Here is a 53,261-nt window from a genome sequence, read left to right as displayed (position 1 = left end):
ATTGTAGATGGCACGTCCATTATTACTCTGGCGGTAATTTCCCAGTGCAAATGCCAAATGATCCACATTCTGGAGGTCCGCGCTTTGCTGGTGCGCATAGTCATACATATCCGACAGAAGCGCCCGGTCGCTCGTGGTCAGGAAGTTTAGAGGGTTTCATACCGATATGGTTGAGGTCCATCCCATTAACGCCTGAGATCACGGGCGGCTCAACGCCGTTGTTTTCGGTTCCGAACAAGCGCGACAGCATCAGAGCTCGACCGACGCCTGCGGCTGTCGATTTATTGCTTTGCGCTGCAGGCAGCAAAGAATCAGATTGTTTAGCCACTTCCGGATTTGAAGAAAGCAGCATTTCGATCAGGCTCTTGGGGTCTTCACCTTTTCCCTCGGCCTGGTGCGTACGGTAGTTGAAGTCTCAGCGGATCTTTGACCTAGATCGCTGGCGTAATCTTGTGGATATTGTGCTTGCTCTATTGCAGGCAATTCCTTGAAGTGATCAAGGACGGAGCTGAAAAAATTCGTTAGTTTCCCTGTGCTGTTGTATTCGGCCATGGCTTTTGCCGCCACTTTCTCTTCGCCATGCTTCTTCCTTATCGTAAGACTCTCGCCAAGCAGCGTGGCGCTCATCCACCGTATTACGTACCGCTGTCGTCGTAAATAATGTTCGACAACTGTTCTCGCGATAGACCGGAAAATGGGTTTTTTATAGCGTTTCCGCCTCTAGCGGCGTGGTTCACGAATGCCGTTGCCTGCTTGGCCCTGGCCAATAACTCTGGATCGCCGGTCTTCGGAACCTTACATTCGTGCCGCGCTTTGTTGGCATAGTACGCATCGCCGACTGTCTGATTCAGGATGCTTTTTTTGCCTTGTCGGCCAACTCTGAACGTGTGAGTGTTCTATCCCGTTCCTCGGCTCTGCTGGTGCTCGCTGCCAGCTGACGGGCCAGCGTAGAAATGGTTTGCATACCGCTAGATGTCCACCCTGATTTGGCGAGGTGTCAGAAGTTTGCTCGACCGCAGACGTCACCTTGAAGCCATCGTGCCGCCGGTTTGCGCGAATAGCATTTCGATCAGGTTCATGGGGTTTTCGCTTTTCCCCTCCGCCTGGTGCGTGCGATAGTTGAAATCCCGGCTTATTTTTGTTACTCCAGATCGCTGGCATAATCTTTTGGATATTGCGCTTGCTCGATCGTGGGCAGCTCCTTGAAGTGGTCAAGGACGGAGCTGAAGAAATTGGTCATTTTCCCCGTCCGGTTATATTCATCCATGGCTTGGGCTGCGACTTTTACACGCCAAGCCTGTTCCCTATCATCCGATTCATAGTAAGCCGCTCTACGTTCATTGATGGTGTAGTTTCCGCTGTCGTCATAGATGATGTTGGACAGTTGTTCTCTCGACAGGCTACCAAAAGGGTTTTTCACCGATCTGCTGCCCCTGTCCGAGCTAGTGACGAATTCCGTTGCTTGCTTAGCTCTTGCTAACAACTCTGGATCGTCATTGTCTTAGGAACCTCGTTGTTGTACTTGGCTTTGTTAGCTTGGTAGGCGTCACCAAATATTTGATCTAACAAAGAGGTCGCCTTGTCGGCCAATTCTGAACGGCTGAGCATTTTGTCCCGAGCCTCTGCGCGGCTGGCACTGTCCGCCAATTGGCTGGCTAGCGTGGAAATCGTCAGCGTGCCGCCGCCTTGGGTGCCTGATGCGCCCTGATTTTTCGAGGCGTCAGAAACAAGCTCGGTCGCCCAAGCCGCCTTGAACGCCACCGCATTGCCTGTTTGGGCAGTGGAATACGAACCAGAGAGCTGACCATAACTGCCTCCGTGAGCCTGGAACCTGTGCGAAAAAACGAACCGGCCGAATATGAAAAACCCGGCAAAAATCACCGGGGTTTTTTGGACGATGCTCAAATTGCCTATTTCATTACGAAATCACCGTCCATGCATAGGTGGTCAGGTTGGTAGAGGTATGGTGGCGGTGCAGATCGCTCCGCCGCTAGCCGTTGCGGTCTTGTTCCATTGCGGGATTTTGTAGCCGCCGGGTTGCAGCGCATTGACGAAGGTTGTGCTGAACACGCAGGTCTTGGAACCGATTTTATAACCGGACGTTTTGCATAGTTTACGTCCGGGCTGATCAGGCTGGTGACGGCGTAAGAGTTAGAGCCTAACTTCGAAACGGTTCGTGGGCCGGTTTTGGAGAGGCGTTGGCGTATGTGCTTGATTCGTTGCTGGTGACAATCGCATAAGTTGCATCTGTGGTGGTGTTGTTATTTTTGAAGGTCACCGTTACAGGTGGCCCCGCAATTGCAGCCGTGGCGGCGAAGATGGAGGTGGCGGCGAGCAGTTTTGGCAACAATTTCATGGATTACTCCTTACGGTTGGTGAGTCAGTGGCGTTTTTTGGCTCTTGGGGTAGTTCATTGGCTTGTTGCGGGCTTTGCTCGAATAGCATCTCGATCAAGCTCATGGGGTCTTTGCCTTTACCCTCTGCCTGGTGCGTGCGGTAGTTAAAGTCCAGATCAATCTTGGACTGTAGGTCACTGGCGTAATCTTTTGGATATTGCGCTTGCTCGATGGCAGGCAGTTCCTTGGAGTGGTCAAGTACGGCACTGAAAAAAATTGGTCAGTTTCCCCGACTCGTTATATTCCGCTATGGCTTGAGCTATTACCTTCTCGCGCCATGCTTCTTCCCTGCTTGGATGATTCCATCCAAGCAGCGCGACGCTCATTGACTGTATAAATGCTACTATCATCATTGATGATATCTGATAACTGTGCACGCGATAGACCGGAAAAAGGATTTTTCTCATTCCCGGTATTACTGCTTCTATTAACAAACTCTGTGGCTTGCTTGGCCCTAGCCAACAATTCTGGATCGCTGGTCTTTGGAACTTCGCTGTCGTGTACTTTCTTGTTGGCTTGGTAAAGAGTCTCCTGATATTTGACCCAGAAGGTTTTTCGCCTTGTCAGCCAATTCCGAGCGATTAAGTGTTTTATCCCGAGCCTCGGCTCTGCTGGCGCTCGCTGCTAGCTGTCGGGCCGAGGTTGGAAATCGTCTGCTTACTACTGGTCTGCGTAGCATCAGCGTTGAGATTTTCAGTGCCAGCGGATGTTTGTTCATTTACCCGAGAGATTTCCTCAGTCTTCGAACCAAAGCTTGCCTGAACAGAAGAATAACTGACAGCCCCGATCATGAACGACCCCAAGATTTCGAATATGCCAATAATATCGGCAAAAGCGGCCTGAAGTTTAGGCTTGACTACAAGCACACGCCGCCGGCACCCAAATCGAGTCAGCGAAGAATTTGCTGTATCGGGTGCCGCCCAAGGCCGTGGCCAAGAACCTCGCCGTGCCCATTTCGACGCTGTACCGCTGGGTGCCTGCCTCCGCGCACGCTTAACGTGCTTTATTATCCGTTTTCTGAAACGACCCCGAGTACGACGAGTTCTTGCGTCGCAAGGTCGAGGCCGGCCGGGCTTCAATGCGCGCTGGAATGGGGCGATCGAACGATGAAGTTGAGGCCGAATTCACCGCACGCCGTGCCAGTGTGGTAAGCCAGTCGTGAGAGTTGTCTGGACGCCCGAAGCGCAGCAAGACCGTGCCGATGTGTGGGACCAAATCGCAGCCGACAATCCGTGCGCGGCGGCCCGGATGGATGAGATTTTCAGCGATGCGGCCGCCCGGTTGCCCCAGCACTCCATGTTGGGCATGCCGGGAATCGTTCCCGGCAGCCGCGAGTTGATCCCGCATGAAAGCTATCGCCTAGTGTACCAGATCGACGGCGAAACGCTGTGGATACTGACACTGGTTTCACACACTGCCCGCCTGTGGCCGCCTGTGCGCGATTAAGAAACGATCATGGCAACGATGAAACGACTGCTTTCGAGCCAGGCCTCGGTCGGCGGCAGCCGGCCAGGAGCGGCCATAGCAGCCCCGGAAAAACGAGCGGCCCGAACGACATGTAACTCATAAGAGACCGGCTGCTCGGCCGTGTAGTAGGTCAGCTCGATCTGGGCGGAAGTTGCCGTTCAGCTTGTGCCGACTGAACGGCAGCAGTGCGAGGGCAACTTGCCGCTCAGCGCTCAGATCGTGTCCCAAGGCGCTTGCTTAAACGTATCAAGATTGGTACGCTCACAGGCCATGAAGACCCCAATCTTGGATGTGCGCTTTTTTCGCTACCGAAAGCGGCAACGAGCCTGTGCGAGAGTGGCTGAAAGCACTGCCCGCCTCCGAGCGCCGCACGATTGGCGAAGACATCAAGACCGTGCAGTTCGGTTGGCCGCTGGGAATGCCCTTGGTGCGCAAGCTGGCAAAGGATCTGTGGGAAATCCGGATTCATCTTGTGACAGGATTGCACGGCTGCTGTTTACCGTGGTCGGCCACACGATGATCTTGCTTCATGTCTTCATCAAGAAATCACAGGGCACACCAGCCGATGAACTGGATGTAGGCAAGCGTCGTTTGCAACAACTCAGGAGTTAGGTATGAACATCCACATTGGTAGTAGTTTTGATGACTTTCTGGCTGAAGAGGCTGTGCTCGACGAAACCACCGCTGTGGCCATCAAGCGTGTTGTGGCATGGCAGATCGCGCAGGAAATGAAGGCGCAGCATCTGACCAAGACCGCTTTGGCCGCGAAAATGGATACGAGCCGAGCCGCACTCAATCGTTTGCTGGATGGGGCTGACACCAGCCTCACACTCACTACGCTCACCAGTGCAGCGAAGGCGCTCGGCAAGAACCTCCGTATCGAGTTGGTCTGACACGCCGTTTTTTGAACGGTGTCCTGTGCCTGTGCCTGCGACATGCGCAAGATACGAATCTGCCAGGTGGCCCGAGCGACAAGCCTCGGCCTGCAGGACATGTTGAGGAGAGGGAAAAGCCCGCCACTTGGCGCGACGAGCGCTGAGCGGTAATTCACCCTCGCACTGCTGCCGTTCTGTCGGCACAAGCTGAACGGCGACTTGGGCCGAACTGTGCTGCCCGACGTCGGATTTTCGCGAGTGGCAGCTTTCTGATCGGTCAGCTGCCGTTACACGTGCAAATGTCATTAGGTGCTTGAGGGTCGGAAACGGCCATCGACTGTTTGGTATCCCCGCCTCACGCCACTCAATTCCAACACTCACGTCGATTGCGGTGCAGTCGGATTCTGAAAATGACACCTGTCGAAGGGCGTTGCCAGAGCCGGGCTTCGACAGGCTCAGCCCGAGTCTTGTGGTGTATTCAATTGCCGGCTTACCGATTGCTCCACCCGAGTTCCGCCAGGATGGCGGCGGCGCACGCGGTGCCCGAACGCACCGCGGATTCGAGCGTGGCGGGGTAGGGCGAATCGAGATAGTCGCCCGCCAGCCACAAGCCGCGCAGCGGCGTGCGCATGCCAGGACGCGAGATGCCGGGCCGGCAGGCGATGGTGGCGCGTTTTTCGACGATCACCTGTGACCACAGCGGCGCGGGCAGTGTGCGTCCCAAGTTCTGCTCCAACTGGCGGTGCACGGCCAGGATGAGCGCGTCGCGTGGCAGATCCTCATGTGCGCCGCGCGCGCTGATGACGCACGACATCAGCCCTTCCGGCCCACCCAGCTGGCCGCGGTCGAAGGCCCACTGCGCGGGGGCCGTGGCGCTGCCGCCGACCAGTCCGATCATGGTCTCGGGCAGTCTCTGGCCCTTGCCCAGGGCCAGGTACACCGACACGATGGGCTCGTGGGGCAGGGCGTCGATGTGGGCTGCGAGTTGATCGCATTGACCGGTCGAGGCGAGCAAGGTGCCGGCGTGATAGGGCGCGGTGGCGATCACGACGTTGGGCCAGGGCTGGCTGCCGGGGTCGCCCTCGAGGCTAAATCCCCCAGGGACCGGCTCGATCGCGTCGATGGCATTGCCGGTGCGCACCCGACCGCGCCGGGTGGCGAGATAGCGGGCGGCGGGCACGGGGAAGAGCTCGGACAGATCGGTGCGCGGGATCAGCAGTTCGCTGGCCGTCGCCGAGGCGGCCAGGCTGTCGCGCAATACGTTGGCAAACACCTGCGCGGCGGCTTCGGCGACCGGTGTGTTGAGCGCGGCCACGCACAGGGGCACCCACACCAGCTGGATCATGGCCGGCGTCTGGCGGGTGTGCGGCAGCAGCGCCGTCACCGTCATCTCTGGCGGGGTGCGGAAGTCCTGCTGCTTCAGCCAGCGCATCAGGCGCAGCATGGCGAGGCGGTCGCCCCAGGACAGGCCGCGCGCGCGCAACAGGCCGACGGCGAGGTGAAAGGGTGCCGGCAGCGCTGCGGCCTTGAAGTGCAGGCGGCCCGGCACGTGCAGGGTCAGGGGCAGGTGGGCGAGCTGCTTGGGCGAGCAGCCAGTGAGGCGCAGCAGGCGGGTCAGTTCGGTATAGGCGCCCAGCAAGATGTGCTGGCCGTTGTCGACCCGCCAATGGTGGTCCTTGTGCACCACCCGGGCGCGGCCGCCCATGGTGTGCGAGCGCTCGAACACGGTCACATGCACGCCGGCGCGGGCGAGCTCGACCGCGCACGCCATGCCGGCATAGCCAGCACCGATCACCGCAACGACGGGCACGGCCATGGTCTCAGCCCTTGAACCAGGTGCTGCCGGCCAGCCACACCTTGCGCACCGGAGTCAGCGAGATGCGGCGGTCGAGCACCTGGAAGCCGTCGGGGGCGATCTCGCGCAACAGGGTGCGGTAGATCGCGGCCATCACCAGCCCGGGGCGCTGCGCCTTGCGATCGCCCGCGGGAAGCTGGGCGAAGGCCTGCTCGTAGAAGTGTTCGGCGCGCTCGGCCTGGAACGCCATCAGTTCGCGGAAGGCGTCGGAATAGCGCGCCTCGAGGATGTCCTTGGCGGGCACGCCGAAGCGCTGCAGATCTTCGATCGGCAGGTAGATGCGGCCGCGGCGGGCGTCTTCGCCGACGTCGCGAATGATGTTGGTGAGCTGCAGGGCCACGCCCAGGTCGTGGGCGTATTTCAGCGTCTGCCGGTTCTCGTAGCCGAAGATCTCCACCGAGAGTAGGCCGACCACGCTGGCGACGCGATAGCAGTAAAGCTGCAGGCCCTTGAAGTCGAGGTAGCGCGTCTGCGACAAGTCCATCGCCATGCCGTCGATGATCTCCAGCAATTGCTCCTGCGGCAGCTTGAAGCGTGTCAGCACGTCCTGCAGCGCAAACCCCACCGGATGCGTGGGCGTGCCGGTAAAGATGCGCTCGACCTCCTGTCGCCACCACTCGAGCTTGATCTGCGCCAGCGATACGTCGTGACATTCATCCACCACATCATCAACTTCGCGACAGAAGGCGTACAGCGCGGTAATCGCCTGGCGCTGCTCGGGGGGCAGAAACATGAAGCTGTAGTAGAAGCTCGAGCCGCTCTTGGCGGCCCTGTCCTGGCAGTAGTCGTGCGGATTCATGCAATCTTCCGATAGTTCAGGGCGCGCCATCCCAGGCGCAGCCAATCGTGTTTGCCCAGCACCGGGCGGTGGCGAAAAACGTCGTAGTTGGCGGTTTCGATGGCTTCGATGATGCGCAGCCCGCCGAGCACGATCAGGCGCAACTCCCAGCCGATGCGCCCCGGCAGCGCGCGCGCAAGCGGAGCGCCGTCGACCATCATCGCGCGTGCACGTCCGAGTTCAAAGCCCATCAGCGCCCGCCAGCGTTCATCACAGCGCCCGGCGGCGATGTCGTCCGCGCTGACGCCAAAGCGCGCCATATCGTCTTGCGGCAGGTAGATGCGCTGTTTTTGCCAATCTATCGCCACGTCCTGGCAAAAATTGATCAGCTGCAGGCTGGTGCAGATGGCGTCCGAGCGCCGCAGGTTTTCCGGTGTCTCGGCCGCGTACAGGCACAGCAGCAGGCGCCCGACGGGGTCGGCCGAACGCCGGCAGTAGTCGCGTAGCTCGGCAAAGTCGCGATAACGCGTCTTGCCCACATCCTGGACGAAGGCGTCGAGCAAGTCGCGCAAGCGCTGCACGGGCAGTTTGTGCGCCCGAATCGCACGCCCCAGGCGCGCGAACATCGGCGCCAGGCTGGCGTCGGTCACCGCCGCGCCGCGCGCGCAGGCCTCGAGCGCCAAACGGTAGTCGTGCAGGCGCGCCAGCCTCGCCACCGGCGCCGCATCGCCTTCGTCGGCGACGTCGTCCGCACTGCGCGCAAAGGCATAGATCGCCTCTACCGGCTCGCGCAGACGCGAGGGCAGCAGCAGGGACGCGACAGGGAAGTTCTCGTAATGGTCGACCGGCATGCCTGACACAAGAGGGGAGAGCCGCGGGGGACACCCGCGCATGCGGGCGGGCGGAGTATAGGGGCTCGTCCGTGCAAACGGGAAGTGCTGCGCGCCTTGCGCCCCGACTAGCGCAACAGCAGGGTCGGAATCGTAGCCGAGCGCAAAAGTTCGGCGGTCTTGCTGCCAAACAACAGGCTGCGCAGGGCAGAGTGGCCGAACGCGCCCATGATCAGCAGATCGATCGCCTCGTCCGCGACGCTGCGCGCGATGGCGCTGTGCGCATCCGCCGCGGTGAGCACGGCGCTGACCTCGAAACCTGCATCCTTGAGGCGCGTGCTGGCCCAGTCGAGCTGCCTGGACGCGTGGGTGTTGTCCTTGCCCGACATCAGCAGATGAATGGGCAGGCCGCGAAACAAGGGGCTGGTGGCGACCATGTGCACGCCGCGCCGGGTGACGGTGCCACCATCGAAGGCAATCATCACGCGCTGCGGCGTCTTGAAACCCTCGGTAACGGTCAGGATGGGCTTGCGCAGCGCCCGCACCACGCGCTCCACGTTGCGCCCGAGGGCGCGCTGGCTGGCCTCGGCGGACTCGCCGCGGCGGGCGAGCACCAGCAGGCGAACGCCTTCTTCCTGTTCGGCCAGGGTCTGTTCCAGTTCGCCGTGGCGCAGGCGCATGTCCACCTGGCTGACGCCGGCGGCGCTGGCGCGCTGGCGTAGCCGGTTAAGGAAGATGCGGCCCTGTTCGCGCGCCGCGCGGCTGTGGGCTTCATCTGCGGCGGACAGGCGGTCGAGCAGGTTCTCCTGGGCGTCGATGCCGATCGCGCCGCTATGGTCCTGGCCCGAGCTGCGCTCGGGATGGCGCTCGATGACGTGGAGGAACTCCAGCGGGGCGTCGAGACGCCGCGCCGCCCACGCCGCATAGTCAGCCACATGGTCAGCGAAGCGGGATTGGTCCACACAGGCCAGTACCTTGTTTGTGTTCTTCATGGCGCTACTCCTCTCAGTGGCCCGCCAGCATGTCCGCGGCGCCGTCCTTGTCATGGACGGCGAACTTGTCCACCAGCGTTGCGCTGGCCTCGTCGATGCCGATCACTTCCACCGCGGTCGCTTCGCGGCGAAACTTGATCACCACCCGGTCCAGCGCACTGATGGCGGTGATGTCCCAGAAGTGGGCGCGACTGACGTCGATGCGCACGGTGTCGATGACTTCCTTGTAGTCAAAGGCACTGATGAAGCGCTCCGCCGAGGCGAAGAACACCTGGCCAGTGATGGTGTAGGCGCGCGTGCGACCCTCGTCCTCGGTGCGCGAACTCACATGCAGCACCTGTCCCACCTTGTGGGCGAAGAAAAAGCCCGACAGCAACACCCCCACCAGCACGCCCCTGGCCAGATCGTGGGTAATCACCACCACCACCACCGTGGCCAGCATCACCACGCTGGAGCTGGCCGGATGGGTGCGCAGGTTGCGGATTGAGGCCCAGCTGAAGGTGCCGATGGACACCATGATCATCACCGCCACCAGCGCGGCCATCGGAATACGCGCCACCCAGTCGCCGAAGAACAGCATCAGCAACAGCAGGAACACACCGGCGGCCAGCGTCGACAGGCGCCCGCGGCCGCCCGATTTCACATTGATCACCGATTGCCCGATCATCGCGCAACCAGCCATACCGCCGAGAAAGCCGGAGGCAATGTTGGCGATGCCCTGTCCCACACACTCGCGGTTCTTGTTGCTGCTGGAGTCGGTCAGCTCATCGACGATGGAGGCGGTCATCATGGATTCGAGCAAGCCCACCGCCGCCAGGGTGGCCGACACCGGGAAGATGATCGCCAGTGTCTCCAGGTTCAGCGGCACATCGGGCAGCAGGAAAATGGGCAGGCTGTCAGGCAGCTGGCCCATGTCGCCCACGCTGCGGATGTCGAGATCAAGGAAGATGGCGACGCCGGTGAGCACCACAATGGCGACCAGCGGCGAGGGCACTGCCCTGGTGAGGTAGGGAAAAAGATAGATGATGCCCAGCCCGGCCGCGGTCACCGCATAAACATGCCAGCTCACATTGGTGAGTTCCGGCAGCTGGGCCATGAAGATCAGGATGGCCAGCGCATTGACGAAGCCGGTGATGACCGAACGCGAGACGAAGCGCATCAGCCCACCCAGCCTGAGCCAGCCGGCGATGATCTGCAGCACGCCGGTGAGCAAGGTGGCGGCGAGCAAGTATTGCAGGCCGTGTTCCTTGACCAGCATCACCATCACCAGCGCCATCGCGCCGGTTGCCGCCGAGATCATGCCCGGACGGCCACCGGTAAACGCGATGACGATGGCGATGCAAAATGAAGCATAGAGGCCGACCTTGGGATCGACGCCGGCGATGATCGAAAACGCGATCGCTTCCGGTATCAGGGCCAGTGCGACCACCATGCCGGCGAGCAGATCATTGCGGACATTGGACAGCCAGTCCTGGCGTAAGGCTTTGAGCATTCTTGTATTCCGTGGTGGGGCCGGTCAGGGAGACGGATTCGGGGCGGACGCAAGCCGGTCTTGCTGGTCAACGGAATAAGCAACGAACCCCGCATCATCCAGGGTCGGCAAAACACATTGAATCGGATGTGAAGCCTCGTTCAAGCGCGGGCCGGCTTGAACGCTGGCGCGCAGCGCAGAGTGGACCGCAAACGGCGGACAGCGGGCTTGAAGAGTGGACGCCCTGATCACGGTCTGAACCGTATTCAGCAGGCGTTTCTTTTAACCCGGCGGCAAAGGCGGTGTCAATCCGCGCTCGACGGTGTCAGGCTCACGCCAGCGCGAAGCCACATGCAACCAATCGGGGCCAAGGGTGACAAAATGGACTGTCATTTCCTGCTGCCCCCGCCCATGCTCACTGCCCACGCCCTGCGCAAAACCCTGCCTGGCACCCCGCCACGCATCTTGTTCGACGCCCTCGAGTTGCAGGTGGCCGCAGGCGAGTGCGTGGCGATTGTCGGCGAGTCGGGCTCGGGCAAGTTGACACTGCTGAACTGTCTGGCCGGACTCGAGCCGGTCGATGGGGGGCGTATCGAAGTGGGTGGGCAGCGCATCGAAGGCCTGGATGAGGATGCGATGGCGCGCTTGCGGCGCTCAGCCTATGGCTTCGTGTTCCAGGCTTTCCACATCCTGCCGCACCTGTCGCTGGCGCAAAACGTGGCGCTGCCGCTGTGGCTGTTGAAGACCGACGACAAGGTGGCCGATGCGCGGGCGCGCGCAATGTTGACGCGTGTGGGCCTGGGCACGCGCGCCGACGACCCGCCGCATGAGCTCTCCGGCGGGGAGATGCAGCGCGTGGCGATCGCGCGCGCGCTGGTGCACCCGTCCACGTCTGGTGTTGGCCGATGAGCCCACCGGCAACCTCGACCCGGTGCGTGCAAGCGATGTGCTCGACCTGCTGCTCGAGCAGATTCGCGACAGTCAGGCCGCCGGCGTGCTGGTCACGCATTCGCGTGTGGCCGCAAGGCGTGCGGACCGCGTGCTCGAACTTGGTGTGCAGGGGCTGGTGGACATCACGGAGCGCGCGTGAGCGCCACGCTGCACCGGCTGTTTCTTGCCAGTTTGCTCAGGCGCCGCCTGGCAACCGCCTTGTCGCTGCTGGCGATTGCGCTGGGGGTGGCGCTGGGCCTGGCGGTGCAACTGATCCATACGGCTGCCATCGACGAGTTCGGGCGCGGCATGCGCCTGATCGCTGGCGAAGCCGATCTGCAGCTGGTGGGGCCGCGCGATGGTTTTGACGAAGCGATCTACCCGGTGCTGGCCGCGCGCGCCGAAGTGGCCGAAGCCAGTCCGGTGCTGGTGATTCAGGCGCGCCTGCCGGGACGTGAGGATGCGCTGGAGATCTACGGCGTGGACCTGTTTCGCCTTGCGCGCGTGCAGCCCATGCTGCTGCCGCGCGCGGACTCGGCTGCTGCGGACACACGCTTCGTCGCGCTGCAGCCGGACAATATTTTTCTCAGCAATGAGGCGCGCGCGCACTTGAGTGAGCCGCGGAGATTGACAACCGGCGCGACCACCGATGTGAGCACCGACGAGACTGCGCCCGCGGGCTTGCGGGATGGCGAACTTGAGGTGCAATCGGGCGTGCGCAGTTTCAAGCTGCAAGTGGCCGGAGAAGTACCCGCCGCCAGCGGGCAGCTGGCGGTGATGGACATCGCTGGCGCGCAGCAGCACTTCGATCGCATCGGCGTCCTGAGCCGTATCGATCTCAAGCTCGCCGCTGGGGTCAGTGTGCAGATGGCCCACCAGTCGCTGGCGGCGCTGTTGCCGCCTGGTCTGGCGCTACGAGTGCCGGAGGCGGCGGCGAGTGAGGTCAGCACGCTGTCACGCGCTTACCGGGTGAACCTCACCATGCTCGCCGCCATTGCGCTGCTGACCGGCGGCTTTCTGGTGTTCTCGACGCAGCTGCTGTCGGTGGCGCGCCGTAGACGCGAATTTGCCTTGCTGCGGGCGCTCGGCATGGAAAGGCACCAACTGTTGCGCGGCCTGCTCGCCGAAGGCGCGGCAGTGGGGCTGGCGGGTGGGCTGTTGGGCGTGGCGCTGGGCCACGTGCTGGCAGCGGCGGCGTTCAAGCTCGTAGGTGGTGATCTCGGCGCAGGTTTTTTCCGCGGCACGCAGCCGCAGCTGCAGTTCGACGCCGTGCTGGTGGTGGGCTATCTGCTGCTCGGTATCGCCGCGGGCGTGATCGGTACCTGGTTGCCGGCGCGCGAGGCCTCACGCGTCGCACCGGCGCGGGCGCTGAAGGCGGGCGAGGCCGAATACGCGGGCCTGCCCCAGGTGCAGGGTGGATGGCGGCCCGGTGTGGTGTTGTTGATGATCGCCGGGCTGGCGTGCACCCTGCCTCCGTTCAATGACATTGCGCTGGGCGGCTATGGCGCCGTTGCACTCACTCTGGCGGCTGCGGTGCTGTTGTTGCCGACGCTTGCGCGTGCGGTCTTGCCCTTGTTGCACCGAGGTCGGGCGCTGAGCTGGCGTCTTGCCCACGCCCGCCTGTCCGCCACTCCCGGCCAGGCGGTGGTGGCCGGGGCAGGGGTGGTGGCCAGCGTGGCGCTGGCGGCGGCGATGGCGATCATGGTCAGCTCATTTCGCGTCTCGGTCGATGACTGGCTGGCGCAGGTGTTGCCGGCGGATCTGTACGTGCGCGCTTCGGTGTCGTCCGGCAGTGGTTATCTGGATGGCGACGCGCTCGCACGCATCGCCGCCGTGCCGGGCGTGGCTGACGTGGACACCACACGACAGGTCAATCTGCGCATCTCGGACGAAGAGCCCTTGTTTACCGTGCTTGCGCGCCCGGTACGCGGCAACTGGGGCTTGCCGCTGATTGCGGGAAGCAGCGAGCGTCCGGCCAGGGTAAGCACGGCCGATGCGGCAGGCGAAACCGACGCTGACTTGCCCCCGGCATGGATTTCCGAAGCGACCGCCGACCGTCGGCAGATCGGAGTTGGCGATCGCCTGACGCTGCCGCTGGGCGGGCAGCTGCGCAATTTCATCGTCGCCGGCATCTGGCGCGACTACGCCCGCCAGCACGGCGCCGCACTCATCGACAGCGCCGACTACGTCGCCCTTACCGGCGACCAGCGCATCAATGACGCGGCCATCAGCCTGGTACCGGGTAGCGACGCTGCCACGGTTGCCGCTGCCCTGCGCGCCGACTTTGGCGCCGAGCACCTCACCATCGCCTTGCCGGGCGAGATCCGCGCGATCAGCCTGCAGATCTTCGACCGCACCTTCCTCATCACCTATCTGATGGAGGCGGTGACGGTCATGATCGGGCTGTTCGGCATCGCCACCACCTTTGCCGCATTGGCGACCACGCGCGAGGGCGAATTCGGCATGCTGCGCCATCTTGGCTTCACCCGCGCCGACATCGGCCGCCTGATCGCGATCGAAGGTGCGCTGACGGCGAGCCTGGGCGTCATCACCGGCCTGCTGGCCGGCGCGGCGATTGCCTGGATCCTGATCGAGATCGTCAACCGCCAGAGTTTTCACTGGAGCATGGATCTTGCCGTGCCCTGGGGCGCGCTGGCGCTGTTTGCCAGCAGCCTGATCGTGCTGGCGGCCCTGGTCGCGCGGCTGGCGGGGGCGCGTGCGATGCAGCGCTCGGCGGTGCTGGCGGTGAAGGCGGACTGGTGAGGTCGGCTCAATGAGGGCAGGGCGATGACACAGTCGATAAATGAAGCTCAGCGGCGTGGGCCCCGCAACGCCTGCGCCGTGATCGGACGGTGCTGCGCCGGCCTGCTGTGGGCTGCGGTGCTGGCCGTGCTGGCCCCGGCGCCGCTGCAGGCGACCGATGTCATCCCGGCGCAAGCGTCGTATCCACCGGTGCTGGCCGGCAAGGCGCTGAGTTTTCCGCACGATCTGGGCGCCCACCCCGACTACCGCACCGAATGGTGGTACATCACCGGCTGGCTGCAGGACGCTGCGGGCGTGGAGCGCGGCTTTCAGCTCACCTTCTTTCGCGTGCGCACGCTGATCGGCGACGACAACCCCAGCCGCTTCGCCCCCAGCCAGCTCATTCTTGCACACGCCGCAGTGGCCGACCCGGCGACTGGCCAGCTGCGCCACGCCGAACGCGCGGCACGGGCCTATCCCGGGCTGGCCGAAGCCCTCATAGGCACGACCCAGGTGGGGGTCGGCGGCTGGTCGCTGGTCGCTGATGAAGATGGGCGGGGCAGTGAGCTGGGGCCGTATCGGACTCATATCGATGCGCAAGACTTCGCCTTCGACCTCGTCTTCGATCCCGGGCGCTCACCCCTGCTCAATGGTCGCGAAGGTTTCAGCCAGAAAGCGCCCGATCCGATCAATGCCAGCTACTACTACAGCCGGCCGCAGCTGCGCACCACAGGCACGCTGCGCCTGGACGGCGAACCCTTCGCGGTCAGCGGCCACGCCTGGCTGGACCACGAGTGGTCGAGCGAGATCCTGCCCGCCAATGCGAGCGGCTGGGACTGGATGGGCATCAACCTGCATGACGGCGGCTCGCTGATGCTGTTCCAGATGCGCGATACCGAGGGGCGGGCAATGTGGGCGGCTGGCACGCTGGGCGACAAGGCCGGGCAGGCGCGCAAGTTTGCTGCCGACGAAGTGCGCTTCGAGCCCTTGCGTCACTGGACCTCGCCGCGCACCGGCGTGCGCTATCCGGTGGAATGGCGCCTGCACCTGGCCGATGGCCGTATTTTGCAGCTACGCCCGCTGCTCGATGACCAGGAGCTAGATAGCCGCAGTTCGACCGGTGCGGTGTACTGGGAGGGTGCGGTGCGCCTGTTTGAGGTGCAGGCAGACGGTGGCGAGCGTGAAATCGGTCAGGGTTATCTTGAAATGACCGGCTATGCAGAGCGCCTGAACATGTAGTGCCGCTGCCCGGGATGCGATAATCCGCCGCATTCGACTGAGGCGGAGAAAGACCTTGATTCTAGTGACCGGCGGTGCGGGCTTTATTGGTGCCAATTTCGTCCTTGACTGGCTCGCCAACAGCGACGAGCCCATTCTTAACCTCGATCTGCTGACCTACGCCGGCAATCTCGAGACCCTGTCCAGCCTGCGTGACGACGCGCGCCATGTGTTCGTGCAAGGTGATATCTGCGATCGTGGGCTGGTGGACCGGCTGCTGGCCGAGCACAAGCCGCGCGCCATCGTGCATTTCGCTGCCGAGAGCCATGTCAACCGCTCCATCCATGGTCCGGGCGATTTTGTGCGCACCAATATTGACGGCACCTTCAGCCTGCTCGAAGCAGCGCGCGGCTATCGCGCCACGCTCGACGCCGCTGGGCAGGCGGATTTCCGCTTCCTGCACATCAGCACGGACGAGGTTTATGGCTCGCTCAGCCCAAGCGATCCGGCCTTCGCCGAGACCAAGACCTACGAGCCCAACAGCCCGTATTCCGCCAGCAAGGCTGCCAGCGACCATCTGGTGCGTGCCTGGCACCACACCTACGGCCTGCCGGTGCTGACCACCAACTGCTCGAACAACTACGGGCCCTGGCAGTTCCCGGAAAAACTCATCCCGCTGATGATCGTCAACGCCCTGGCCGGCAAGCCCTTGCCGATCTATGGCGACGGCCAGAACGTGCGCGATTGGCTGTACGTCAGCGACCACTGCAGCGCCATCCGCGAAGTGCTGGCACGCGGCACGCCGGGCGAAACCTACAACATCGGCGGCTGGAACGAAAAGACCAATATCGAGATCGTGCATGCGCTGTGCGCCTTGCTCGACGAAATGCACCCCCGGACCGAGGGCAGCTATTCACAGCTCATCACTTATGTCACCGATAGGCCGGGTCATGACCGTCGCTACGCCATCGACGCACGCAAGATCGAGCGCGAGTTGGGCTGGCGCCCGGCAGAGACCTTCGATACCGGCATTCGCAAGACGGTGCAGTGGTATCTCGACCATCCGCAGTGGATCGCGGATGTGCAGAGTGGCGCCTATCGCGCCTGGGTGGCGACCAACTACAGCACGCGGGGGCAGGGCGCATGAAAATCCTGCTGCTGGGCAAGAATGGCCAGGTGGGCTGGGAGGCGCAGCGCGCCCTGGCGCCACTGGGTGAATTGGTGGCGCTCGACCGTCACGGCAGCGACGGCCTGTGCGGTGACCTCGAGCAAGTCGACGCGCTCGCCGACACCGTGCGCCGCCTCGCGCCCGATGTCATCGTTAACGCCGCGGCTTACACCGCAGTGGACAAGGCCGAACACGAGGCCGAGCGCGCCCAAGTCATCAATGCCGACGCGGTCGCCGTGCTGGCCCAGCAGGCGTTCGAACTGGGCGCGCTGCTGGTGCATTACTCCACCGACTACGTTTTTGATGGCAGTGGCGAGCAGCCCTGGCGTGAGGACGACACGCCTGCGCCGCTGTCTGTCTACGGCGCCACCAAACTTGCCGGCGAGCAGGCGATTCGGGACAGCCACTGCGACCATCTGATTTTTCGCACCTCGTGGGTGTATGCGGCACGCGGCGGCAACTTTGCCCGCACCATGCTGCGTCTGGCCGCCGAGCGCGAGCAGCTCAGCGTCATCGATGATCAGATTGGCGCCCCGACCGGCGCCGAGCTGATCGCCGACGTCAGCGCCCACGCCATTCGCAGCACGCTGAAGGATCGCAGTCTGTGCGGCACCTATCACCTCGCGGCAGCCGGCCAGACCAGCTGGCACGCTTATGCCAGCTTCGTCATCGACCATGCTCGGCGCGCCGGCACCACGCTAGCAGTGCAGAAAGTCAGTCCGATCCCGACCGCCAACTATCCGACACCGGCCACGCGGCCGCTCAACTCCCGTCTCGACACCCAGCGCCTGCGCAGCCGCTTTGGTTTGCATCTGGCCGACTGGCGCGACGGCGTGGTACGCATGCTGGCCGAGATCGGCTGAGGCCCTGAAGCGCCAAGGCTCCAAGGCTCTGAAGCCCTGGGGCCCGCTCAAGAATTTCAAGAACCTCCCAGGACAAGCGCAACATGATCATCAAAAGCGTCATTCTCTCCGGCGGCTCGGGAACCCGGCTGTGGCCGGCTTCGCGCGAGAGCTACCCCAAGCAGCTGCTGCCGCTCACCGGCGAGCGTTCGCTGCTGCAGGAAACCGCGGTTCGACTGGACAATTTCGTGGGCGCCGAGGTTGATCCGCGCCCGCTCATCGTCACCAACGAAGAGTACCGCTTCATCATTGCCGAACAATTGCGCCAGATCGGTGTGAGTTCGCCACAGATCGTGCTCGAACCCTGCGGCCGCAACACCGCGCCAGCGCTGACGCTGGCGGCACTGGCTGCGCACGGGGAGGGCGACCCGGTGCTATTGGTGATGCCGGCCGACCACGTCATTGCCGATCTTGGTGCCTTTCAACGCGCCATTGCCGAAGGCGGTGAGCTTGCCGCAGGCGGCGCTCTGGTCACCTTCGGCATCGTTCCCGATCGTGCCGAAACCGGCTACGGCTATATCCGTGGCGGAGCGATCCTGGCTGAAGGCAGCCAGGGTCGCGCGCTGGCCGAGTTCGTCGAAAAACCCGATCGAGACACGGCGCAGCGCTACCTTGAAAGCGGTGAGTATTTCTGGAACAGCGGCATCTTTATGATGAAGGCCTCGGTGTGGCTGCGTGCCATCGAGCGCTTCAACCCGGACATGGCCAGCGCGTGCACGGTGGCGTACGCCGGTTGCACGCCCGACGCCGATTTCATCCGCCTGGAGCAGGGCGCGTTCGAGCGCTGCCCGAGTGACTCGATCGACTACGCCGTGATGGAGCGCCTGAGCGACGCACCCGAACTGGGGCAGGGCGTAGTGGTGCCGATGGCAGCGGGCTGGTCCGACGTCGGCGCCTGGGATGCGCTGTGGGCGGTGTCGGACAAGGACTCCGACGGCAACGCCGCGCGCGGCGAAGTCATGTTCGAGGGCTGCCGCAACACGCTGGTGCATTCGGCCAGCCGCCTGGTGGCCGCCATCGGTTGTGAAGACATGATCGTGGTCGAGACCCCCGATGCGGTCATGGTCGCGCACAAGGACCACACTCAGGACGTGAAGAAGGTGGTCGCGCGCCTCAAGGCCGAAGGCCGCAGCCTGACCCAAAGCCACCGCAAGGTGTATCGCCCCTGGGGCTGGTACGACTCGATCGATGAGGGCGAGCGCTTCCAGGTCAAGCGCATCGTCGTCAACCCAGGCGCCAAGCTCAGCCTGCAGATGCACCATCACCGCGCCGAACACTGGATCGTGGTCAAGGGCACGGCCGAAGTCACTAACGGTGAGCGCAGCTTCCTGCTCGGTGAAAACGAATCGACCTACATCCCGCTCGGACACACACACCGCCTGGCAAACCCTGGCAAGGTGCCACTGGAAATCATCGAGGTGCAGTCGGGGAGCTATCTCGGCGAGGACGACATCGTGCGCTTCGAGGACACGTATGGGCGCGGTTGCGCGTGATGGGCTTGCGGTAGTTCAGGTTGGAAAGCAGACAGGAGGCTGATCATGACGAAGCTTGCAATCATCGGCATTACTGATTGGGCTGAAACCGAGCGAGAGCTTGATGAGCTTGGACGCAAGCTTGATGCCCGTGAGGTGGTCCTGGCCGCGGACTATCACCTGAATTTCGCCACTGCAACGCAACTGCTGACTGAACTGCCACCACGTCGGCTGGACACGTTGCGGGCCATCAAAGCCAGTGGCGGCACTTCGATCTATGCGGTAGCCAAGGCGATGGGTCGCAACTATTCCAATGTGCACGCCGACGTCCAAAAGCTGATTGAGCATGGCCTGGTCGAGAAAGATGAAGGCGACCATGTGTTCGTGCCATTCGATGACGTTCTGGTGCGGGTCAATGCATCTTTACTTGAGGCCGCGTGATGCCGGTGTAAAGAGTCAGGAGCGTGCCAGGGGGAGCCTGGCATAAATCCCTGATTCATCAGTGGTGCGGGGGAAGAGACTCGAACTCTCACGCCTTGCGGCGCTGGAACCTAAATCCAGTGCGTCTACCAATTCCGCCACCCCCGCATCCGTGATGGCCTTGAAGCGGGGCGAATTATACATAGACCGGCGCCAAGGGCGCAGGAAGACACACAGGTTTGAAGGAAGATCGAGGCATTGGCGCCACCGATTCGTTCGCCTGAAAACACGAGAATTTGTGTTATGTAAACTTAAATATCGCCGCCAACAGCGTCTGGCGATCCGGGACTTATCGGGTTCACTCGCTCCTCGCTCCTTCAATGAGCGCCCGGCGCCTTGCCCTGTCGCCGTTTCACGCCCGTGATCATCGCGCCGATCAGATTGACGCCCTCGAGGTGACCCATGACGATTGCTGCCACAACATGGACGCCGGCCAGGCTGATCAACGCTGTACCGAGGAAGGCGTGAATATCCTGCAGCCACTCCTCGCCCCAGAACGTATCCGTAGTCTGGAGAAAGCCGCTGACACCGAGCGCAAGCACCAGCGCCATCAGCGCGAGCATCATCACCGCTCCGAGCGCGTTGTGACCGGGTTGGAATTCACGCTTGTGATCGCGAACGGCCGCCACATGAGCACGAAGCCGCGCCGGCGTTGGAAAGAAGTTTTCAAAGCGCGCGTACTGGCCGCCTACGAAGCCCCACACCACGCGGGACACAATCAGGCCGCAGGCGATGTAGCCGGTCCACTGGTGAAGCCCCTCGCCATCATCGACGAGAAAATAGTTGAGCACGACGCAGCTCACCAAGCCCCAGTGGAATATCCGCACGAAAGGGTCCCATACGCGCACGGGAAGATCGGGTTTAGCCGAGAGCATGGAAAGGGTCGCCTCAGAGGCAGGCGGCGGCGTCAAACGCTCAGCCGCCGTCCATTGGTAGATCAGGATTTGCGCTCGAGTTCAGCGCCGGTTTCGGGGTTGAAGTAGATCTCCACTTTCTTGCCGTCCTTGTCGACGCCGTAGATCTCGTAGCAATTGTCCTTGGTGACCTTGAAGGTCTTGATCTTGTAGCCTTCAGCCTCGACTTTTGCCTTGAAGTCGGCCTCCTTCATCCATTTTTCCTTGGGCACGTCGCAACTTGGCCCGGCGAGGACCGCGGATGAAAAGACTGAAGCGGCGACGAGGATGAGAATGCGGTTCATGGTGGCTCTCCTGGGGGCTCATTGAGCACGTCCCGACTCGGAACGTGAGCTCAATCTAGTCCGGCAACATGAACTCACGCTGAACACGGATAGCGTCATTTATGCTCGACACCCTTGCCCAGCATCTGCCCGTTAACGATTTCACCGTATAGATTCACCCCGTCCTTGGCGTGGTACTTGTCGCGAGTTTTTTCTATCCGAGCCATCGATCAAGCGCGGGTCCTGGGGGTCGTTCGTGGCTGTTCATGAATGCCGCCACATGCCAGGCGTCCTCATCCGACAAACTGCGGCCTTTGCCCAAGGGCATGTTCTCCTTGATGAACGCCGCAGCGGTATTGATGCGGTGCATGCCTGCACCCCAATTGAACGAATCTGCCCCCCATAGCGGCGGGAACACGTAGTCCTCGCCAGATTTCTGCCCTTCCCCGCTGTCTCCATGGCACACCGCGCACTGTGCAGCGTAGATATGCTCTCCCTTTGCGAGGTCAAATCCGCCTTCGGGTTGCGGCACTTTCGGGTAGGCACGGCCGGGCAACTCCTGCCCGGTGGGCGCGCCGCTTGCGAGCCAATAGGAATAGGCCGACAGGGCTGCGATCACGCGACCGTTCGCTTCCGGTGCCTTGCCGTTCATGCTGAACTGAAAACATCCTTGCAGCCGTTCGGCGTAGCTGTTCACCTTGTCGTTCTTCTTCCGGTACGCCGGATACATGGGGTAAGCCGCCCACAGCGGGGCGGAATTGGCTTTTCGGCCCTGTTCAAGGTGACAGTTGGTGCACACGAGGCCGTTGCCTACATATTCGGGCGCGTGCTTTTTTGTGTGAACGAAGATGGCGCGGCCCTCCTGTACCAGCTTTCCAAACGCGTTGTCCGGGAGGTCCCTTTCCTTGGGCGGCTGAAAATACCCGTCGCGAGTTGGGTCACCCGCTGCGCTGAGGATTTCCGACTGATCGTCCATCGCGATCTCTTCGGCGTTAGCAGTCATGGCAAATGCGATCAGCAACAGGGCGCTTGTGCGAGCTTTCATCGTCCTGCTCCTGATTCGGTCAAGTTCGCGAAGTACGCCGAGACGGCAGTGATCTCGCCCTCAGTGAGGCTGCGGGCGATGTGCCCCATCAGGTCGTTCGGATCATTCTTGCGCATGCCCTGCTGCCAGGCGATCAACTGCGAAGACAGGTACTGGGCGGACTGCCCCACAAGTGGCGGAAAAGCTTTGCCGACACCCACCCCGCTGGGCCCGTGGCAGGCCACGCACTCAGGAATGTTGCGCTCCCACGCGCCACGCAATGCAAGCACGGCGCCAGTCTCCTGGGCGGCAGCAGCGCGGCTGATCCGTTCGACTTGCGGTCTGGGCTTGTTGGCGAGCATCGTAATGACGGCGTTGGCTTCCTCGGTGCTCAAGGCCGCTGCAAGAGGCTGCATGATCGGATTGGCGCGCTCACCGGAAGCGAAATCGGCCAGCTGTTTTTTCAAGTAGTCGGCGGACAGACCAGCGAGGCGCGGAAACCCGGCCGCGGCCATTCCCTCACCGTCGGCACCATGGCAGGTGACACACGCCATCGCGGCAGGATTGGCGCCCCCACTACTATAGACAGTGGCCGGATCGGCGGCCTGACCAGATACGCAAACCGCTAAGAGAAGCCCTGCGACGGGCCAGCGAGTGGCGCTCATGTAGCCTCCATGTTGTTGCCCAGGCGACGGCACAGGGGCGCTGGGTCGTGGTTCAAGGCTTCGCGGACAGCGCCCTCCAGCCCGGATTAAACCAATCCGCAAGCAGCTCGATGTTGTTGTAGCCCCCCGCTGATTTCACCCGTCAAGCTCAGGTTCGCAGCAAGCTGTTCATCCACCTTAGACGAAATGCTTTCGATCGGCTCCAGTTTGTCCGCCTTACGTCAGCTCCGCCCCCACTCGATCCACTTGCCGCTGTGTGTTCAGCGCGGCGCTCAAAAGTGTCGAAAATTTTTACACATTGGCGTTTCTCAGTCCTTTGCAGGCGGCAGTTCGGCTTGCGTTCAAACGCTGTGGAAAATGCAAAACGCATTTAACGTACTGATTATTAGAATCTATTTTCCGCACTAGACGAAATGCCATTCCTTGACCGTGAATTTCGGCACGTTTCGTGCTTAATGTTGATCGGTGGCAAATTGATGATTAATTGCCTGCCGCTCAACAAGCCCCCCACGGAGATTTAGTCGATGTATCCCCAAAATAAGAAATCCAAGCGCGTCAGCCCTGTACGCCTTGCAGTGACCGGCGCATTCCTGACCGCAGGTCTGGCACTCGGCTCCTCCGCCCAGGCCAGCTTGATGTTCAGCTTCGACTACAGTGGCAACGCTGCGGGCGTGGGGTTCCTGGACGCGACGCAAGGCACCGCCCGCCAAAACGCCTTGACGCTGGCCGGCACCAAGTTCTCGGAGCTGTTTGGTACCTACTTCAGCGACTCGGCAACGATCGTGATGGCGGTGACGTCGTCGGACAACCCGAGTAGCACCACCCTGGCATCCGCGGGCTCGCAACTCACGTGGCAAGGTAGTACCGGATTCACGCTCGGCGAAGTGGTCCAGCAGAAGCTGCAGTCCGGTGGCGTCACCGACCTCAACGGCGCTGCCGCCGACGGTCAAGTGGATGTCAAACTTTGCCAACCTCTGGGAACTCGACTACAACACCGAACCCGCGACCAACGTCTGAGAACTTCTACTCGACGCTGTTCCACGAGTTAACGCATGCGATTGGATTCACGAGCACGATTTCCCAGGCCGGCCGGGACGTTTATGGGTATGGAAGTGAGGACCCTGCAGTAGATGCTGGTACGTGGAACAAGTTCGACAGTTTTCTGGTTCAATGCGGCGGCGCGAACGTGATCGATTCTTCATCACGTATCAATCAGGCCGTATGGGATGCTGCCAGTGTGGGTGATGGCTCACCCAATGGCCTCTGCTTCAATGGCGGCAATGCCGTGCTTGCCAACGGCGGCAACCTGATCGAGCTGTACTCGCCGAATCCCTGGGCGGAAGGCAGCAGCGGTAGTCACCTCAACACCAACAACCCGCAATTCACGGGCAGCCCGCAAAACCTCGGGTCGATGATGCGCCACAACGGCGCCGACGGCTCTTACGATACGCGGAGCTACTCGCCCATTGAAGTCGGCATGCTGACAGATCTGGGTTACACCCGGAACATCCCGCCGACCAACAACGTCCCCGAACCCGGCACGCTGGCCTTGCTGCTGGCCAGTCTGGCGGGTACCTCCTTGATCCGCCGTCGCAACAAGAAGGCATGAGCCATCTGACCGTGTCAGCGGGGTCCCGGAAACGGGGCCCCGTTTTGTGGTCCACGCGCCGCATCAACTTTGGGGCCCTGTACAGACCATGCGTTCTGATCATGTGTCTGGTGGGTCTTTTGTCGGGAGCCGGCGCGATGGCGAATCAGAGTAGCGTGAGCCTTGACGGGCCGCCGAAGTCGTATCCGATCGAAGACGTGGCTGTGCGAGTCCACATCCAGGGCGCCCGAGGCTTGGCAATGCCACAGATCACGCTGAATGGAAACGGAACCGGCACACTGGAGCGTGATCAGCAGACATCATCGTTTGCCTACCCATCCAAGGATCTGCTGGTGCTCATGAATGCCTTGTATCGCATCCATTTCTTCGGCTTGCAGGATGACCCGGGCGTAACCTATTCGATCTTTCTGCGCGACGACGGCATGGTGGTGACGCAGGCGCTGAAAATGAGTGATGTGGGCAGCACCCGCGTCTGTTTCTCAGCCGGCAGCTACGAGAAATGCGTCACCTACGTGGGTGATGGACCCGCCGAGCTGAGCGACATCGTGCGCACCGTGGTCACGCAAGCCGAGCGACTGGCAGGTGTTCCTGCCAAATAGGCCCTGTGCAGGCCCTGCGCACGCGGCCGCGAGCCGCCCAGCAAGGCCAGTGAGGCCACTGGGTGCGATCGAGGATTGACCACTGCAAGCGCTGCTGTCGATGTGTTTTGCGATTCAGTGCTTGTGGCGGTGGTGGGTGTCCGGGAAGTGCGGATGCTTGTGCACCAGCGCTTCGTGCCGGTGCCAGTGCTCGTGGGCTTCGTCGCCGTTCCAGTCGAAATCGTGTTGGTGGCGATGATGCGCGTCGTGAACATGGCGGTGGCTGTGTTCCATCGGCTCATGAATGTGTTCGTGCTCGTGGTGCTCGGTGAGATGCAGCCACACCCCCCAGCCCATCAGCGCGGCCGCGAGCCAGAACGCGACCGAGGTCGATTCGCCCAGCAATGCCAGCGAGACCGCCGTGCCGATGAAGGGTGCGATCGAGAAATAGGCGCCGGTGCGCGCGGTGCCGAGTCCGCGCAAGGCCAGTACGAAAAAGACGAGGCTGATGCCGTAGCCCAGCAGTCCAACGCTCAGGGTCCCGACCAGGACCAAGGCGGCCGGCAGGCTGGCGCCAAGTGCGAGCGCGAGCCCCGCATTGACGACCCCCGCCATCGCGCCCTTGGTGCCGGCGATGAAGAGCGCATCCGAGGCCGAAACGCGTCTTGTAAGGTTGTTGTCGATCGCCCAGCACAGGCAGGCGCCAACGATCGCCAGCGGCCCCAGCCAATCCGTCGCCCCACCCTGCCCGTCCGGCCACGCCAGCATTACGCCACCGGCCACGATGGCGAGCATCCCGAGCACGATGCGGCGGTCCGCGTTCTCCTTGAACACGACCCAGGCGATGACGGCGGTCAGCACCGCCTCGAGATTGAGCAGCAGCGAGGCAGTCGAAGCGCTCGTGTGCATAAGGCCGAACATGAGCGCGAGCGGGCCGAGGACGCCGCCAAAGAAAATTGCGCCCAGCAGCCAGGGCCATTCCCCCGTCGTCAGGCCCGACGGCTTCCAGCCCCGATCCCGCAGCAAGCGGGCAAGCACCAACCCAAAGCCGCTGCCGAGGTAAAGCAGACCCGCGAGCAGCCACGGCGACACCTCGCCTAGCAGCAGCTTGGCGAACGGCGTGCTCGCGCCAAACAGGGCGGCGGCGAGTAGTGCGTGGATGACCGAGGTGTTTTTCATCGTTGGAGCGCCAGTGAGACCTTGGACAAGGCCTTGCGGAAACGAGCCGAGTCTACAAGCACATCCTGTCATGGCACGCATGTGCCGACACGGTGCGGAAACGAGCAAAGCCAAATGACCGCCCTGCCCCGGTTAGAATCCGTCGCCATGTACCGCAAGCCTGCGGTTTCTTGCATATCCGCTTGTGGCAATCGAGATCGTTCAATGCATAACAAACAAACGCACTGGTGGTGGCTGATGGCCGCCTGGGCGGTCGCGCTGGTATCCACCCTGGGCGCCCTGTTCCTCGGTGAGGTGATGGGCATGACACCCTGTGTGCTGTGCTGGTATCAACGGATCTTCATGTTTCCGCTGCCCATCATCCTGGGCATCGCCGTGTTTGCCGAAGACCGCAGTGGTGCGCTCTACGCCCTGCCCTTCGCCGTCGGTGGTGTCACCCTGGCGGGCTATCACACCGCCCTGGTCGCCGGCTGGGTGCCGCAGTGGTGGATCCCTTGCGGCAGCGGGCCTTCGTGCAGCCAGCAAGCCCTGGTCATCTTCGACGACATCCAGCTGCCCTGGCTTTCGCTCGCCGCCTTCGTGGCAATCACCCTTACCCTCACGCTCTATCTGAAAAGGACTCGTACATGAACGCAAGAAAAATAGGGGCACTCGCCGTGCTGGTCGTCCTCGGCCTGGCCTTCTACTTCGGCATGAACGCCTATCGCGATCAAACTCAAGCCGAGCAGGACGCCCGCGTTGTTGTGGAAAAGAGCCGCCTGGTGCGCATGCATAGCCCGATCATCGGACCCCAGAGCGCGCCGGTCACGATCGTGGAGTTCTTCGACCCCGCCTGTGAGACCTGCCGCGCCTTCTACCCCATCGTCAAGCAGATCATGGCCCAGCACCCCGGCCAGGTGCGCCTCGCGCTGCGCTATGCGCCCTTCCATCAAGGCTCGGACCAGGTGATCAAATTGCTCGAAGCCGCGCGCAAGCAAGGCCTCTACACCCCGGTACTGGAAGCGCTGCTGGCTGCGCAGCCGGAGTGGGCCGACCATGTGGCGCCCAATCTCGATGTTGCCTTCAAGATCGCCCAGGACGCCGGCCTCGATCTGGCGCGCGCCAGGCAGGACATGGAAACCCCCGAGATTCAAGCGGTGCTGGCACAGGATGTGGAAGACCTGACCGCGCTCCAGGTCAGACAGACACCCACCTTCTTCGTCAACGGCAGCAGCCTGCCCAGCTTTGGTCCGGAGCAACTTGCACGCCTGGTGGACGAAGCGGTGGCGAAGGCGGGGCGTTGATCGGATTTCTTAAGGTCGCCGACCTTTTTGCATCGACCGCCGTGGTGGAGATTCGTGCTTAAGTCTCCGTCGCTGTCTCAAGCCCCGGAAGGTGCTGGTCGAAGCGGCAAGCTGATCGTGAACGTGGTCGTCCCCGCGTTTTGAGCGCGCCAGCACCTCGCCGCCGTGCGCCTGCGCGATCAAACGCGTGATGGCCAGCCCCAGCCCGGCGCCTTCGCCATGGCGCTCGCGCAGACTGCTGCCGCGGTGGAAGCGGTCGAAGATGCGCTCGAGCTGATCGGGCGCGATGGGATCACCCACGTTGACTACGCTGAGCCCAACCGCAGCGCCGTCCGCTGCGATGTCGATGGCGATCGTGATCTGTCCGCCGTCGGGCGTATGGCGCAGCGCGTTCGACAGCAGATTCGACAGCGCACGCCGCAGCATCAACCGGTCGCCAGCCACCACCGCCGTGCCGCTCCGCACGATGCGGATGCGGTGCTCCTCGGCCAGCGCTTCGTAGAAATCGATAAGTGCGTCCGCCTCGCGCGCAAGGTCGATCGGTGCGCTGTCTTGCGCCAGCGTGTTGTGCTCCGCCTTGGCAAGGAAGAGCATGTCGCTCACCATGCGTGCGATGCGCTCGTACTCCTCAATATTTGAAGCCAGGATGTCCTGATATTCATCGTTCGAGCGCGGCCTGGATAGCGCAACCTGAGTCTGAGTCATCAGGTTCGAGATCGGTGTGCGCAGTTCGTGGGCAATGTCGGCCGAATAGTCGGCCAGACGCTGAAAGGCCGCCTCCAGCCGCTCGAGCATGCCGTTGAAGGCTTCGACGTGCTCGCGCACCTCGCGCGGCGCATCGTTCTCGTTGAGTCGCTGTCCCAATTGCTGCGCCGAAAGCGCGCTTGCGGTTGCGGTCACCCGGCGCAAGGGCGCAAGCCCCCGGTGCGCCGCAAACCAGCCGACCAGAGCGGCAATGAAGGCCGCAATGGCCACGCCCGCCCAGGTCGCGTTGCGAACCGAGGCTAGGAAGTGCGTGTGATGTGATAGGTCAAGGGCGACGAGCGCGTCCAGAGCGTCTGCCGTGTCCGAGTCTGTCGGGTGCTGTGGCAGCTTGATTCGAACCTCCAGCCCCCGATGCGGGCGTCCATCGACCTCCCAGTTTGTGACGGCTTGGGGAGGATGGCTTGCGCCCAATTGTTCGGACCTGAGCTGCTCGGGGGTGAAATGCTCGGGATGGATGACTCCAAGCACGCGACCATCGAGCGCACGCAACAGGACGCCGACGTTGTCGTGTCCGACGAAGGAATTTTCCAGTGCGGCCATCCGCCCCGAGCTTGCGCTGGGGAGGCTGTCGCCTTGCAAGGCAGTGCGGATGAGCGTGAGCTTGCCCTGCAGCTCATGCACATCCAGCTCCTGGAAGTGTGTATCGAGCATGCGCCCGAAGAAGATCCCCGCGATCACGAGCAAGCCTGCGCTCAGCGTGGCGAAAAGGATCGCCAGGCGCGCGGTCAGCGACACCGGTTGCGACAGCGATCGGCGCATGCTCAGACCGGCTCCATCGACTCGAGCACATAGCCCATGCCGCGCACCGTGCGGATCAGCTTGGGCTCGAAGGCGTCGTCCACCTTCGCCCGCAGCCTGCGCACCGCCACCTCAATGACGTTGGTGTCGCTGTCGAAGTTCATGTCCCATACCTGCGAAGCGATGAGGGAGCGCGGCAGCACTTCGCCCTGGCGGCGCAGCAGCAATTCAAGCAACGCAAATTCCTTGGCGGTCAGATCGATGCGCTGACCATCACGGATTACCCGTCGCCGCAGCAGATCCAGCTCCAGGTTGGCCGAGCGCAGGGTCTCGGGCTCACTGATACGCCCGCGGCGCAGCAATGTGCGCACGCGTGCGAGGAACTCCGCGAAGGCAAAAGGTTTGACGAGGTAGTCGTCCGCTCCCAGTTCGAGACCCCGCACCCGATCCGCCACCTCATCACGCGCGGTCAGAAACAGCACCGGCGTCTCGCGCCCGCCGTGCCGCAGCTTCTGCAGCACGTCCCAGCCGTCCAGGGACGGCAACATGACGTCGAGCGGACGATCAGGTGGTGCGCATCCAGTGCCAGGTGAAGCCCATCGAGGCCATCCAGTGCCAGGTGAAGCCCACGGCCGCCCGGCCCGCCAGGTCAACCACATGGCCGGCCTCCATGATAGGCCTTGGCGCAGATAGTCACCCGTCTTCATCTCGTCTTCGACGACTCAGGAACTGAGTCCCCCCCCAATCTCGTCATTTTCATGCTGGGCCGGGGCCCCCACCCCCACCCAACCTAGAAACTTAAATTATAGGGAAGAAAGGGGCATACGTGCTCCCGCATCCGACGCATTCGAGCACTTTGGCCTCGCCCAATGGCAATGGCCGCATTGGGTCCCGTTCCGCTGCGCCAGACCCATCGGCGCGCTCGGGAGCGGCGTCCTCGTCGCCGCACACGCAGGCCTGGGCACTACCCGCCCAATGCATCGACAGCGCTGAACACAGCGGCGCAAAGCCACCGCCGGGCGTGCGGAAGTTGGTGGTCTGCCCCTGATACAGCCGGGCGGCCACCCACTGCACCGCGCCGTCGTAGGTGTAGGCGCGAAGGTCGAACTTCATGGGCTTGGTAGCCGGCTCATTGTCGGCGCCGCCCACCCGTCTCTCCCCCGGCGCGGCAATGGCCTGCGCGACGTAGTCACCGGCCAGGATGTCCTGCCACACCCGCTTTGTCAGCTTGTCGCCGCGGTAGGTCGCACGGCTGCCAAAGCCGGCCACGGGCTTGAAGAACAGACCGCGGCGCGCGTCCCACAGGCGCTGTGCAGCGGCGGCAGCGACTACTTCGGTGCGCGGCACATGCTCGAGCAGGACCTGCTGCGTGGCAGGCGGCACGCCCAGTGCCTGCAGTCGCGCGGCATCGCTGAACAGCACCAGGTGGCGCTTGTCGGCATACAGCGCATGGGCCTGCGGGTGCGGCGTCAGCACGATCGCGTGCTGCAGATAAGCTTCGCGCAACGCGGCGCTGCTGGCCTGCTCGAGATAGAAATCGGTGAGCCGGTTGTACACCAGATCGATGGCCAGCTCGCCGTGCCACAGCACGCCGTCGCGCCATTCCAGCGCGGCGGGATCGGCGATCACCGCGCGCAGGCCATGGCGCTCGAACAGCTGCTGGAAAAGCAGGAACTCGGGGTAGAGGTACTGCCCTTCAGGCGCATCATCGACGATGGCGATGCTCGCCAGCGGCCGCGCCAAGGCGTTCGGACCGGCCAGACCGGACACACGCCATTCATGGCGAAACATGTCGACGATGCCTTGCTCGAACGCAGCCACGTCGGCCAGCGTGGGCGCCATCTCACCCACCTCCGCGCAGCACGCTCGCTGTGCCCGCGCCAGCACCGCGTTGAGCATCGCCCCGCCGGCGTTGGTATTGATCTCGATCAGCCCCAGGCGACCTTGACTTAGGTGAAAGTCGTAGCCGAAGAAGACCCCCAGCGGCCCAGCTGCTCTCATGCGGGCGATCGCCGGCGCACCAGCCAGCACCTGCTCCCGATACGCCGGTAAGGCCACCACCGATTCAACGGCCTGCATCACCTGCGCCATGCGCTGCAACTGCGACCTCGCCACGAACACCGGTCGTGCCGCAAAGAGAAACGGACAGCGCTGTCGAACCATTTGCGCAAGGCCCGGTTGTCCAAGTTCGGAGTCGAGTGCGCGCGCCAGCGCGTCGGGGTCGAGGCTGAGGCAGAAGCACGCGCTGTTGAGCGCGTCGATGGGCAAGCCAGGGTGCGGCGATGACATGACAGTGTTCACGCTTGGGTGGGAATGCTGATTGTGGGGGAAGTTGGGCGCCGATGTCGTTTTCAGACGACGAAGCAGCGCAGCTCAGACGTCACGCATGCGCCAAACCGAGCGCGGTACGCGCCCGCTTCGTAGCTTTACGCCTGCACGCTTCGCGCTGCATTCAATTTTCCTCTGTGGGTGCGCACAGCACGCGAAATTACAGAAATGTAATCCGCCCGTCAGCGTCCTGTTGGTGAGCGTTTTCCATAATCAGGCGACTTTTCGCCATTTGCTCTTAGCCCTGACCCCTGGAGAAACCCAGCATGAAGAAAATCCTTGTCACCTCTGCATTGCTGACGATGCTTGGCGCGATCGCCCCTGCAGCGTTTGCGCAGGCCGATCATGGTGCACACCACGGCAGTGCGAGCGCCCCGGCCGAGGCTGAGGCCAAACTCGCCGAGGGCACGGTCAAGAAAATCGACAAGTCGGCGGGCAAGCTCACCATTGCGCACGGACCGTTGGTGACCCTCGGCATGCCGGCGATGACCATGGTGTTCCGCGCTGCCGATGCGGCCATGCTCGACCAGGTCAAGGTTGGCGACAAGATCCGCTTTGCAGCGGAAAGCGTCGGTGGCGCGCTGACGGTGACGGCGCTTGAGGCGGTGCCGTGATTTGGGGCGTGCTTGGGAAAAAGCTCGCGGCTCGCGCCGCTCCTACAGGGGCCCGACGTGGCTTCAGCGACGTGCTTGGATAAAAGCTCGCGACTTGCTTCGCTCCTACCGGGGGGTCGCTGCGGCTTCAGCGACGTGCTGGGAAAAAGCTCGCGGCTTGCGCCGCTCCTACGGGGGGTCGCTGCGGCTTCAGCGACGTGCTGGGAAAAAGCTCGCGACTTGCGTCGCTCCTACGGGGCTCCAACGTGGCTTCAACGACGCACTTGGAAAATGGCTCGCGGCTGGCGCCGGAGCCCGAAGCGGCTTCACTCCCATGTAGGAGCGGCGCGAGCCGCGAGCCTTTCGTCTTGTCCGGCCGTGATCACGCCTTCGTGCTGCCGCCGAAAGCGATGGCGGTGCGATGACGGCCCCTGCGCTAGAGGCGGTGCCGTGATTTGGAGGAGGTGGCGTACTTGGGGAAAAGCTCGCGGCTCGCGCCGCTCCTACAGGGGCCCGGCGCGGCTTCAGCGATGTGCTGGGGAAAAGCTCGCGGCTCGCGCCGCTCCTACAGGGGCCCGGCGCGGCTTCAGCGATGTGCTGGGAAAAAGCTCGCGGCTCGCGCCGCTCCTACAGGGGCCCGGCGCGGCTTCAGCGATGTGCTGGGAAAAAGCTCGCGGCTCGCGCCGCTCCTACAGGGTTCCGGCGGGGCTTCAGCGATGTGCTGGGAAAAAGCTCGCGGCTCGCGCCGCTCCTACAGGGGCCCGGTGCGGCTTCAGCGACGTGCTTGGATAAAAGCTCGCGACTTGCGTCGCTCCTACAGGGTCCTGGCGCGGCTTCAGTCTCATGTAGGAGCGGCGCGAGCCGCGAGCCTTTCGCTTGTCCCCCGCGCTCACGCCGTCGCGCTCCACACCACGACTCACCCCACCTCTCCCCCCACCCCACCACCCCACCACCCCACCACCCCACCACCCCACCACCCAAACTTGCCGGCCCTGTTCGCCATGAAACCGCGTCTGTCCCCTCTTGCCAATCACCTCGCTCGCCGCTCGGCGTTCGCCCTGCTCTTCGCCATCACCCTTGGTAGCGCGAGCGCTTTCGGCCAGGACCCGGCCGCCGCGCCCGCGCTCGGTGCCAGCGCCCTGTCCTTGATCGAGTTTGCCCGCCAAAGCAATCCCGGCTTCGCCGCCGCCCGCGCCGAAGCCGCCGCTGTGCACGAGCGCACGACACCTGCTGGCGCCTTGCCTGACCCCACTTTCGAAGTGGAGTTGATGGACGCCACCAACACCATGAACAATCGCTCGGCGTCCTTGCTGCCCGGCCAGGTGGGCCAGACGCGTTATCGCATCACCCAGCCGCTGCCCGGCTGGGGCAAACGCGAGCTGGCGGTGAAGGCCGCTGCGGCGCAGGCGATCCAGGCCGAAGCCATAGAGGACATCGCGTGGGCCGAGTTGGCGGCCAGGATCGAGACGCTGTGGCTGCGTTATTACGCGGCCGATCGGGAACTCGCCCACGGCCGCGAGGCCCTCGCCCTGCTGCAGGGGCTCGAAGACATCAGCCTCGCACGTTACAAGCTTGGCCTGCTGCCGCAGCAGGCGGTGCTGCGCATGCAGCGCGAAATCACCAGCCAACGCCTGGCACTGGTCGAGATCGAGCAGCGCCGCAAGGGTCTGGCCGCGGGCCTGAACGGGCTGCTCGGTCGCGCACACGATGCGCCGCTGGCCCTGCCGCTCGACCCTGAACCGCTCCCCGATGGTCTGGAGGCCAGCGCCCTGTTCCAGGCGGCGAGCAGCGCCAATCCCGAGGTGATCGCCGCTGCCAACGGCATCGAGGTCGCACGTGCCGAGCGTGAGCGCACCTATCGCGATCGCCTGCCGGATTTTGCCGTGGGCCTGACCAACAATCGGCCCTACGAGGGCAAAGCCTCATGGGACGTGATGTTCGAAGTGATGATCCCCTTGCAGCAATCGAGCCGACGCGCGAAGGAGCGCGAAGCGGAGTACATGCTGATGGCGGCCGAGGCGCGGCGTGAGGACGCCAGGGCCCGCGCTACCGGCGAACTCGGTAACGCCTGGTCGATGTACACCCGGGGGCGCGAGACCTTGCGCCTGCTCGATCACACCTTGCTGCCGCAGGCGCAGGCCACCCGCGATGCGAGCCGCGCAGCGCTCTCCAGCGGCACGGTCGATTTCGACAGCGTGATCGAGGCCGACCGTCAGCTCATCGACATCCGCACCCGGCGACTGCTGACCGAGCTCGATACCCGCCTCGCCCTTACCGAAATCAAGAAACTGACAGGGGAATCACAATGAGCGCTGCTGCCCGAATGACGGCGATCGCCGTGGGCCTCGCGATCGCGGCGGGTGCCGGATACTGGGTCGCACAACTGCAACAGGGCGCAGCCCAGGCGCCACTGGCTGGCGCGCCTCAGGCAGCCGCCGAGAGCGAATCGCCATCGACCGCCGAGCGCAAGATCCTCTACTACCGCAACCCGATGGGCCTGCCCGACACCTCGCCCGAGCCCAAGAAGGATTCGATGGGCATGGACTACGTCCCGGTCTATGCCGACGACCGCGCCGACGATACGGGCGTGGTCGTCGTCAGCCCGGCGCGCATGCAGACGCTGGGCGTAAAGACGGCCGAAGTCGAGCTGGGCGCGGTGGACGCCACGGTGCGTGCAAGTGGGCGGATCGAGATCGACGAGCGCAGCCAGGTGGTGGTCGCACCGCGCTTCGAGGGCTGGATCGAGCGCCTGCACGTCAACGCCGTCGGTGACCCGGTGAAGAAGGGCCAGCCGCTATTCACCGCCTACAGTCCCGAACTGCAGGCCGCAGGCGAGGAGCTGCGCATTGCCGACCGGCTGGCCGAGCAAAGTGCGGCGCATGATGCGCTCGCGAGCGCATCCGCCCGCCGTCTGGCGGCGGCGACGCGCACGCGTTTGCGCAACCTCGAAGTGGCCGGCCAGACCGGGGCGCGTCAGGTGTTCCATGCGCCGGTGAGCGGCGTCGTGCTCGACAAGCCCGCGCTCCAGGGCGGGCGCTTCATGCCTGGTGAGGCGCTGTTTCGCATCGCTGATTTGTCGAAGGTGTGGGTCATCGCCAACGTCTACGAACAGGATCTCGCCCGCGTGCACGTCGGCCAGAGCGCCTCGATCACGCTCGACGCCTTTCCGGGGCGCAGCTTCGAGGCCCGTGTCGCCTTTCTCTATCCCAGCCTCGATGCCGCCACCCGCAGCACGCCGATCAGACTCGAGCTCGACAATGCGCAAGGGCTGTTGCGCCCCGGCATGTTCGCCCAGCTCACCCTTGCCGTTGGTGACACGAGCGCAAAAACGGTGGTGCCAAGCTCGGCCATCATCGACGACGGCGCGCGCCAGATCGTGCTCATGGCGCTCCCCGAGGGCCGCTTCAAGGCGCAGCCAGTAAAACTCGGGCAGCGCGGTCGCGACCGCGTCGAAGTGCTCGAAGGCCTGACGGTGGGCGAGCGCGTCGTCGTGTCCGCCAACTTCCTCATCGATTCGGAAAGCCAGCTCAAGGCGGCCTTGTCGAATCTGGTGGCGGCCGATGGCGCCGATGCGCCGGGGGGCGCTGATCGCGCCAGCGCCACGCGCTACGAGGCAGAAGGCACGCTCGATGCCGTGGACGCCGAAACCGGCAGCCTCACCCTGACCCACGGCGAGATCCCCGCATTGAAGTGGCCTGCCATGACCATGGACTTCGCCATCGCCGACCTGGAGCGGGTGAAGGCCATCGCGCCCGGCACGGCGGTACGTTTCAGCTTCGAGGAGGGAGAGCCGGGCGAGTACATCATCACCCACATCGAAGCGGCCACAGCCGGCGCCGCAGTCCCCGCTGCCGCCCACAGCGGAGGCCACTGAGATGCCCACTCCAGTGCAGAACCCCTCCAGCGCCACGCCCGCTGCGTCAGCAGGCGTGCTCGATCGCGTCATCGACTGGTCGGCGCACAACGTCTTCCTGGTGGTGCTGGCGACGCTGTTCCTGATCGGCGGCGGGCTCTATGCAGTCAAAATGACCCCGCTCGATGCCCTGCCCGACCTGTCCGACGTGCAGGTCATCGTGTACACCGATTACCCCGGCCAGGCACCGCAGGTGGTCGAAGATCAGGTCACCTATCCACTCACCACCTCGATGCTGGCGGTGCCGCGCGCGAAGGTGGTGCGCGGCTTCTCGATGTTCGGCGCGTCCTACGTGTACGTGATCTTCGAGGACGGCACCGACATCTACTGGGCGCGCTCGCGCGTGCTGGAATACCTCAGCTCGGCCGCTGGCCGCCTGCCGCAGGGCGTGGCGCCACAGATCGGACCGGACGCCACCGGCGTGGGCTGGGTCTATCAGTACGCGGTGGTGGGCAAGGACATGAGCCTGGCCGACACGCGCAGCCTGCAGGACTGGTACGTGCGCTACCAGCTCACCAAGGCGCACGGCGTGTCCGAGGTCGCGAGCATCGGCGGCTTCGTGCGCGAGTACCAGGTCACGGTCGATCCGCTGCGCCTGGCCGGCTACGGCATCGCGCTCGACCAGGTGACGCAGGCCATCCGCGCCTCCAACCGCGACGTCGGCGGCAGGGTGATGGAGCTCGCCGAGAAGGAATACATGGTGCGCGGGCGCGGCTACCTGCGCAGCGCGGCAGACATCGGCGACATCGTGCTCAAGGCCGATCGTGGCACACCGGTGCGCGTGTCCGACGTCGCCCGCGTCGAGCTGGTGCCTGCCGAGCGGCGTGGCATCGCCGAGCTCAACGGCGAGGGCGAAGTCGCCTCGGGCATCGTCATGGCGCGCTTTGGCCAGAACGCGCTAGACGTGATCGCCAGCGTCAAGGACAAGATCGCGGAGATCACCCCCGGCCTGCCCGCGGGCGTGGACATCGTGCCGGTCTATGACCGTTCCGAGCTCATCGAGCGTGCGATCGCCAACCTCAAGTGGACCCTGTTTGAGGAGAGCCTGATCGTCGCCGCCGTGTGCGTGATCTTCCTGCTCCACGTGCGCAGCGCACTGGTGGCGATCATCACCCTGCCGCTGGGCATCCTGATCGCCTTCATTGCCATGCGCAGCCTGGGCCTGGGCTCGAACATCATGAGTCTGGGCGGAATCGCGATCGCGATCGGAGCGATGGTCGATGCGGCAGTCGTGATGATCGAGAACGCGCATAAACACATCGAGCACCTGCCCGCAGGGGCCACGCAGAAGGAGCGCGGCGCCGCGATCGTGGCCGCCTGCAAGGAGGTCGGGCCGCCGCTGTTCTTCTCCTTGCTGATCATCACCGTCTCCTTCCTGCCGGTGTTCGCGCTCGAGGGTCAGGAGGGCCGGCTGTTCTCGCCGCTCGCCTTCACCAAGACCTTCGCCATGGCCGGCGCCGCGCTGTTGTCGGTCACCCTGGTGCCGGTGCTGATGCTGTTCTTCGTGCGCGGACGCATCCTGCCCGAGGCCAGGAACCCGGTGAACCGGCTGCTGATCTGGTTGTATCGGCCCATCATCCGCGCTGTGCTGCGCTTCAAGCTCGTCACCCTCGTGCTCGCCGTGCTCGCGATGGCCGCCACCATCATCCCCGCGCGCCAGATCGGCTCGGAATTCATGCCCGCCCTCAACGAAGGCACCCTGTTCTACATGCCGGCCGCCTTGCCGGGCATGTCGGTGACCGAAGCCGGGCGCCTGCTGGCGACCACCAACCGCATCATCAAGACCTTCCCCGAGGTCGAGTTGGTCTACGGCAAGGCGGGCCGCGCCAACACCGCTACCGACCCGGCGCCGCTGGAGATGTTCGAGACCATCATCAAGCTCAAGCCGCAAGACCAGTGGCGCCCCGACATGACCACCGACAAACTCATCGCCGAGATGGACGCCGCGCTCAAGTTTCCCGGCCTGGCCAACTCGTGGACCATGCCGATCAAGGCGCGCATCGACATGCTGTCAACCGGCATCCGCACACCGGTGGGAGTCAAGGTCTTCGGCAAGGATCTGGAGACGCTGGAAAAAGTGGCGCAGTCGGTGGAGGCTGCGGTGCGCAAGGTACCGGGCGTCAGCAGTGCCTATGCAGAACGGGTTGCGGGTGGCTACTACGTGGACATCGTGCCGCGCCGTGAGCAGCTTGCCCGCTACGGCCTCACCACCGATACGGTGCAGGACGTGATCGCCACCGCACTCGGCGGCGAGACGGTGACCACCACCGTCGAGGGCCTCGAGCGTTACGGCGTGTCGGTGCGCTATGCGCGCGGCCTGCGTGACGATCCGCAGCAGCTCGCCGCCGACGTCTTCGTGCCGACCACGAACGGCCCGATCCCGCTTGGTCAGGTCGCCGACGTGCGCCTCACCCGCGGCGCGCCCGCCATCCGTACCGAGAACGCGCTGCTGGCCGCCTACGTGTACGTGGACACCCGCGACGCCGACCTCGGCGCCTTCGTCAAACGTGCGCAGCAAGTGGTCGCTGCCGAGGTCGAGTTTCCGCAGGGCTACTACGCCACCTGGAGCGGCCAGTTCGAAAACATGGAGCGCGCCAAGGAGAAGATGAAGCTCGTCATCCCGCTCACCCTGGCGCTGATCTTCGTGCTCCTCTACCTCAACTTTCGTCGCCTGGCGGAGACCCTGATCGTGATGCTGTCCGTGCCCTTCGCCCTCGTCGGTGGGGTGTGGCTGATGTGGTGGCTGGGCTACCAGATGAGCGTGGCGGTGGCGGTGGGTTTCATCGCGCTCGCGGGGGTGGCGGCCGAGACCGGCGTGATCATGCTCATCTACCTCGATCAGGCGTGGAAGGCAGTGCGTGCGCGCAGGCAGGCCGAAGGCGGCGAAGCAGGCGTCGGTGATCTCTACGAGGCGATCATGCATGGCGCGGTGGAGCGCGTGCGGCCGAAGATGATGACCGTAGTGGCGATCATGGCGGGCCTGTTGCCCATCATGTGGAGCACCGGTACCGGCAGCGAGGTCATGAGCCGCATCGCTGCACCGATGGTGGGCGGCATGGTGTCGTCAACGGTGCTCACGCTGGCGGTGATCCCGGCGCTGTATGCGCTCGTCAAGCAGTGGGAATTGCGCCGCAACGCCCGTAAAGCGCCAGCAATCGCGCTGGTGACGCAGTTGTGATGCGCGGGTACGCGGTGGGCAAGCAGCGCAGGCTTGGCCTACCCTGTAAGGGTCGGTCTGCTATGCCGCTGCGAAAGTTGATGAAGATTGCTCATGGCCTTGTCGGCGTCGCTATGGAGTTGGCGTCGGCATTTGACAAAAAAGGGGAGGCAAGGTGAATCACACGCATCCAGACGGCGACCATTCCGATCACGCCCATCATCACGATCATTCATCGACGAACACCGATACCGATCCGGTTTGCGGCATGACGGTGAAACCCGACTCCGCTTATCGCGCGACGCACGCCGAGCACGAATACCATTTCTGCAGTGCAAAGTGCCAGGACAAGTTCAAGCGCGATCCGCAGAAGTATCTCGCCCCCAAGACGGACCAGGCTGCGGCGGAACAGGGCGCAGCGGGCAGCGCACCGCCGCCCGGCACCGAGTACACCTGCCCGATGCATCCGGAAGTGCACCAGATCGGCCCTGGCACCTGCCCGAAATGCGGCATGGCGCTTGAGCCGATGATGGCGAGCCTTGATGACGAGGAAAACCCGGAGCTCATCGACTTCCGTCGTCGGTTCTGGTGGACCCTGCCGATGACGGTGATCGTGACGGCGATTGCGATGTCCGGCGGCTTCTTCGATCCGATGCTGGGCGCGGCGCGCCCCTGGGTCGAGCTGGTACTGACAACGCCGGTCGTGCTGTGGTCGGGCTGGCCGTTCTTTGTGCGCTGCGTGCAGTCGATCCGTAACGCGAGCCCGAACATGTGGACCTTGATCGGCCTGGGCACGGGCGCGGCCTACAGCTATAGCGTCGTCGCTACCGTCGCCCCGGAGGTGTTTCCGCCCTCGTTTCGCATGGGCGCGCATGTCGCAGTGTATTTCGAAGCGGCGGCGGTCATCATCACCCTGACCCTGTTTGGTCAGTTGATGGAACTCAAGGCGCGCGCAGAAACCAGCGCGGCGATGAAGGCCTTGCTGAGCCTCGCGCCCAAGACCGCCCGCCGCATTCGCGCAGACGGCAGCGAAGAAGACATCCCGCTTAACCACGTCCATGAGGACGACCGCCTGCGCATTCGTCCCGGCGAGAAAGTGCCGGTCGATGGCGTGGTCGCCGAAGGCGAAAGCGCGGTGGAACGAATCCATGCTCACGGGCGAATCGATGCCGGTCCACAAACGGCCCGGCGACAAGGTGATCGGCGCCACACTCAACACCAGCGGTGCCCTGATCATGGTCGCGGAAAAGATCGGCGCGCAAACCATGCTGTCGCAGATCGTGCAGATGGTTGCGCAAGCGCAGCGTTCGCGTGCACCCATGCAACGCGTGGCGGATGTGGTCGCGGGCTGGTTTGTCATCGTCGTCGTCCTCGTCGCGGTGGTGACCTTCCTGATATGGGGCTTCTTCGGGCCCCAGCCGAGCTGGGCCTACGCCCTCATCAATGCGGTGGCGGTGCTGATCATCGCCTGCCCCTGCGCGCTCGGTCTGGCCACGCCGATGTCCGTGATGGTGGCGACGGGAATGGCTGCCACTCAAGGCGTGCTGTTTCGCGATGCGGCTGCAATCGAGTCGCTACGCAAGGTCAACACCCTGATCGTGGACAAGACGGGCACCCTCACCGAGGGCCGCCCCAGCTTCCATAGTGTGGTGGCAGCGGCGGACTGGACCGAGGCTGAAGTGCTGCGCATCGCAGCCAGCCTCGACCAAGGCAGCGAGCACCCGCTCGCCCAGGCCATCGTGACCGAGGCGCGTGAGCGTGAGCTCGAACTCAGCACGCCGGAGACCTTCGAGTCCTCGTCCGGAATCGGGGTGCGTGGCAGCGTCGGCAATCGGCGCGTGACATTGGGAAATACCGCTCTGATGGACGACGACAAGATCGACTGGAGTCCGCTTACCGAGCGCGCTGAAGCCTTGCGGCAAGAGGGCGCGAGCGTGATGCATCTCGCGGTGAACGGCGTTCTTGCTGGCCTGATCGCGGTGGCCGATCCGATCAAGGCGTCAACCCTTGAAGCGCTCGATTCACTGCGGGAAAGCGGCCTGCGCATCATCATGGCCACGGGCGACGGGCTCACCACCGCGCGCGCAGTCGGCGCCCGTCTGGGTATCGATGAGGTCTATGGCGAAGTGAAGCCCGCCGACAAGCACGAACTCGTCGGCAAGCTGCAGGCAGAGGGCCGCATTGTCGCCATGGCGGGCGATGGCATCAACGATGCGCCCGCACTGGCGCGCTCGGATGTCGGCATTGCCATGGGTACGGGCACCGACGTGGCGATGAGCAGTGCGCATCTGACCCTGGTCAAGGGCGACCTGCGCGGCATTGCCACCGCACGCAACATTTCGGTCGCAACCGTACGCAACATGAACCAGAACCTGACGTTTGCCTTCCTCTACAACGCCTTGGGTGTGCCGATCGCGGCTGGCGTACTCTACCCCGCCTTCGGCCTGCTGCTGTCGCCGATGATCGCGGCGGTGGCGATGAGCTTCAGCTCGGTGTCGGTGGTGGGTAATGCCTTGCGTTTGGGCAGGGTGAAGGTCTGACCCGGTGCGCGGCATCAGCCGCCGGAAGCGTTGCGGCACCGGCGGGGTCGGAAACAGATAGCGCGCCAGATCGGGCACGAGTCCCATGGCGGATCTCCCTTTACGGGCAGTCCAGTGAACGTTCGCCGCCCGTATTGCCCTCGCGCAGCCGCGCGGTGGCCTGGCGCAACACGTCCAGATGCTGGCCGTAATTCGAGCAGCCCTTGCACATCGCCGTGTGCACCTTCAAGGTCAGTCGTTCGCGCAGGTTGAGCGCGCGCTCGTAGCGTTCGGACATGAGCTTGGTCGCGTCCTTGCAGTTCATCATCTTCATCGGCCCTCTCCCTGGAACCAGCGATTCTCCAGACACTCCCGCAGCCCGAGCCGCGCTCGGTGCAGGATCACGAAACAGTTGTTGCTGGTGATGCCCAGCTCCGCACAGATCTCGGCGGTTTCGAGCTCCAGAAGCTCACGCGTCGTGTAAACGCGGGCGATGTGCTCGGGCAGGTTGTTCATGCAGATGTCGAACACCGCCCAGAAGGCGTCCTGCTCGAAGGCGGCTTCCGGGTTCGCCCAGGTCACCGGGCGATCGTCGGGGTTCCATAGGCCGCGTCGGCTGAACAGCACGTCAAAATCCGCCAGCTCGTCGTCGTCGCTCACGCGTCCGGCAAGGTCCCCGCCGCTGATCTCGCGCGACGAGGCGCGGATATGATCGACGATCTTGTTGCGCAGGATCGCGAACATCCAGGTCTTGAAGGCAGACCGACCGGCGAAGCCCTTCACGCTCGTCATCGCCGCCATCAGCGCTTCCTGCACCATGTCTTCGGCCGCGCCACTGTCGCGCAACTGCATGCGGGCAAAGCGCAGCATGTCGCGCCGGATCGCGGTGATCGAGGCGTCGTCCCACGGCGGGCTCGCGGCCTGTGCGCTGGCGTTGGTCATGTGTTGCTCCTGTCTGGTGCCCCCTGCTCGTCAAGCCGCACGCCGCCGAGGCTGGCCTGCAGCGCCGTCATCGAACACCTCATCCGCCGGATAGTGCGCCATTTCGACGAAGGCGTCCTGGCCGCGCAGGATCTCCCCGATCACGTTCAGCCCGCCCTTGATGAGCGTGTTCCGGCTGCTGGGGCCAGGCGCCTCACTGCTGAATTCCCCACGTCCATGTCGCGGCAGACTTGGCTGATACTCAAGCCTTGATTGCGAACTATCTCGAGCACCTGCAAGCTGAAGATCGTCACAAACGTGAATGAGCTGAGACTGTGACCACGAAACCACCAGCAAAAAGCGCACCCGCAGGGCTGAGGCAGATACCCGCCGGGGTATGGACTCTCGGCTTTGTCAGCATGCTGATGGATATATCGTCGGAGATGATCCACAGCCTGCTGCCGCTGTTCATGTTCACGACGCTGGGCGCCAGTGCCTTCACGATCGGCTTGATCGAAGGGCTGGCCGAATCCACCGCCTTGATCGTCAAGGTCTTTTCGGGCGCGCTGAGCGATTTTCTGGGCAAGCGCAAGGGGCTGGCGGTGTTCGGTTACGCGCTCGGTGCGCTCAGCAAGCCGCTGTTTGCCGTTGCCCCCGTCCTCGGCGTTGTGGTGACGGCACGGCTGCTTGATCGGGTTGGCAAAGGCATCCGTGGCGCGCCGCGCGATGCGATGGTTGCTGACATGACACCTCCGCACTTGCGCGGCGCCGCCTTCGGACTGCGCCAGTCACTGGATACGGCGGGCGCTTTCCTCGGCCCCTTGCTGGCAGTGGGCTTGATGCTGCTGTGGGCCAATGACTTTCGCGCCGTGTTCTGGGTCGCGTCGATTCCGGCCCTGATTGCGGTCGCCCTGCTCGCCTTTGGCTTGCGCGAGCCAGACCGGCCACGGGCTGAAAAACGCCAGAACCCCATCTCTCGCGAAAACCTGCGCCGCCTTAGCACGTCGTACTGGTGGGTGGTTGGCGTGGGAGCGGTGTTTACGCTGGCGAGGTTCAGTGAGGCCTTCCTGGTTCTGCTCGCACAGCAAAGGGGCGTGCCGATCGCCCTGGTGCCGCTCGTCATGGTGGCGATGAACCTGATCTACGCGCTTTCGGCCTATCCCTTCGGCAAGCTCTCGGACCGCATGAGTCACCGCAGTTTGCTGGCCCTCGGGCTGGGCGTGCTCATCGTGGCCGATCTCGTGCTCGCCAGCGCCGGTCACTGGAGCACTGTGCTGGCCGGGGTTGCGCTCTGGGGCTTGCACATGGGCATCACCCAGGGGCTGCTGGCGACCATGGTGGCCGATACCGCGCCTGCCGATCTGCGCGGCACGGCCTATGGCTTTTTCAATCTCATGAGCGGCATCGTCATGCTGCTGGCGAGTGTGGTCGCCGGCCTGTTGTGGGACCGGCTCGGGGCGTCATCCACCTTCTACGCCGGGGCGGTGTTCTGCCTGCTTGCGCTCCTTGTCCTGGCTTTGCAACCCGCCAAACAGCCCGGGAGGACTTAGCATCTATTGTTCTGCGCACTTAATCAGTCCGCACGGTCAACCTTTGCTGTCGCGCGGCGCCGATGCCATAGCCAGATACCGACTCCGGCGACCAGGATTGCAAGCAGCAAGGCCTCCTCGATTTTCTTGATGTCGGTGAGGACGGCTTCCAGGGCTGCGCCAAAGAACCAGCCGGCGCCGGCGATGATCACCGCCCACAGCGCGGCGCCCATCACATTGAAGAACGCAAAACGGCCCATGGACATGGGGCTCGATCCGAGGATCGCCGGGCCGGCAATGCGCAGCCCGTACATGAAACGCAGCGAGAGGATGAACAGCACGTCGTAGCGCGCCAGCAGGCGGAACACCCTTTCCCTGTGCTGCGCGAGGGCGGGAAAGCGGGCAAACAAGGCCTCGCCGCGCCAGCGCCCCAGCAAGAATGCGAGCTGGTCGCCGAGGGTGCCGCCGGCCATTGCCACGACCACCACCAGCGGCCAGTCGAGCAGACCGCGGTGGGCCGCGTATCCCGCGGCAATCAGGATCGTTTCGCCTTCGAGCAGCGTGCCGATGAAAACCGCGAAATAGCCATAGGACGCAACCAGTGCGCTGATCATCTTATTGTCCGGGGCGGCGCCGGTGACCGGGCCGATATGAAAGTGCCGTCGAATCCACAGCAGCGCATCGCCGTTGCCATGCCGCAGCTTTGCCTGAGCGCGACCGCCACCGGTCAGCGCCGTCGTGAAGCATAGCACCCGGCAAAAACAATGCCGCAGCGATGGACTGATGGCTATTTTTACGTGTGCGGTGCGCGCTCAGTTTCAGCTAAGTCTGGCTGCGTACTCTTTGAATCACGCAACTTCAGCGTGAAACGAAAAGGAGTACGGACATGAACAAGACCACTAAATTCGCGATCGTCGCAGCGGCGATCACCACGCTTGGCGGTGCCGCTTTCGCTGCGACGCCCTCCGAGAACGACGCCATGGTCATCAACCAAGCCAAGGTGTCCATCGCCCAGGCGATCAGTGCAGCCGAGAAGGAGCACGGCGGCAAGGCGACAAAGGCCGAACTGGAGCACAGCAAGCAGGGCCTGATCTATGAAGTCGAGGTTGTCGCCGGCGCCAAGGTCTTCGACGTCAAGGTCGATGCCGACAAGGGCAGCATCCTGTCCTCGACCGAGGACAAGTCCGACCACAATGACGGCCGCGACAAAGACGACGATGACGATCACGACGAGTCGTGATTGATCGCACGGGAAGCGCTGAACCGATCATCGAAGGCGCTTCCTCGTTTGAACGGAAGCCATTTTCTGCTCATCAATGCGCCGGCGCAGCCCGGCGCGATCGAGTTGGCGATTGGACACGCAAAGCATTGCTGCTGGCGACGTTTCCCGCCTTTGCGGACCTGCTGAGCAGCCATGTCTTCGGGAGAACATCATGAATGCCCTGTCACGCGAAGATGCACATCGCATGCTCAACAAGGTTCCGGAAGTCACACTGTTCTTCTGGATCATCAAGATCATGGCCACCACGGTCGGTGAAACGGCCGCCGACTTTCTCAACGTGAATCTCAATTTCGGCCTGACCGGCACCTCTGCGGTGATGGGAGGGCTGTTGCTCGTCGCGCTGCTGGCACAGCTCAGATCGAGAAAATACATTCCCTCGATCTACTGGGTCGCGGTCGTTCTGATCAGTGTGTTCGGCACGCTCGTCACCGACAACATGGTTGACAACTTCGGCGTCTCCCTGAACACCACCACCGCCCTCTTCAGCGTCGCTCTGCTGGCGACCTTCGGGCTGTGGTACGCGAGCGAAAAAACACTCTCGGTCCACACCATTTTCACCACCCGGCGCGAACTGTTCTATTGGGCTGCCATCCTGCTCACCTTTGCGCTCGGCACCGCCGCCGGTGATCTTGCCGCGGAGGGCTTGCAATTGGGCTACACCGTTTCTGCGCTGATGTTCGGCGCAATGATCGGCGCGGTGACGATCGGGTATTACGTATTGCGCCTGGATGCCGTGCTGGCCTTCTGGATTGCCTATATCCTGACCCGACCGTTCGGCGCCTCGTTCGGCGATCTGCTCTCGCAACCGGTTGCCAATGGTGGGCTCGGGCTTGGCACAGTCGTCACCAGTGCCATCTTCCTGCTCACCATCCTCGGCCTCGTCGCCTACCTCACGGCGACCGAACGTCGAGTAGGCGAGCGCGCCTGAGACATGAATAGAGGGAGATTCGAATCCATGACGGCAGAAGCCGAACGCAGCTTAAGCAAAGTGCCCGAAGTGACCTTGGTGTTCTGGATCATCAAGGTCGCCGCGACCACGCTCGGCGAGACCGCCGGTGACGCGGTGTCGATGTCGATGAAGCTGGGCTACCTGGCCGCAACAGGCATCTTCGCGGCGATCTTTCTGGTGGCCGTGGTCGCCCAGATCAAGGCCAAGGATTTTCATCCGCTGCTGTACTGGGCAACCATCATCGCGACCACGACCGTGGGCACGACGCTGGCCGATTTCGCCGATCGCTCGCTCGGCATCGGTTATGCCGGTGGCTCGACGCTGCTGTTTATCCTGCTCATGGGCTCGCTCGCGCTCTGGTACCGGACGCTGGGATCGATCTCCGTCGCGACCGTCAGCTCGCCAAAGGCCGAGACCTTCTACTGGATCACCATCATGTTCTCGCAGACGCTCGGCACGGCGCTCGGCGACTGGACCGCGGGCACGGCGGGGCTGGGTTACACCGGCGGCGCACTCGTGTTTTCGGCCCTCTTGGGGGCGGTGGCCGCGGCTTACTTCTGGACGCGAGTTTCGCGCACCGTGTTGTTCTGGGCGGCATTCATCCTGACCCGTCCGCTCGGCGCTGTCGTTGGCGATTTTCTCGACAAGCCGGTGAGTTCCGGCGGTCTCGCACTGAGCCGATATAGCGCCTCCGCGGTGCTGATTATCTTCATCCTGGCGATGATCCTGGTGTTCAAGCAACGGGCGGCCAAGCGGGCGCATTGATACAGCAGCCCGGCGACGCGGTCGAAAGGGGGGTTTCAATCCGCGTTCCGTCGATCAGTTTTCGATGGCGTCTGTCGCCGCGACCCTGGCGTTCTGGCACGGTGGAATTTGCCGGACGCCCGGGGGCACTCTGAAGCGTTTCACGGAGAGAGTCCGATGCGAGTCCTGCTTGTCGAAGACGATCGAATGATTGGCGAAGCCGTGGAAGCGGCGTTGGTGGACGCCGCCTACGCCCCCGATTGGGTACGCGACGGGCAGTCGGCGATCGAAGCCGTCGCCGCTCAAACCTACGACATCGTGCTGCTCGATCTGGGTCTGCCAAAGACAGACGGTATTCAGGTCTTGCGCACCATTCGTGGGCACAACAATGCCGTGCCGGTGCTCATCATCACCGCACGCGACGCCGTCGAAAGTCGCATTCAGGGGCTCGATCTGGGCGCCGACGACTATGTCCTGAAGCCCTTCGAGATGGCCGAGTTGCTGGCGCGCATGCGTGCAGTGGCCCGCCGCAAGGGCGGCGTCGCCGGTCCGCTGCTGTGCAATGAGGTGCTGTCGCTGGATGTCTGCGCAAGAACCGTTGCGCACGACGGCCAGGAGATTCACCTGTCGGCGCGCGAATTCGCGCTGCTGCATGCGCTGATGATCCGGCCTGGGGCAATCTTGTCGCGCGGCGAACTGGAGGACCGCATGTATGGATGGGGCAGCGAGGTGGAAAGCAACGCCGTCGAATTCATCATCCACGCGCTGCGCAAGAAACTCGGCAACGACGCAATAAAGAACGTGAGGGGCGTGGGATGGCTGGTGCCCAAAGCCCGCTGAGGCAGTCGCTGCAGTTCAGGCTTTCGGCATGGGTCAGCGCCCTCTTGCTGGGGGTGGCGGTGGTCGCCGGCGCGTTCTCGTTCATCACCGCGTTTGAAGAAGCGAACGAACTTCAGGACGACACGCTACGGCAGATCGCCGCCCTCATCGACCGCAATCACTTGCCGGTCGCCACTGCATCTGAACAGTTGCCCGAATTTGCTTCCGATTCGGACGTGCAGGTGGTGGTGCAGAGACTGCCCAACGCGCGCGAAACAACGCCACGCTCGTCCGCGACGCCACTGCTGCTCTCCGCCGAACTGCCCGACGGGCTGCAGACGGTGATGATCGAGGATGAATCCTGGCGCCTCTTCGTCACCACGCTGGCTGCCGACAGGCGCTTTGTCGTCGGCCAACAAACGGCGGTACGCGACGAAACGGCGCGCGACGGCGCTTTGCGCACGCTGATGCCGTTTGTCATCCTGATCCCCATCTTGCTGTTGGTGCTGCGCGACGTCATTCGCCGCATGCTCAAACCGATGCGCGATCTCGCCACCGAACTGGACGGGCGAAGCGATCAGGATCTCGGCGCGCTCGTCGCAACGGGTCTGCCGACCGAGGTTCGCCCCTTCGTCGTCGCCATCAACCGCATGTTGACGCGGGTCGAGCAGTCCGTCAGTCAACAGCGCCGCTTCCTCGTCGACGCGGCGCACGAACTGCGCTCACCACTCACCGCGCTCTCGCTGCAGGCCGAACGGCTGGCCGGCACGCCGATGTCCGACGCGGCGGGCGAGCGCCTCGCGGCGCTGCGCCAGGGGATTCGCCGCGCGCAACTGCTACTCGAACAGCTCCTCACCCTGGCGCGGGTGCAGGACGCGCCAAGCGCGGCGGCCACGCCGGTGTCGGTCCACAACGTATTCCGCCAGGTCATCGAAGAACTGCATCCGCAAGCCACGGCAAAGTCCATCGACATCGGAGTCACCAGCGAGCAGGACGTGAGCATCGCGCTCGCCGAATTCGATCTGCAGACGCTGGTGCGCAATCTCGTCACAACGCAATCAAATACACGCCCGTGGGGGGCCGAGTCAACCTTGCGGTCGGCGTCGATGTGCGCGAGGTGGTGGTGCAGGTCAGCGACAGCGGACCCGGCATTGCGCCGGAAGCACGTGCGCGCGTGTTCGAGCCGTTTCACCGCCTGTTGGGAAATGACGAGATCGGCTCCGGCCTTGGGCTCTCGATCGTCAAGGCGATCGCCGATCGCTGCGGCGCTACGGTGGCGCTGGACTATGCGGACGTCGCGCGCTCAACGGGATTGCGGGTAACGGTCACATTCAGAAGGCCGGCGCGAAATGCGGAAAAGCTTAGGTCGCGCTGAACGCACTACTGACCATTTCTGCATGCTGGCAACATCCTCGCTTTGCCAGAAGACCAAGGTTTCAATGATCGACACGCCTGCCACCCCTGCCCTGCCGTCCATTGAGCATGTCCATCTACCCGCGTACTGGCAGGACATCCCTGCCGTGCTGGTGGTGACGGCAATCGTGGTCGGCTTGCTGCTCGCGGTGGGGCTGGTTTGGCTTTTGCAGCGCTTGGTCGTGCGCAAGGGACCAGAAGTGCTGCGGGTGCTGGTGTCGCTTGGTCGATCGATCAAGACGGCGCTGGGTGGCAATGTCTACGTGGGGCGAGTGGCGCGCCGCTATCCCGCCGGTAGCCGCTTCCTCGTCCGTCGTGTCGATCGCTCACGTTTTTACGGCCTCGCGCTCACGCTTCTCGTGCTGGCGTTTGCCTATGTGCTGGCCTTGTTTGCGGGCATTATCGAGGATGTCGTCACCGCGGACTCCATCGTCGCGCTCGATCATGCAATGGCGCAGCTGATCGCCGCCTATCGCGAGCCGTGGGTCGTTGCTGTGTTCTTGTGGATCACCAGCCTGGGCGAGCCGCGGGTAGTCGGCGCTGTGCTCGTGGTGGCGTGCCTCGTGCTTTGGCTCACGAAGCGCAAGTACGCGATCGCAGGCTTGTTGGCATCAAGCTTCGGGGCGGGCGTTTTCGTCACGCTGGGCAAGCTGACCTTTCAGCGTTCGAGGCCGGTCGCGGCCGTCCTGCTCGAGCCGTCCTTTTCCTTTCCGAGCGGGCACGCCACCATCGCCGTCGCCTTCTATGGTTTTCTGGGCTATGTGCTGATCCGCTCCACCACCCAGTGGAAGCAGCGCGTTAACCTGCTTTTCGCCACCGCCACGCTTGTCCTCGCCATTGGGCTGAGCCGTATCGGACTCGGCGTGCACTACCTGAGCGATGTCTGGGCGGGCTACCTGCTCGGCGTGCTTTGGTTGATTGTGGGCATCACGCTTAGCGAATGGCTGAGCGCAAGCGGCAGAATCGTATGGGATGGCGCGACCACTCCGTGCCGAAGGGCGGCGGTGTTTGGCCTGATCCTTGCCGCGATCGTCGGCTTCATCGCCTATGCATCTACCCGCAGCCTGCCGCCAAGCCACGGCGCCGGTGATGACGTTGCTGGATTCTTTGCGCCAGCGGCCCATAATCAAGCAAGGACTTGAGCGTTTTGCGGTCCAGCGCAAGCCTTCCGGCGTGGACCACTCAGGCCACCCGGGCATGACGGACCATCATAAAAAAACCACGGAGATAGCGATGACTGCAAACACGACGGGCGGCTGCGAACATGTACACACGCGACTGCATGCCGGCCCTATCGACAACCACACCTGCCACTGCTCGGTGTGCAAACGCGTCACTGGCCAGGACACGACCCATGTTGTGTTCTACAAGCATGCGGACGTCGAGGTCGACAACCCCCGAGGGCCTCAAACGTCAGCCCTTCAATGACCAGAATCCGAACGGCCCGCTTGAGCTGTGCACCTGCGCAAAGTGCGGCACCCCGATCATGCTCGACGACAAGGAGCGCCGCATCCGGGTGATCGTTCCCAATCTGATGGGCCTCGATCCCGCGAAGCTGCCGCCGACCTACCACGCGTTCTACGATCCCGCGACCGGCGCACCCAAGCCGAGTGACGGTCTTCCCGTCCACGCCGAGCTACGCCCCGACTTCGTCTGGCCTCAGCCGGCCTGAGCTCAGCCGGTCTGGCCCGCGCTTCAGCATCCATACATCAACCCGAACAGGCCCCAGCCGCATTGCGGTTCAGGCCTGTTTGTCATCCTGACCTGCTACAGCCTTGCCCGCGGGGTGAAGCAACAGCGCTTGCCCTCATCGTCAAACCGTACCTGGCAGGCTTCGATCAGCTGCGCACGTAATCTTTGCCGGGCGCGTTGAATACGCGACTTTGCGGCGGGCAGTGAGAGGGCCTTGATCTGAGCGAACTGGGCCTGGGTCATGTTGCCGAGGTCGCACAGCTCGATCACTTCCCGATCCGCCTGGGCGAGCTCGGACAGCACGCGTGGCAGGCAGTCGACCAGGCCGTCGGCGATGTCGAGCTCGGGCTCGGGCGTTGGCAGATCGTCAGGGACAGGGCGTGTGTCACGTTTGCGGCGCAGTTGGTGGTCCACCAGATTGCGTGCCACCTCGAACAACCACGCACGCGGGTTTTCGATTTCGCAAAAGGCGCGGTCCTTGAGCAAGGCCTTCAAGAACAGATCCTGCAGCAAGTCGTCGGCACTGACGCCTTCGGGCGCGCGGTGACGCAGAAAGGCGTGCAATTCGCGCTCACAGGCTTGCCAGGCGCTCATCAGGCAAGGTGGGTTCATCGCTTACCGCCTGTCGGCCATTCGTTCATCGCAGCAGCCGGCGGACGCGCAGCCGCATGCCCGAAACCCACACTTCATGTTAGACGCCTTGTCGCCCGCGCTGGCGAGGGCGTCGCGCTGGGCTTGGACAGGATCTCCAGCACGGTCTCGGGCGGTCGGCACAGACGGGTGCCGAGCGGCGTGACCACGATCGGGCGGTTGATCAGGATCGGATGCGCCATCATGGCGTCGATGAGCGCTTCGTCGGTCATGCGGGGGTCGCCCAGACCAAGCTCAGCAAACAGCGCCTCTTTCGCGCGCATGATTCCGCGCACACCGAGCCCAGCGGCGTCGATCAGCTCGACGAGCTGCGCGCGGCTGGGCGGGGTCTTGAGGTATTCGATGACGACCGGTTCGGCGCCGCTGCTGCGGATCAGCGCCAGAGTGTTACGCGAAGTGCCGCAGCGTGGGTTGTGATGAATCGTGATGTCGCTGATGGCCTGTTTCCTTGTTGAAGACGCCCTGCCTGTCGGCGGCAGTCAGCCAGGGACGAATTATCGGGTAATAATTTGATGAACGTACGCCTTGGCCACATGCGCCTGGCCGACAAGCGCCACGACCCAAGACTTGCAGCAAAATCGTTTTTTCGCTCCAGGCTGCATCCTTTTGCCCCCTGCTACGTCTCCCTGAATGAGTCGTCGCACAGCGTCAAAAACGGCCAAGCACTGATCTCTGCAAGCGGAGCACGCAATGAGCACACACCCCCTTCCACTTCCACTCCCCACCCTCCAGCCTTCTTCACCCAGCCTCGGGCGCTGGGCGGCGACGATTCTGGTCGCCGGCGCCGCATGGGTGGCCGCCTACACCCACCTGACCGATTTTGCCGATGTGGTCGTCGGCCTGTTAGGGCTGGCACGGGGCACGCATGCGGCGGAAGCGGTGCATTTCTTCATCTACGACACGCCCAAGGTGTTGCTGCTGTTGGTTGCGGGTCGTCTTCATCATGGGCGTGGTGCATACGTTTTTCACGCCCGAGCGCACGCGCAGCCTGCTTGCCGGACGTGCGGCCATCTTCAATTATCTGCTCGCCGCCTTGCTGGGGGCGGTGACGCCGTTTTGCTCGTGTTCGGCGGTGCCACTTTTCATCGGTTTCCTGTCAGCCGGCGTGCCGCTGGGCATCACCCTCACCTTTCTCGTCGCCGCGCCGATGATCGACCAGATTGCAGTCGTCATGCTCGCGGCGATGTTCGGCTGGCAGATCGCCGCGCTCTACTTTGCCTTTGGTATCGTGGTGGCCATGCTTGCCGGGCTCATCCTCACGCGCATGAAGCTGGAACGCTATCTGGAAGACTGGGTGCTCAACATCCAGCGCGGCGCAGCCGCCGCCAGCAGCGCGCTTTCGCGCCCGAGCCGGCCCGATCGCTTCGACGCCGCCTGGGCGAGCGTGAAGGAGATCGTCGGCCGGGTGTGGCCTTATGTCATGCTCGGCATCGCCATCGGGGCCGGCATTCACGGCTATGTGCCAGCCGAGTTCATGGCCCAGATCATGGGCAAGGAAGCGTGGTGGGCGGTGCCGGTCAGCGTCGGCATCGGCGTGCCGATGTACACCAACACGGCTGGCGTCATCCCCATCGTCGAGGCCCTGTACGGCAAGGGCGCGGCCATGGGCACCTTGCTGGCCTTCATGATGAGCGTGGTCGCCCTGTCGCTGCCGGAGATGATCATCCTGCGCAAGGCGCTCAAGCTCAAGCTGATCGCAATCTATGTTTCCATCGTCGCCACCGGCATCATCCTGGTCGGCTACATCTTCAACCTGATTCTCTGAGGAAGGCACAGCATGAAAAACGTCAAGGTTCTGGGCTCGGGCTGCGCAAACTGCCGCAACACCATCCGCCTCATCGAAGAAGTCGCTGCCGCCAAGGGCGCGCAAATCGTGCTCGAAAAGGTCGAAGATCTTCAACAGATCATGACCTACGGCATCATGGCCACGCCCGGCGTCGTCGTCGACGGCACCGTGGTGCACGCGGGCGGCATGCCGGCGCGCAGCAAGGTCGAAAGCTGGTTCTGAGCTGGCCCCGTCAAACCTACCCTTGCGTTGCTAAGCAACCCGATTTCGACTTCCGGCCGGGCCCGCATCGGTGGGTGTCACGCTGCGTCGTGCCCAGAGCCCTTTCGCCGTGTTCAGCGGCGCCGAAAACACGTGTCGGGAAAATTTAC

The 53,261-nt window shown here is 63.4% G+C and carries 54 protein-coding genes, 1 tRNA gene and 4 pseudogenes; 34 read left to right on the top strand and 25 right to left on the bottom strand.

Going from position 1 to position 53,261, the window contains the following annotated elements:
- Positions 1-100: 100 nt before the first annotated feature.
- The 5 genes from VDQ28_RS00935 to VDQ28_RS00915 form a co-directional block, all read right to left on the bottom strand.
- Positions 101-352 (bottom strand): hypothetical protein, encoded by a 252-nt coding sequence (locus VDQ28_RS00935; protein WP_323034236.1) that lies wholly within the window; start codon positions 350-352, stop codon positions 101-103.
- A gap of 5 nt (positions 353-357) precedes the next feature.
- On the bottom strand, positions 358-627 hold the full coding sequence (locus VDQ28_RS00930; RefSeq protein ID WP_323034235.1) for a hypothetical protein: 270 nt from the start codon (positions 625-627) through the stop codon (positions 358-360).
- A 514-nt stretch (positions 628-1,141) separates the two neighbouring features.
- Positions 1,142-1,420 (bottom strand): hypothetical protein, encoded by a 279-nt coding sequence (locus VDQ28_RS00925; protein WP_323034234.1) that lies wholly within the window; start codon positions 1,418-1,420, stop codon positions 1,142-1,144.
- A 56-nt stretch (positions 1,421-1,476) separates the two neighbouring features.
- Positions 1,477-1,905, bottom strand: coding sequence for a hypothetical protein (locus VDQ28_RS00920; protein ID WP_323034233.1), 429 nt, complete (start codon positions 1,903-1,905; stop codon positions 1,477-1,479).
- Between the two features lie 253 nt (positions 1,906-2,158).
- The gene (locus VDQ28_RS00915; RefSeq protein ID WP_323034232.1) at positions 2,159-2,356 is read right to left on the bottom strand and encodes a hypothetical protein; all 198 of its coding nucleotides are present in this window, start codon (positions 2,354-2,356) and stop codon (positions 2,159-2,161) included.
- Positions 2,357-3,273: 917 nt separating this feature from the next.
- Between VDQ28_RS00915 and VDQ28_RS00910 the strand changes: the two are divergent.
- From VDQ28_RS00910 to VDQ28_RS00895, 5 genes and pseudogenes are all read left to right on the top strand, one after another.
- Positions 3,274-3,393 (top strand): annotated as a pseudogene (locus VDQ28_RS00910) (recombinase family protein); the annotation flags it as partial.
- 161 nt (positions 3,394-3,554) lie between these two features.
- The gene (locus VDQ28_RS00905) at positions 3,555-3,842 is read left to right on the top strand and encodes a type II toxin-antitoxin system RelE/ParE family toxin (RefSeq protein WP_323034231.1); all 288 of its coding nucleotides are present in this window, start codon (positions 3,555-3,557) and stop codon (positions 3,840-3,842) included.
- A 310-nt stretch (positions 3,843-4,152) separates the two neighbouring features.
- Positions 4,153-4,383 (top strand): type II toxin-antitoxin system RelE/ParE family toxin, encoded by a 231-nt coding sequence (locus tag VDQ28_RS00900; RefSeq protein WP_323034230.1) that lies wholly within the window; start codon positions 4,153-4,155, stop codon positions 4,381-4,383.
- A complete protein-coding gene (locus tag VDQ28_RS22520) occupies positions 4,380-4,475 on the top strand; it encodes a hypothetical protein (protein ID WP_416349333.1) in 96 nt (31 codons plus the stop codon). Before VDQ28_RS00900 ends, VDQ28_RS22520 begins: the two co-directional genes overlap by 4 nt.
- 2 nt (positions 4,476-4,477) lie before the next feature.
- Positions 4,478-4,756, top strand: a complete 279-nt coding sequence (locus VDQ28_RS00895) for a helix-turn-helix domain-containing protein (protein ID WP_323034229.1) — start codon at positions 4,478-4,480, stop codon at positions 4,754-4,756.
- Positions 4,757-5,228: 472 nt separating this feature from the next.
- Here the strand turns inward: VDQ28_RS00895 and hpnE are convergent, their stop codons facing one another.
- The 5 genes from hpnE to VDQ28_RS00870 all read right to left on the bottom strand — a co-directional run bounded on the left by hpnE (position 5,229) and on the right by VDQ28_RS00870 (position 10,685).
- Entirely contained in the window at positions 5,229-6,554 is a 1,326-nt protein-coding gene (hpnE, locus tag VDQ28_RS00890; RefSeq protein ID WP_323034228.1) for a hydroxysqualene dehydroxylase HpnE, read from the bottom strand.
- Between the two features lie 4 nt (positions 6,555-6,558).
- Positions 6,559-7,392, bottom strand: coding sequence for a presqualene diphosphate synthase HpnD (gene hpnD, locus VDQ28_RS00885; protein WP_323034227.1), 834 nt, complete (start codon positions 7,390-7,392; stop codon positions 6,559-6,561).
- Complete coding sequence (gene hpnC / locus VDQ28_RS00880; RefSeq protein ID WP_323034226.1) at positions 7,389-8,222, bottom strand: squalene synthase HpnC; 834 nt, start codon at positions 8,220-8,222, stop codon at positions 7,389-7,391. Before hpnC ends, hpnD begins: the two co-directional genes overlap by 4 nt.
- A 107-nt stretch (positions 8,223-8,329) precedes the next feature.
- Positions 8,330-9,193 carry a universal stress protein gene (locus VDQ28_RS00875; RefSeq protein WP_323034225.1) on the bottom strand — a complete coding sequence of 288 codons (864 nt, stop codon included), beginning with the start codon at positions 9,191-9,193 and terminating at the stop codon, positions 8,330-8,332.
- Between the two features lie 13 nt (positions 9,194-9,206).
- A complete protein-coding gene (locus VDQ28_RS00870; protein ID WP_323034224.1) occupies positions 9,207-10,685 on the bottom strand; it encodes a SulP family inorganic anion transporter in 1,479 nt (492 codons plus the stop codon).
- 360 nt (positions 10,686-11,045) lie between these two features.
- Here VDQ28_RS00870 and VDQ28_RS00865 point away from each other — a divergent pair, with 360 nt between their 5' ends.
- The 8 genes from VDQ28_RS00865 (at position 11,046) to VDQ28_RS00830 (ending at position 19,537) form a co-directional block, all read left to right on the top strand.
- Positions 11,046-11,573, top strand: coding sequence for an ABC transporter ATP-binding protein (locus tag VDQ28_RS00865; protein ID WP_323034223.1), 528 nt, complete (start codon positions 11,046-11,048; stop codon positions 11,571-11,573).
- On the top strand, positions 11,563-11,754 hold the full coding sequence (locus tag VDQ28_RS00860) for a hypothetical protein (RefSeq protein ID WP_323034222.1): 192 nt from the start codon (positions 11,563-11,565) through the stop codon (positions 11,752-11,754). Before VDQ28_RS00865 ends, VDQ28_RS00860 begins: the two co-directional genes overlap by 11 nt.
- On the top strand, positions 11,751-14,357 hold the full coding sequence (locus VDQ28_RS00855) for an FtsX-like permease family protein (RefSeq protein ID WP_323034221.1): 2,607 nt from the start codon (positions 11,751-11,753) through the stop codon (positions 14,355-14,357). The genes VDQ28_RS00860 and VDQ28_RS00855 overlap by 4 nt, the downstream gene beginning before the upstream one ends.
- Positions 14,358-14,381: 24 nt before the next feature.
- A complete protein-coding gene (locus VDQ28_RS00850; RefSeq protein ID WP_323034220.1) occupies positions 14,382-15,575 on the top strand; it encodes a carotenoid 1,2-hydratase in 1,194 nt (397 codons plus the stop codon).
- A 55-nt stretch (positions 15,576-15,630) separates the two neighbouring features.
- Complete coding sequence (gene rfbB, locus VDQ28_RS00845) at positions 15,631-16,701, top strand: dTDP-glucose 4,6-dehydratase (protein WP_323034219.1); 1,071 nt, start codon at positions 15,631-15,633, stop codon at positions 16,699-16,701.
- Positions 16,698-17,585 (top strand): dTDP-4-dehydrorhamnose reductase, encoded by an 888-nt coding sequence (rfbD, locus tag VDQ28_RS00840; RefSeq protein ID WP_323034218.1) that lies wholly within the window; start codon positions 16,698-16,700, stop codon positions 17,583-17,585. Before rfbB ends, rfbD begins: the two co-directional genes overlap by 4 nt.
- Before the next feature lie 83 nt (positions 17,586-17,668).
- On the top strand, positions 17,669-19,117 hold the full coding sequence (locus VDQ28_RS00835) for a mannose-1-phosphate guanylyltransferase/mannose-6-phosphate isomerase (RefSeq protein ID WP_323034217.1): 1,449 nt from the start codon (positions 17,669-17,671) through the stop codon (positions 19,115-19,117).
- A gap of 45 nt (positions 19,118-19,162) precedes the next feature.
- The gene (locus VDQ28_RS00830) at positions 19,163-19,537 is read left to right on the top strand and encodes a MarR family transcriptional regulator (RefSeq protein WP_323034216.1); all 375 of its coding nucleotides are present in this window, start codon (positions 19,163-19,165) and stop codon (positions 19,535-19,537) included.
- Between the two features lie 62 nt (positions 19,538-19,599).
- Here the strand turns inward: VDQ28_RS00830 and VDQ28_RS00825 are convergent.
- The 5 genes from VDQ28_RS00825 to VDQ28_RS00805 form a co-directional block, all read right to left on the bottom strand.
- Positions 19,600-19,684, bottom strand: a tRNA-Leu gene (locus VDQ28_RS00825).
- A gap of 209 nt (positions 19,685-19,893) precedes the next feature.
- Positions 19,894-20,451 carry a cytochrome b/b6 domain-containing protein gene (locus tag VDQ28_RS00820; RefSeq protein WP_323034215.1) on the bottom strand — a complete coding sequence of 186 codons (558 nt, stop codon included), beginning with the start codon at positions 20,449-20,451 and terminating at the stop codon, positions 19,894-19,896.
- A 62-nt stretch (positions 20,452-20,513) separates the two neighbouring features.
- Entirely contained in the window at positions 20,514-20,774 is a 261-nt protein-coding gene (locus VDQ28_RS00815) for a PepSY domain-containing protein (protein ID WP_323034214.1), read from the bottom strand.
- Between the two features lie 193 nt (positions 20,775-20,967).
- Positions 20,968-21,798, bottom strand: a complete 831-nt coding sequence (locus VDQ28_RS00810) for a c-type cytochrome (RefSeq protein WP_323034213.1) — start codon at positions 21,796-21,798, stop codon at positions 20,968-20,970.
- A complete protein-coding gene (locus tag VDQ28_RS00805; protein WP_323034212.1) occupies positions 21,795-22,442 on the bottom strand; it encodes a c-type cytochrome in 648 nt (215 codons plus the stop codon). The genes VDQ28_RS00810 and VDQ28_RS00805 overlap by 4 nt, the downstream gene beginning before the upstream one ends.
- 524 nt (positions 22,443-22,966) lie before the next feature.
- Here VDQ28_RS00805 and VDQ28_RS00800 point away from each other — a divergent pair.
- From VDQ28_RS00800 to VDQ28_RS00790, 3 genes are all read left to right on the top strand, one after another.
- Positions 22,967-23,491 carry a hypothetical protein gene (locus VDQ28_RS00800; RefSeq protein WP_323034211.1) on the top strand — a complete coding sequence of 175 codons (525 nt, stop codon included), beginning with the start codon at positions 22,967-22,969 and terminating at the stop codon, positions 23,489-23,491.
- A 137-nt stretch (positions 23,492-23,628) separates the two neighbouring features.
- Positions 23,629-24,051, top strand: coding sequence for a PEP-CTERM sorting domain-containing protein (locus VDQ28_RS00795; protein WP_323034210.1), 423 nt, complete (start codon positions 23,629-23,631; stop codon positions 24,049-24,051).
- A gap of 137 nt (positions 24,052-24,188) precedes the next feature.
- The gene (locus VDQ28_RS00790; protein WP_323034209.1) at positions 24,189-24,650 is read left to right on the top strand and encodes a hypothetical protein; all 462 of its coding nucleotides are present in this window, start codon (positions 24,189-24,191) and stop codon (positions 24,648-24,650) included.
- 114 nt (positions 24,651-24,764) lie between these two features.
- On the opposite strand, the gene VDQ28_RS00785 is transcribed toward VDQ28_RS00790, so the two are convergent.
- Complete coding sequence (locus VDQ28_RS00785; RefSeq protein ID WP_323034208.1) at positions 24,765-25,808, bottom strand: DMT family transporter; 1,044 nt, start codon at positions 25,806-25,808, stop codon at positions 24,765-24,767.
- 114 nt (positions 25,809-25,922) lie between these two features.
- Between VDQ28_RS00785 and VDQ28_RS00780 the strand changes: the two genes are divergently transcribed.
- Both VDQ28_RS00780 and VDQ28_RS00775 read left to right on the top strand, forming a co-directional pair.
- Positions 25,923-26,438, top strand: a complete 516-nt coding sequence (locus VDQ28_RS00780) for a disulfide bond formation protein B (protein ID WP_323034207.1) — start codon at positions 25,923-25,925, stop codon at positions 26,436-26,438.
- Positions 26,435-27,091: a DsbA family protein gene (locus VDQ28_RS00775; protein ID WP_323034206.1), complete on the top strand. Its 657-nt coding sequence runs from the start codon at positions 26,435-26,437 to the stop codon at positions 27,089-27,091. Before VDQ28_RS00780 ends, VDQ28_RS00775 begins: the two co-directional genes overlap by 4 nt.
- A gap of 9 nt (positions 27,092-27,100) precedes the next feature.
- Here the strand turns inward: VDQ28_RS00775 and VDQ28_RS00770 are convergent, their stop codons facing one another.
- The 3 genes and pseudogenes from VDQ28_RS00770 to VDQ28_RS00760 all read right to left on the bottom strand — a co-directional run bounded on the left by VDQ28_RS00770 (position 27,101) and on the right by VDQ28_RS00760 (position 30,862).
- Positions 27,101-28,615 carry a heavy metal sensor histidine kinase gene (locus VDQ28_RS00770; protein WP_323034205.1) on the bottom strand — a complete coding sequence of 505 codons (1,515 nt, stop codon included), beginning with the start codon at positions 28,613-28,615 and terminating at the stop codon, positions 27,101-27,103.
- A 2-nt stretch (positions 28,616-28,617) separates the two neighbouring features.
- A pseudogene (locus tag VDQ28_RS00765) lies at positions 28,618-29,301 on the bottom strand (heavy metal response regulator transcription factor).
- A 91-nt stretch (positions 29,302-29,392) separates the two neighbouring features.
- The gene (locus VDQ28_RS00760) at positions 29,393-30,862 is read right to left on the bottom strand and encodes a hypothetical protein (protein ID WP_323034203.1); all 1,470 of its coding nucleotides are present in this window, start codon (positions 30,860-30,862) and stop codon (positions 29,393-29,395) included.
- 326 nt (positions 30,863-31,188) lie between these two features.
- On the opposite strand from VDQ28_RS00760, the gene VDQ28_RS00755 reads away from it, so the two are divergent.
- The 5 genes and pseudogenes from VDQ28_RS00755 (at position 31,189) to VDQ28_RS00735 (ending at position 41,125) form a co-directional block, all read left to right on the top strand.
- On the top strand, positions 31,189-31,536 hold the full coding sequence (locus tag VDQ28_RS00755) for a copper-binding protein (RefSeq protein ID WP_323034202.1): 348 nt from the start codon (positions 31,189-31,191) through the stop codon (positions 31,534-31,536).
- Between the two features lie 980 nt (positions 31,537-32,516).
- Positions 32,517-33,824: a TolC family protein gene (locus VDQ28_RS00750; protein ID WP_323034201.1), complete on the top strand. Its 1,308-nt coding sequence runs from the start codon at positions 32,517-32,519 to the stop codon at positions 33,822-33,824.
- Positions 33,821-35,389 (top strand): efflux RND transporter periplasmic adaptor subunit, encoded by a 1,569-nt coding sequence (locus VDQ28_RS00745; protein ID WP_323034200.1) that lies wholly within the window; start codon positions 33,821-33,823, stop codon positions 35,387-35,389. Before VDQ28_RS00750 ends, VDQ28_RS00745 begins: the two co-directional genes overlap by 4 nt.
- Before the next feature lie 55 nt (positions 35,390-35,444).
- Positions 35,445-38,606, top strand: coding sequence for an efflux RND transporter permease subunit (locus VDQ28_RS00740; protein ID WP_323034240.1), 3,162 nt, complete (start codon positions 35,445-35,447; stop codon positions 38,604-38,606).
- A gap of 247 nt (positions 38,607-38,853) precedes the next feature.
- Positions 38,854-41,125: pseudogene (locus tag VDQ28_RS00735) on the top strand (heavy metal translocating P-type ATPase).
- Between the two features lie 100 nt (positions 41,126-41,225).
- Here VDQ28_RS00735 and VDQ28_RS00730 read toward each other — a convergent pair.
- Genes VDQ28_RS00730 through VDQ28_RS22515 form a run of 3 tightly spaced genes read right to left on the bottom strand, consistent with a single transcriptional unit; the run spans position 41,226 to position 42,376 of the window.
- Complete coding sequence (locus VDQ28_RS00730) at positions 41,226-41,438, bottom strand: zf-HC2 domain-containing protein (RefSeq protein ID WP_323034199.1); 213 nt, start codon at positions 41,436-41,438, stop codon at positions 41,226-41,228.
- On the bottom strand, positions 41,435-42,046 hold the full coding sequence (locus VDQ28_RS00725; RefSeq protein ID WP_323034198.1) for a sigma-70 family RNA polymerase sigma factor: 612 nt from the start codon (positions 42,044-42,046) through the stop codon (positions 41,435-41,437). The genes VDQ28_RS00730 and VDQ28_RS00725 overlap by 4 nt, the downstream gene beginning before the upstream one ends.
- A gap of 30 nt (positions 42,047-42,076) precedes the next feature.
- Positions 42,077-42,376: a DUF6969 family protein gene (locus VDQ28_RS22515; RefSeq protein WP_416349335.1), complete on the bottom strand. Its 300-nt coding sequence runs from the start codon at positions 42,374-42,376 to the stop codon at positions 42,077-42,079.
- Between the two features lie 68 nt (positions 42,377-42,444).
- Here VDQ28_RS22515 and VDQ28_RS00720 point away from each other — a divergent pair, with 68 nt between their 5' ends.
- Complete coding sequence (locus VDQ28_RS00720) at positions 42,445-43,575, top strand: MFS transporter (RefSeq protein ID WP_323034197.1); 1,131 nt, start codon at positions 42,445-42,447, stop codon at positions 43,573-43,575.
- A 23-nt stretch (positions 43,576-43,598) separates the two neighbouring features.
- Here VDQ28_RS00720 and VDQ28_RS00715 read toward each other — a convergent pair whose 3' ends face one another.
- On the bottom strand, positions 43,599-44,168 hold the full coding sequence (locus VDQ28_RS00715) for a DedA family protein (RefSeq protein WP_323034196.1): 570 nt from the start codon (positions 44,166-44,168) through the stop codon (positions 43,599-43,601).
- A gap of 272 nt (positions 44,169-44,440) precedes the next feature.
- Between VDQ28_RS00715 and VDQ28_RS00710 the strand changes: the two genes are divergently transcribed.
- From VDQ28_RS00710 to VDQ28_RS00675, 8 genes and pseudogenes are all read left to right on the top strand, one after another.
- The gene (locus VDQ28_RS00710) at positions 44,441-44,794 is read left to right on the top strand and encodes a PepSY domain-containing protein (protein ID WP_323034195.1); all 354 of its coding nucleotides are present in this window, start codon (positions 44,441-44,443) and stop codon (positions 44,792-44,794) included.
- A 193-nt stretch (positions 44,795-44,987) separates the two neighbouring features.
- On the top strand, positions 44,988-45,764 hold the full coding sequence (locus tag VDQ28_RS00705; RefSeq protein ID WP_323034194.1) for a hypothetical protein: 777 nt from the start codon (positions 44,988-44,990) through the stop codon (positions 45,762-45,764).
- 27 nt (positions 45,765-45,791) lie between these two features.
- Entirely contained in the window at positions 45,792-46,550 is a 759-nt protein-coding gene (locus VDQ28_RS00700) for a hypothetical protein (RefSeq protein WP_323034193.1), read from the top strand.
- A gap of 156 nt (positions 46,551-46,706) precedes the next feature.
- Positions 46,707-47,369, top strand: a complete 663-nt coding sequence (locus tag VDQ28_RS00695; RefSeq protein WP_323034192.1) for a response regulator transcription factor — start codon at positions 46,707-46,709, stop codon at positions 47,367-47,369.
- Positions 47,345-48,160 (top strand): annotated as a pseudogene (locus tag VDQ28_RS00690) (two-component sensor histidine kinase); the annotation flags it as partial. The gene VDQ28_RS00695 and the pseudogene VDQ28_RS00690, both read left to right, overlap by 25 nt.
- 260 nt (positions 48,161-48,420) lie before the next feature.
- A complete protein-coding gene (locus VDQ28_RS00685) occupies positions 48,421-48,723 on the top strand; it encodes an ATP-binding protein (protein ID WP_323034191.1) in 303 nt (100 codons plus the stop codon).
- A 22-nt stretch (positions 48,724-48,745) separates the two neighbouring features.
- Entirely contained in the window at positions 48,746-49,903 is a 1,158-nt protein-coding gene (locus VDQ28_RS00680) for a phosphatase PAP2 family protein (protein WP_323034190.1), read from the top strand.
- A gap of 344 nt (positions 49,904-50,247) precedes the next feature.
- Positions 50,248-50,433: a hypothetical protein gene (locus tag VDQ28_RS00675; protein ID WP_323034189.1), complete on the top strand. Its 186-nt coding sequence runs from the start codon at positions 50,248-50,250 to the stop codon at positions 50,431-50,433.
- A gap of 95 nt (positions 50,434-50,528) precedes the next feature.
- Here the strand turns inward: VDQ28_RS00675 and VDQ28_RS00670 are convergent, their stop codons facing one another.
- Both VDQ28_RS00670 and arsC read right to left on the bottom strand, forming a co-directional pair.
- On the bottom strand, positions 50,529-51,047 hold the full coding sequence (locus VDQ28_RS00670; protein ID WP_323034239.1) for a sigma-70 family RNA polymerase sigma factor: 519 nt from the start codon (positions 51,045-51,047) through the stop codon (positions 50,529-50,531).
- Positions 51,048-51,139: 92 nt separating this feature from the next.
- Entirely contained in the window at positions 51,140-51,541 is a 402-nt protein-coding gene (gene arsC / locus VDQ28_RS00665; RefSeq protein WP_416349334.1) for an arsenate reductase (glutaredoxin), read from the bottom strand.
- A 506-nt stretch (positions 51,542-52,047) separates the two neighbouring features.
- On the opposite strand from arsC, the gene VDQ28_RS00660 reads away from it, so the two are divergent.
- Both VDQ28_RS00660 and VDQ28_RS00655 read left to right on the top strand, forming a co-directional pair.
- A complete protein-coding gene (locus VDQ28_RS00660; protein WP_323034188.1) occupies positions 52,048-52,869 on the top strand; it encodes a permease in 822 nt (273 codons plus the stop codon).
- Positions 52,870-52,881: 12 nt separating this feature from the next.
- The gene (locus tag VDQ28_RS00655) at positions 52,882-53,112 is read left to right on the top strand and encodes a thioredoxin family protein (protein ID WP_323034187.1); all 231 of its coding nucleotides are present in this window, start codon (positions 52,882-52,884) and stop codon (positions 53,110-53,112) included.
- The last annotated feature ends 149 nt before the right edge of the window (positions 53,113-53,261 follow it).

Origin of the sequence: Pararhodobacter sp., from assembly GCF_034676545.1 — a bacterium.
Classification (GTDB): domain Bacteria; phylum Pseudomonadota; class Alphaproteobacteria; order Rhodobacterales; family Rhodobacteraceae; genus Pararhodobacter.
The sequence above is the reverse complement of the archived record's forward strand: the minus strand, read 5'-3'. Positions and strand labels throughout refer to the sequence as shown.

Excerpts from the sequence above, each read along its gene's own strand:
- VDQ28_RS00935 (WP_323034236.1), bottom strand. The coding sequence starts at position 352 with ATGCTGCTTTCTTCAAATCCGGAAGTGGCTAAACAATCTGATTCTTTG.
- VDQ28_RS00930 (WP_323034235.1), bottom strand. The coding sequence starts at position 627 with ATGAGCGCCACGCTGCTTGGCGAGAGTCTTACGATAAGGAAGAAGCAT.
- VDQ28_RS00915 (WP_323034232.1), bottom strand. The coding sequence starts at position 2,356 with ATGAAATTGTTGCCAAAACTGCTCGCCGCCACCTCCATCTTCGCCGCC.
- VDQ28_RS00900 (WP_323034230.1), top strand. The coding sequence starts at position 4,153 with ATGTGCGCTTTTTTCGCTACCGAAAGCGGCAACGAGCCTGTGCGAGAG.
- VDQ28_RS22520 (WP_416349333.1), top strand. The coding sequence starts at position 4,380 with ATGATCTTGCTTCATGTCTTCATCAAGAAATCACAGGGCACACCAGCC.
- VDQ28_RS00895 (WP_323034229.1), top strand. The coding sequence starts at position 4,478 with ATGAACATCCACATTGGTAGTAGTTTTGATGACTTTCTGGCTGAAGAG.
- hpnE (WP_323034228.1), bottom strand. The coding sequence starts at position 6,554 with ATGGCCGTGCCCGTCGTTGCGGTGATCGGTGCTGGCTATGCCGGCATG.
- hpnD (WP_323034227.1), bottom strand. The coding sequence starts at position 7,392 with ATGAATCCGCACGACTACTGCCAGGACAGGGCCGCCAAGAGCGGCTCG.
- hpnC (WP_323034226.1), bottom strand. The coding sequence starts at position 8,222 with ATGCCGGTCGACCATTACGAGAACTTCCCTGTCGCGTCCCTGCTGCTG.
- VDQ28_RS00875 (WP_323034225.1), bottom strand. The coding sequence starts at position 9,193 with ATGAAGAACACAAACAAGGTACTGGCCTGTGTGGACCAATCCCGCTTC.
- VDQ28_RS00870 (WP_323034224.1), bottom strand. The coding sequence starts at position 10,685 with ATGCTCAAAGCCTTACGCCAGGACTGGCTGTCCAATGTCCGCAATGAT.
- VDQ28_RS00865 (WP_323034223.1), top strand. The coding sequence starts at position 11,046 with ATGGACTGTCATTTCCTGCTGCCCCCGCCCATGCTCACTGCCCACGCC.
- VDQ28_RS00850 (WP_323034220.1), top strand. The coding sequence starts at position 14,382 with ATGACACAGTCGATAAATGAAGCTCAGCGGCGTGGGCCCCGCAACGCC.
- rfbD (WP_323034218.1), top strand. The coding sequence starts at position 16,698 with ATGAAAATCCTGCTGCTGGGCAAGAATGGCCAGGTGGGCTGGGAGGCG.
- VDQ28_RS00835 (WP_323034217.1), top strand. The coding sequence starts at position 17,669 with ATGATCATCAAAAGCGTCATTCTCTCCGGCGGCTCGGGAACCCGGCTG.
- VDQ28_RS00830 (WP_323034216.1), top strand. The coding sequence starts at position 19,163 with ATGACGAAGCTTGCAATCATCGGCATTACTGATTGGGCTGAAACCGAG.
- VDQ28_RS00820 (WP_323034215.1), bottom strand. The coding sequence starts at position 20,451 with ATGCTCTCGGCTAAACCCGATCTTCCCGTGCGCGTATGGGACCCTTTC.
- VDQ28_RS00815 (WP_323034214.1), bottom strand. The coding sequence starts at position 20,774 with ATGAACCGCATTCTCATCCTCGTCGCCGCTTCAGTCTTTTCATCCGCG.
- VDQ28_RS00810 (WP_323034213.1), bottom strand. The coding sequence starts at position 21,798 with ATGAAAGCTCGCACAAGCGCCCTGTTGCTGATCGCATTTGCCATGACT.
- VDQ28_RS00805 (WP_323034212.1), bottom strand. The coding sequence starts at position 22,442 with ATGAGCGCCACTCGCTGGCCCGTCGCAGGGCTTCTCTTAGCGGTTTGC.
- VDQ28_RS00800 (WP_323034211.1), top strand. The coding sequence starts at position 22,967 with ATGTATCCCCAAAATAAGAAATCCAAGCGCGTCAGCCCTGTACGCCTT.
- VDQ28_RS00790 (WP_323034209.1), top strand. The coding sequence starts at position 24,189 with ATGGCGAATCAGAGTAGCGTGAGCCTTGACGGGCCGCCGAAGTCGTAT.
- VDQ28_RS00785 (WP_323034208.1), bottom strand. The coding sequence starts at position 25,808 with ATGAAAAACACCTCGGTCATCCACGCACTACTCGCCGCCGCCCTGTTT.
- VDQ28_RS00780 (WP_323034207.1), top strand. The coding sequence starts at position 25,923 with ATGACCGCCCTGCCCCGGTTAGAATCCGTCGCCATGTACCGCAAGCCT.
- VDQ28_RS00775 (WP_323034206.1), top strand. The coding sequence starts at position 26,435 with ATGAACGCAAGAAAAATAGGGGCACTCGCCGTGCTGGTCGTCCTCGGC.
- VDQ28_RS00770 (WP_323034205.1), bottom strand. The coding sequence starts at position 28,615 with ATGCGCCGATCGCTGTCGCAACCGGTGTCGCTGACCGCGCGCCTGGCG.
- VDQ28_RS00755 (WP_323034202.1), top strand. The coding sequence starts at position 31,189 with ATGAAGAAAATCCTTGTCACCTCTGCATTGCTGACGATGCTTGGCGCG.
- VDQ28_RS00750 (WP_323034201.1), top strand. The coding sequence starts at position 32,517 with ATGAAACCGCGTCTGTCCCCTCTTGCCAATCACCTCGCTCGCCGCTCG.
- VDQ28_RS00745 (WP_323034200.1), top strand. The coding sequence starts at position 33,821 with ATGAGCGCTGCTGCCCGAATGACGGCGATCGCCGTGGGCCTCGCGATC.
- VDQ28_RS00730 (WP_323034199.1), bottom strand. The coding sequence starts at position 41,438 with ATGAAGATGATGAACTGCAAGGACGCGACCAAGCTCATGTCCGAACGC.
- VDQ28_RS00725 (WP_323034198.1), bottom strand. The coding sequence starts at position 42,046 with ATGACCAACGCCAGCGCACAGGCCGCGAGCCCGCCGTGGGACGACGCC.
- VDQ28_RS00720 (WP_323034197.1), top strand. The coding sequence starts at position 42,445 with ATGCTGATGGATATATCGTCGGAGATGATCCACAGCCTGCTGCCGCTG.
- VDQ28_RS00715 (WP_323034196.1), bottom strand. The coding sequence starts at position 44,168 with ATGATCAGCGCACTGGTTGCGTCCTATGGCTATTTCGCGGTTTTCATC.
- VDQ28_RS00710 (WP_323034195.1), top strand. The coding sequence starts at position 44,441 with ATGAACAAGACCACTAAATTCGCGATCGTCGCAGCGGCGATCACCACG.
- VDQ28_RS00705 (WP_323034194.1), top strand. The coding sequence starts at position 44,988 with ATGAATGCCCTGTCACGCGAAGATGCACATCGCATGCTCAACAAGGTT.
- VDQ28_RS00700 (WP_323034193.1), top strand. The coding sequence starts at position 45,792 with ATGACGGCAGAAGCCGAACGCAGCTTAAGCAAAGTGCCCGAAGTGACC.
- VDQ28_RS00695 (WP_323034192.1), top strand. The coding sequence starts at position 46,707 with ATGCGAGTCCTGCTTGTCGAAGACGATCGAATGATTGGCGAAGCCGTG.
- VDQ28_RS00680 (WP_323034190.1), top strand. The coding sequence starts at position 48,746 with ATGCTGGCAACATCCTCGCTTTGCCAGAAGACCAAGGTTTCAATGATC.
- VDQ28_RS00675 (WP_323034189.1), top strand. The coding sequence starts at position 50,248 with ATGCTCGACGACAAGGAGCGCCGCATCCGGGTGATCGTTCCCAATCTG.
- VDQ28_RS00670 (WP_323034239.1), bottom strand. The coding sequence starts at position 51,047 with ATGAGCGCCTGGCAAGCCTGTGAGCGCGAATTGCACGCCTTTCTGCGT.
- VDQ28_RS00660 (WP_323034188.1), top strand. The coding sequence starts at position 52,048 with ATGGGCGTGGTGCATACGTTTTTCACGCCCGAGCGCACGCGCAGCCTG.
- VDQ28_RS00655 (WP_323034187.1), top strand. The coding sequence starts at position 52,882 with ATGAAAAACGTCAAGGTTCTGGGCTCGGGCTGCGCAAACTGCCGCAAC.